Source organism: Streptomyces sp. SID1328, assembly GCF_009865595.1.
Classification (GTDB): domain Bacteria; phylum Actinomycetota; class Actinomycetes; order Streptomycetales; family Streptomycetaceae; genus Streptomyces; species Streptomyces griseoluteus.
Genome location: NZ_WWKH01000489.1, coordinates 1 through 57671 on the forward strand (window position 1 = coordinate 1; position 57671 = coordinate 57671).

The 57671-nt window shown below is 68.6% G+C and carries 40 protein-coding genes and 10 pseudogenes (1 of these 50 running past the window's edge); 28 read left to right on the forward strand and 22 right to left on the reverse strand.

Annotation, left to right across the window (positions count from 1 at the left end; all coding sequences use genetic code 11):
- Together GT030_RS14975 and cas6e are read left to right on the forward strand one after the other, a co-directional pair.
- Window positions 1–243, forward strand: a pseudogene (locus GT030_RS14975) (hypothetical protein); the annotation flags it as partial.
- Complete coding sequence (gene cas6e, locus GT030_RS14980; protein ID WP_161201534.1) at window positions 225–905, forward strand: type I-E CRISPR-associated protein Cas6/Cse3/CasE; 681 nt, start codon at window positions 225–227, stop codon at window positions 903–905. The pseudogene GT030_RS14975 and the gene cas6e, both read left to right, overlap by 19 nt.
- Here the strand turns inward: cas6e and GT030_RS14985 are convergent.
- The gene (locus tag GT030_RS14985; RefSeq protein WP_161201535.1) at window positions 863–1519 is read right to left on the reverse strand and encodes a hypothetical protein; all 657 of its coding nucleotides are present in this window, start codon (window positions 1517–1519) and stop codon (window positions 863–865) included. The two genes, cas6e and GT030_RS14985, sit on opposite strands and share 43 nt — an antisense overlap.
- 142 nt (window positions 1520–1661) lie before the next feature.
- Here GT030_RS14985 and GT030_RS14990 point away from each other — a divergent pair, with 142 nt between their 5' ends.
- The 5 genes and pseudogenes from GT030_RS14990 (at window position 1662) to GT030_RS35670 (ending at window position 5288) form a co-directional block, all read left to right on the forward strand.
- Window positions 1662–2615 carry a Mu transposase C-terminal domain-containing protein gene (locus GT030_RS14990; protein WP_161201536.1) on the forward strand — a complete coding sequence of 318 codons (954 nt, stop codon included), beginning with the start codon at window positions 1662–1664 and terminating at the stop codon, window positions 2613–2615.
- Between the two features lie 146 nt (window positions 2616–2761).
- Window positions 2762–3517, forward strand: coding sequence for an ATP-binding protein (locus tag GT030_RS14995; protein WP_161201537.1), 756 nt, complete (start codon window positions 2762–2764; stop codon window positions 3515–3517).
- A 34-nt stretch (window positions 3518–3551) separates the two neighbouring features.
- Window positions 3552–4034, forward strand: a complete 483-nt coding sequence (locus GT030_RS15000; protein WP_161201538.1) for a hypothetical protein — start codon at window positions 3552–3554, stop codon at window positions 4032–4034.
- A gap of 537 nt (window positions 4035–4571) precedes the next feature.
- Window positions 4572–4778: pseudogene (locus tag GT030_RS35665) on the forward strand (UBP-type zinc finger domain-containing protein); the annotation flags it as partial.
- On the forward strand, window positions 4770–5288 hold the full coding sequence (locus GT030_RS35670) for a DUF427 domain-containing protein (RefSeq protein ID WP_346009646.1): 519 nt from the start codon (window positions 4770–4772) through the stop codon (window positions 5286–5288). The pseudogene GT030_RS35665 and the gene GT030_RS35670, both read left to right, overlap by 9 nt.
- Window positions 5289–5338: 50 nt before the next feature.
- Here the strand turns inward: GT030_RS35670 and GT030_RS15010 are convergent, their stop codons facing one another.
- The 3 genes and pseudogenes from GT030_RS15010 to GT030_RS15020 form a co-directional block, all read right to left on the reverse strand.
- Window positions 5339–5515: a glycosyltransferase family 4 protein gene (locus GT030_RS15010; RefSeq protein ID WP_161201540.1), complete on the reverse strand. Its 177-nt coding sequence runs from the start codon at window positions 5513–5515 to the stop codon at window positions 5339–5341.
- Between the two features lie 265 nt (window positions 5516–5780).
- Window positions 5781–6058 (reverse strand): annotated as a pseudogene (locus GT030_RS35675) (helix-turn-helix domain-containing protein); the annotation flags it as partial.
- 162 nt (window positions 6059–6220) lie between these two features.
- The gene (locus GT030_RS15020) at window positions 6221–11317 is read right to left on the reverse strand and encodes an ATP-binding protein (protein ID WP_202460105.1); all 5097 of its coding nucleotides are present in this window, start codon (window positions 11315–11317) and stop codon (window positions 6221–6223) included.
- 448 nt (window positions 11318–11765) lie between these two features.
- On the opposite strand from GT030_RS15020, the gene GT030_RS15025 reads away from it, so the two are divergent.
- Genes GT030_RS15025 through GT030_RS15040 form a run of 4 tightly spaced genes read left to right on the forward strand, consistent with a single transcriptional unit; the run spans window position 11766 to window position 18204 of the window.
- Window positions 11766–12353: a hypothetical protein gene (locus tag GT030_RS15025; protein ID WP_161201568.1), complete on the forward strand. Its 588-nt coding sequence runs from the start codon at window positions 11766–11768 to the stop codon at window positions 12351–12353.
- Window positions 12350–13009: a hypothetical protein gene (locus tag GT030_RS15030; RefSeq protein WP_161201542.1), complete on the forward strand. Its 660-nt coding sequence runs from the start codon at window positions 12350–12352 to the stop codon at window positions 13007–13009. The genes GT030_RS15025 and GT030_RS15030 overlap by 4 nt, the downstream gene beginning before the upstream one ends.
- A complete protein-coding gene (locus tag GT030_RS15035; RefSeq protein ID WP_161201543.1) occupies window positions 13009–17733 on the forward strand; it encodes a putative T7SS-secreted protein in 4725 nt (1574 codons plus the stop codon). The genes GT030_RS15030 and GT030_RS15035 overlap by 1 nt, the downstream gene beginning before the upstream one ends.
- Window positions 17734–17760: 27 nt before the next feature.
- Window positions 17761–18204 carry an SMI1/KNR4 family protein gene (locus GT030_RS15040; protein WP_161201544.1) on the forward strand — a complete coding sequence of 148 codons (444 nt, stop codon included), beginning with the start codon at window positions 17761–17763 and terminating at the stop codon, window positions 18202–18204.
- 162 nt (window positions 18205–18366) lie between these two features.
- Here GT030_RS15040 and GT030_RS36450 read toward each other — a convergent pair whose 3' ends face one another.
- Window positions 18367–18660, reverse strand: coding sequence for a hypothetical protein (locus GT030_RS36450; RefSeq protein WP_346009640.1), 294 nt, complete (start codon window positions 18658–18660; stop codon window positions 18367–18369).
- 26 nt (window positions 18661–18686) lie between these two features.
- Window positions 18687–21998: a hypothetical protein gene (locus GT030_RS15045; RefSeq protein WP_237522440.1), complete on the reverse strand. Its 3312-nt coding sequence runs from the start codon at window positions 21996–21998 to the stop codon at window positions 18687–18689.
- A gap of 379 nt (window positions 21999–22377) precedes the next feature.
- Here GT030_RS15045 and GT030_RS15050 point away from each other — a divergent pair, with 379 nt between their 5' ends.
- Window positions 22378–22962 carry a peptidase inhibitor family I36 protein gene (locus tag GT030_RS15050; RefSeq protein WP_161201545.1) on the forward strand — a complete coding sequence of 195 codons (585 nt, stop codon included), beginning with the start codon at window positions 22378–22380 and terminating at the stop codon, window positions 22960–22962.
- Window positions 22963–23136: 174 nt separating this feature from the next.
- Here the strand turns inward: GT030_RS15050 and GT030_RS15055 are convergent.
- The 9 genes and pseudogenes from GT030_RS15055 to GT030_RS15090 all read right to left on the reverse strand — a co-directional run.
- Window positions 23137–23920 (reverse strand): annotated as a pseudogene (locus GT030_RS15055) (IS5 family transposase); the annotation flags it as partial.
- 73 nt (window positions 23921–23993) lie between these two features.
- Window positions 23994–24575, reverse strand: a complete 582-nt coding sequence (locus GT030_RS15060; protein ID WP_161201546.1) for a hypothetical protein — start codon at window positions 24573–24575, stop codon at window positions 23994–23996.
- A gap of 786 nt (window positions 24576–25361) precedes the next feature.
- Complete coding sequence (locus tag GT030_RS37135; RefSeq protein ID WP_272920694.1) at window positions 25362–25484, reverse strand: hypothetical protein; 123 nt, start codon at window positions 25482–25484, stop codon at window positions 25362–25364.
- An 879-nt stretch (window positions 25485–26363) separates the two neighbouring features.
- Complete coding sequence (locus GT030_RS15065; protein ID WP_346009641.1) at window positions 26364–27152, reverse strand: hypothetical protein; 789 nt, start codon at window positions 27150–27152, stop codon at window positions 26364–26366.
- A gap of 506 nt (window positions 27153–27658) precedes the next feature.
- Entirely contained in the window at window positions 27659–28402 is a 744-nt protein-coding gene (locus GT030_RS15070) for an alpha/beta fold hydrolase (protein WP_161201547.1), read from the reverse strand.
- A gap of 104 nt (window positions 28403–28506) precedes the next feature.
- Window positions 28507–29250: pseudogene (locus GT030_RS15075) on the reverse strand (ATP-binding SpoIIE family protein phosphatase); the annotation flags it as partial.
- A 123-nt stretch (window positions 29251–29373) separates the two neighbouring features.
- Window positions 29374–29688, reverse strand: a complete 315-nt coding sequence (locus GT030_RS15080; RefSeq protein ID WP_161201549.1) for a hypothetical protein — start codon at window positions 29686–29688, stop codon at window positions 29374–29376.
- 607 nt (window positions 29689–30295) lie between these two features.
- On the reverse strand, window positions 30296–31894 hold the full coding sequence (gene tnpB / locus GT030_RS15085; RefSeq protein ID WP_346009647.1) for an IS607 family element RNA-guided endonuclease TnpB: 1599 nt from the start codon (window positions 31892–31894) through the stop codon (window positions 30296–30298).
- Window positions 31895–31990: 96 nt separating this feature from the next.
- Window positions 31991–32245, reverse strand: a pseudogene (locus GT030_RS15090) (DUF721 domain-containing protein); the annotation flags it as partial.
- Window positions 32246–32458: 213 nt separating this feature from the next.
- Here GT030_RS15090 and GT030_RS36455 point away from each other — a divergent pair.
- The 7 genes and pseudogenes from GT030_RS36455 to GT030_RS15115 form a co-directional block, all read left to right on the forward strand.
- Window positions 32459–32772, forward strand: a pseudogene (locus tag GT030_RS36455) (IS5/IS1182 family transposase); the annotation flags it as partial.
- A 315-nt stretch (window positions 32773–33087) separates the two neighbouring features.
- Window positions 33088–33486: a nuclear transport factor 2 family protein gene (locus GT030_RS15095; protein ID WP_161201551.1), complete on the forward strand. Its 399-nt coding sequence runs from the start codon at window positions 33088–33090 to the stop codon at window positions 33484–33486.
- A 26-nt stretch (window positions 33487–33512) separates the two neighbouring features.
- Window positions 33513–33644 (forward strand): hypothetical protein, encoded by a 132-nt coding sequence (locus tag GT030_RS37140; protein ID WP_272920695.1) that lies wholly within the window; start codon window positions 33513–33515, stop codon window positions 33642–33644.
- 427 nt (window positions 33645–34071) lie between these two features.
- Window positions 34072–35028 carry an IS481 family transposase gene (locus tag GT030_RS15100; RefSeq protein ID WP_161201552.1) on the forward strand — a complete coding sequence of 319 codons (957 nt, stop codon included), beginning with the start codon at window positions 34072–34074 and terminating at the stop codon, window positions 35026–35028.
- Window positions 35029–36050: 1022 nt separating this feature from the next.
- A complete protein-coding gene (locus GT030_RS15105) occupies window positions 36051–37046 on the forward strand; it encodes a LacI family DNA-binding transcriptional regulator (RefSeq protein ID WP_161201553.1) in 996 nt (331 codons plus the stop codon).
- A 370-nt stretch (window positions 37047–37416) separates the two neighbouring features.
- Window positions 37417–37872, forward strand: coding sequence for an RpiB/LacA/LacB family sugar-phosphate isomerase (locus GT030_RS15110; protein ID WP_161201554.1), 456 nt, complete (start codon window positions 37417–37419; stop codon window positions 37870–37872).
- A 207-nt stretch (window positions 37873–38079) separates the two neighbouring features.
- Window positions 38080–39465, forward strand: a complete 1386-nt coding sequence (locus GT030_RS15115) for an MFS transporter (protein ID WP_161201555.1) — start codon at window positions 38080–38082, stop codon at window positions 39463–39465.
- A 19-nt stretch (window positions 39466–39484) separates the two neighbouring features.
- Here the strand turns inward: GT030_RS15115 and GT030_RS37145 are convergent.
- Window positions 39485–39649, reverse strand: a pseudogene (locus GT030_RS37145) (transposase); the annotation flags it as partial.
- Between the two features lie 719 nt (window positions 39650–40368).
- On the opposite strand from GT030_RS37145, the gene GT030_RS15125 reads away from it, so the two are divergent.
- From GT030_RS15125 to GT030_RS15140, 4 genes are all read left to right on the forward strand, one after another.
- Window positions 40369–40827, forward strand: a complete 459-nt coding sequence (locus tag GT030_RS15125) for a DUF6283 family protein (protein ID WP_161201556.1) — start codon at window positions 40369–40371, stop codon at window positions 40825–40827.
- Between the two features lie 460 nt (window positions 40828–41287).
- The gene (locus GT030_RS15130; RefSeq protein ID WP_161201557.1) at window positions 41288–42346 is read left to right on the forward strand and encodes a DNA cytosine methyltransferase; all 1059 of its coding nucleotides are present in this window, start codon (window positions 41288–41290) and stop codon (window positions 42344–42346) included.
- Window positions 42347–42821: 475 nt separating this feature from the next.
- Entirely contained in the window at window positions 42822–43829 is a 1008-nt protein-coding gene (locus GT030_RS15135) for a DUF3427 domain-containing protein (protein WP_161201558.1), read from the forward strand.
- A gap of 346 nt (window positions 43830–44175) precedes the next feature.
- A complete protein-coding gene (locus GT030_RS15140) occupies window positions 44176–44649 on the forward strand; it encodes a hypothetical protein (protein WP_161201559.1) in 474 nt (157 codons plus the stop codon).
- Window positions 44650–45187: 538 nt separating this feature from the next.
- Here GT030_RS15140 and GT030_RS15145 read toward each other — a convergent pair.
- Window positions 45188–46150 (reverse strand): annotated as a pseudogene (locus GT030_RS15145) (transcriptional regulator); the annotation flags it as partial.
- A 27-nt stretch (window positions 46151–46177) separates the two neighbouring features.
- Complete coding sequence (locus GT030_RS37150) at window positions 46178–46303, reverse strand: hypothetical protein (protein WP_272920696.1); 126 nt, start codon at window positions 46301–46303, stop codon at window positions 46178–46180.
- 234 nt (window positions 46304–46537) lie between these two features.
- On the opposite strand from GT030_RS37150, the gene ppk2 reads away from it, so the two are divergent.
- The gene (gene ppk2 / locus GT030_RS15150; RefSeq protein ID WP_161201560.1) at window positions 46538–47341 is read left to right on the forward strand and encodes a polyphosphate kinase 2; all 804 of its coding nucleotides are present in this window, start codon (window positions 46538–46540) and stop codon (window positions 47339–47341) included.
- A 775-nt stretch (window positions 47342–48116) separates the two neighbouring features.
- Here the strand turns inward: ppk2 and GT030_RS15155 are convergent.
- The gene (locus tag GT030_RS15155) at window positions 48117–48305 is read right to left on the reverse strand and encodes a hypothetical protein (protein WP_161201561.1); all 189 of its coding nucleotides are present in this window, start codon (window positions 48303–48305) and stop codon (window positions 48117–48119) included.
- Between the two features lie 694 nt (window positions 48306–48999).
- Here GT030_RS15155 and GT030_RS15160 point away from each other — a divergent pair.
- Window positions 49000–49569 (forward strand): carbonic anhydrase, encoded by a 570-nt coding sequence (locus tag GT030_RS15160; RefSeq protein ID WP_161201562.1) that lies wholly within the window; start codon window positions 49000–49002, stop codon window positions 49567–49569.
- 466 nt (window positions 49570–50035) lie between these two features.
- Here GT030_RS15160 and GT030_RS37375 read toward each other — a convergent pair whose 3' ends face one another.
- Complete coding sequence (locus GT030_RS37375; protein ID WP_346009642.1) at window positions 50036–50548, reverse strand: hypothetical protein; 513 nt, start codon at window positions 50546–50548, stop codon at window positions 50036–50038.
- On the opposite strand from GT030_RS37375, the gene GT030_RS15170 reads away from it, so the two are divergent.
- Window positions 50523–51059: a hypothetical protein gene (locus GT030_RS15170; RefSeq protein ID WP_161201564.1), complete on the forward strand. Its 537-nt coding sequence runs from the start codon at window positions 50523–50525 to the stop codon at window positions 51057–51059. The genes GT030_RS37375 and GT030_RS15170 overlap by 26 nt on opposite strands.
- A 311-nt stretch (window positions 51060–51370) precedes the next feature.
- Here the strand turns inward: GT030_RS15170 and GT030_RS15175 are convergent.
- Both GT030_RS15175 and GT030_RS15180 read right to left on the reverse strand, forming a co-directional pair.
- Window positions 51371–52594 (reverse strand): annotated as a pseudogene (locus GT030_RS15175) (helicase associated domain-containing protein); the annotation flags it as partial.
- Window positions 52591–55566, reverse strand: a complete 2976-nt coding sequence (locus tag GT030_RS15180; RefSeq protein ID WP_346009643.1) for a DUF4365 domain-containing protein — start codon at window positions 55564–55566, stop codon at window positions 52591–52593. The pseudogene GT030_RS15175 and the gene GT030_RS15180, both read right to left, overlap by 4 nt.
- 206 nt (window positions 55567–55772) lie before the next feature.
- Between GT030_RS15180 and GT030_RS15185 the strand changes: the two genes are divergently transcribed.
- On the forward strand, window positions 55773–56930 hold the full coding sequence (locus tag GT030_RS15185) for a tyrosine-type recombinase/integrase (protein ID WP_346009644.1): 1158 nt from the start codon (window positions 55773–55775) through the stop codon (window positions 56928–56930).
- A protein-coding gene (locus GT030_RS15190; RefSeq protein ID WP_237522442.1) for a site-specific integrase crosses the window boundary here: on the forward strand, window positions 56927–57671 show its start. The gene runs 1763 nt beyond the window's last position; 745 of the gene's 2508 nt are visible here — the first part of the coding sequence; it begins with the start codon at window positions 56927–56929; the stop codon falls past the right edge of the window. The genes GT030_RS15185 and GT030_RS15190 overlap by 4 nt, the downstream gene beginning before the upstream one ends.

The following is a 57671-nucleotide window of genomic DNA, read 5'->3' on the forward strand; positions in this document are numbered from 1 at the left end:
GTGCCCGTCACCTTCTGGTGGGAACAGCAGCCCCGCCCCACCCGGGGCGGCGCCACCGAAGCCGAACAACTCAACGACCACCCGCTCGACTTCACCCCCCACGCCCGCAGCCACGCCTCCCACACCTGGTGGACCACCACCGAGCAGCTGCCCCTCCACCTCTATCCCGGCCCCTGGCCCCACCCCGCCCTCGCCGACTACCTCCGCGAACAGGAGCCCTGCACATGCAGCCCTCCCGCCTGACCCGCATGCGCCTGAACCCCGCCCACCCCGGCGTACGCCGTGACCTGAACGACTACGTCGGCCTCCACAAAACCCTGATGCGCCTGGCCGGCATGCCCGCGACCTGCCCCCACCCCCGCCGCGAAGCCGGCCTGCTCTTCCGCCTGGAAACCGACCACCCCACCCCCGTGCTGTACGTGCAGACCACACACCCCCCACTCCTGGACGCCCTGCCCGCCGACTACGGACAGGCCCGCACCCTCCACCTCACCCCCCACCTGCAGACCCTGACGGCGGGCACACGCGTCCACTACCGCATCACCGCCAGCCCCTCCGCCCGCATCGGCCACAACCCGCCCCCACGCCATGCCGCCCCGGGCCACCCGCGCGCCACGCCATTGCACCGCGGCCAGCTCACCGGCCTCTACGGACCCGACGCCCTCGCCTGGTGGCAACGCCGCGCCCTGCAGGCCGGCCTGCACCTCGACGACGTCTCCATGCAGCCGCAGCCCTTCCGCTGCCGCCGCGACACCCCCACCAACCGCCACCACACCCTGACCCGCTTCGAAGGAACCGCCACCATCACCGACGCCGCCGCCCTCACCGACGCCGTCACCACCGGCATCGGACGCGGCCAGGCCTACGGCGCCGGACTGCTGTCCGTCGCCCCCGCCACACCCTGACCTCCCCAGCCCGCCCCGCTTGTGAGGTGCACGTGCCCCACCCCGACCTGCTGCCACAGCAACGCGCCGCCATCCGTCACCTCCTGGACCTCCAGCACACCGGTCGGCTCACCCCCGACGACAAGAAACTCGTCGCCCAAGGCCTGGGCTGCAGCGTCAAAACCATCAAGCGCCACATGGACAACGCAGCCGCTCACGGCGGCACCTACACCCCCGCCCCCCGCCGACGCCTCACCCTCACCCCGGCCATCCTCGACGCCTACGGCCGCTGGCGCGGCAACATGCAGGCCGCCTACCGCGACCTGCTCCAAGCAGGCCACCTCGCCATCCCCGGCCAGCCCGACCGCCACTACTCCTACGACACCCTCCGCCGCTGCATCCTCCGCTCCCTCGACCCCGGCACACGGGCCGGACTGATCGCCGGAGAGAACGCACGCCGCAGCAAAGACCTCCACCCCCGCCGCCACCGCGGAAAACGCAACGACGCCTGGGAAGGCGACGACAAGACCTGCAACATCCGCGTCCGCCTCGACAACCGCGCCGTCACCCCCCACGTCATCTGGTGGGCAGACCACAGCACCGACGCCATCTGCGGACTCGCCGTCACCCCCCACGCCCCCTCACGCGACGCCGTCCTCGTCTCCCTCCACGACGCCATCAGCCGCCGCCCCCCCCCACAGCCCCTTCGGAGGCGCACCCAAGCGGATCCGCATCGACGGCGGCAAAAACTTCTGCAGCGCCCCCGTCCAGGCAGCCATGAACACCCTCGGCATCGACCTGCACAAACTGCCCCCACGCCAGCCCCAGGCCAAAGGCCTCATCGAAGCCATCAACAAAGCGCTCATCCACACCCACCTCAAAGGCCTCCCCGGCTACACCGGCCCCGCCCTGAAAAAGGCACCACGCCCCGCCCACCGCCTCGAAGAGCTCCTCAGCTTCGAGCACTTCACCCACCTGCTGCACCAATGGGTGAAGTGGTGGAACTTCGACCACGCCATCGCGGCCCTCCACCGCCGCACCCCCGCCGAGGCATGGGAGGCCGACGACACCCCCCTACGCGAGATCCCCGACGACGCCCTCTACCTCTTCACCCTCGAGACAGAGCAGAGGACCTACCGGCTCCACAGCGACGGCATCCACTTCAAAGGCGGCATCTACATCCCCCCGGCCAGCCTCAATGGACACGTCGGCGAGCACTACGTCATCCGCTACCGCCCCCACCACCTCGACCGCATCGAACTGTGCCACCCGCGCACCAACCGCTACCTCGGCCACGCCCTGCTCAGCACCGCCACCGACCCCGAGGCCATCGAACGCCGCAAGGACATCCACCGCGCACGCAGACGCCAAGCCGCAAGCCTCAAAAGCCAGCTCAAGGCGTTGGAGAAGAGCCGCGTGCGCTACGCCGCCCTCACCGAACCCGCCACACCACAGCGCCTCGACACCCAGGCACCGCCCGTCCCGCTCCCCGAACCCGACACCTTCCAGCCGCGCCGCACCCCCCAGCTGCCGAGCCACTCCTGGAGCAGCGGCCAGGACCCGGCCGCCGACCCGCCCCAAGACGACGCCTCAGCCAAGCCCGCAACACCCCCAAGCCCACCATCGCGGCCCCCGTACGCCTCTCGCAGACAGCGCCGCCTGCCGCCCCCCACCCCCTCCTGGGGCGGCACAGAGAGGGACGGAACCGACGGCGGCGGTGCAGCCCCCTGACCTCTCAAGGCAGGAAGTACGGCTACCTCGAAGCCTGCGCCCCGCGGCACAGACCAACAACGCCATCCCCCGCCCACAGCGACCCCGCAGAAGGGACGACAACAGTGATCCGCGCGTTGCGGCCGCCCGGCCCCCAGGACCACTTCATGAAGCTGACCGGCGCCCGCCTCTGCCCCACCCGAGCCACCAGGCTGAACGCCGAGAACATCAAGACCATCCTCGACGCCGACTCGATGATGTGCGTCCACGGAGGCGTTGGCCTCGGCAAGAGCCTCGCCGCCGAACGCAACCTCTACGACCTCGCCCCCGACACCTCCCTCTACGCCCGCTATCCCAGGGAAGTCCCCCTGAAGCACTTCCGCGCAGACCTCATGGACGCGCTCGGCCTCCCCGCCGACGACGCCCGCGACCGCCGGCTCAGCGAACGGCTCGTCCTCGAGGCGCTGCAGACCCCCCGCGCCCTCATCGTCGACGAGGCGCAGGCTCTCGGACCCGCCGTCTACGAGTACATCCGCTACCTCAGCGAGGACACGCCCCTGTCAGTTGTCTTCGTCGGCGGGGAGAACTGCTACCAGCGGCTGCGCCGCCAGGCCGCCCTGGCGTCCCGCATCGCGATCTGGCAGGCCTTCGCCCCACTCACCGCCAAGGAGGTGTTGGAGCACATCCCGGCCTACCACCCGCTGTGGAAGGACGTCAGCCCCGACGATCTGCTCTGGGCCAATGAGGCCGCCTGCCACGGCAACTTCCGCACGTGGGCTCGCTTCACCCACCTCGTCCAGCAGGAACTCACCCACCCCGACTCACCCGACAAGACGGTCACCCCCGCTCTGATGCGAGAGGTCATGCACCGCATGAACCCCCTGCAATTCCGCGACGACCAGCACTCCGGTGCGACTTCGTGACCTGTCCGGCCACGGGCGCGGTGCCTCCGGCGACATGGGGGTGCTCAAGGCCGGCCTCGAGGTCCGTACCCCCCGGTGCACGCAGGCCGTACACGCGGAGCTGCAGAAGTGGGTCACCTCCTATCCGGCGCTAATACCCCTGCTCACCGAGGGCTGGCTCGGCGATCCCATCGAGCTCAACCGGACGAAAGACCGGGAAGGCGTCCGCCGTCTGCGCACCGCGCTCGGCGGTACCCGCACCGCGCCAACTCTTCACCTGGGAGAGGCCGAGTCCATCCATGCCATGCTGACGCGCGGAGAGCTGTCCGGATCAGTGCTGCTGACTGACGACCGGGATGCGAGCCGTCTGGCGAGCCGCCGAAGCCTCACGGCATGGGACACAACCCGACTGCTTGCGGAGTTCCACTTCAGCGGGGACCTGGAGTGGGAGCAGGCTCAGCAGATCCTGAACCGGATGGACCAAGCGGACCGCGCGGTCCGCATACCCACGAGCTACCACGAGTTCGTCAACGGCTGAACCCCGCCTCCGACCCCTCCTACGCCTTCGCCGACGCCCTCGCAACAACGGCACCGCTGAAGGGCAACCCATAGGGCGATAACGCACGTGACGGTCTCGGCCTGGCGCCGCCTGCGTGACAGGGCGCGGTGGGGGAGCGGTGGCGGGCGCCTGGTCGTCGGAGACGGTGACCGGTTCGGCGGGGAGACGCCGCGCAGGCACCCGCCCCAGCCCGGCCGCCCGCCGCAGCACGCTGCATGACCGAGGCCGGTGAACCCGACCCCATTGCACGAGCCAGGCGGGTGCCGTTGAGCGGGGCATGGGAACCACGAGCGGACGGCACTCGCCGGCCCGCTGAACGGCGCACTTGCCCGCCGCCTGCATCCCTGTCGGGGGATGGGGGTGAAGCAAGGGTGAGACGAGAGACGGCGGAGGAGAGATCGTGGACAGCACTGCACCCGGCGGTGATCACCGATGACGAAGTGGGCGCCCCGGCACGACGGCGGACGGCCCTCGGGGACGCCCTGTTCCCACACCTGGACGGCCGAACCGGAGCCGCTGAGTGAGACATGCACGACGTGCGCGGCACGCGAACGTGCGCCAGCCGGCCTGCTGCTCTGCCTGACCTGCGGCCATGTGGGCTGCAGCGACAGCTCTCCGGGCGCTCACGCGACGACGCACTTCGACTCCACCGGCCACCCGGTGGTCCGCGCCCTGGCCCCCGGCCAGGAGTGGGCCTGGTGCTACGAGGACAAGGTGTACCTGGATCCGCTATCGGTACAACCCGTGCCGCATTCCGCCCCCCGGCCGCCCGAGTCCGTCTGGGACTACCCGCGCCCGCCCGCCATGCGGGAGGACGACCGCGTCGTGCGGGTCGAGTGCGCGGGCCAGGTGGTGGCGGAGAGCCGGAAGTCCGTCCGTGTACTGGAAACCAGTCATCCGCCGGTGTTCTACATCCCTCCGGCGGACGTCCGTACGGAGCTGCTGATTCCGGCGACCTCGGGCCGGACCTGGTGCGAGTGGAAGGGCGCGGCCCGATACTGGGACGTCGTTGTAGGAGACGACGTACGCGCCGGCGCCGCCTGGAGCTATCCCCGTCCCGAACGCGGCTTCACGGCCCTCAAGGACTACCTCGCCTTCTACCCAAGCCGCATGGACCGCTGCACGGTCGCCGGAGAGGGCGTCACGGCGCAGGAGGGCGACTTTTACGGCGGCTGGATCACCTCAGAGGTGTGCGGGCCGTTCAAGGGCGGCCCGGGCACCCTGCTGTGGTGAGGCCGAGCAGCCGGTCGGCCTCACCCTTCTCGTCGCGGGCCGCATACTGGTCAGCCGGTGTGCAGGGCGGTGTACTCGGCGGCCGGTTCGTCCGCCATGCGTGTCACGGAGAACCGCTCGGCGACCAGCTTCGTGCCCGCAGCCGCGTAACGGCGCCGGTCGTCGACGGAGGTGGCGGCGACCCGCCGTAGGCCCCGCACCAGGCCTGCCTGGCCGGATGTGTCCATCAGGAGGCCATTGACCTGGTCGCCCCACGAGTTGATCTGCCTGGCGGCCGATGGCCTCCTCTCTCGGGAACCTCGGGGCCAGCACCGACATTTGCCGATGTCTCGGCGCGCTCGTCAGCAGCTACACCGTCGTCGATCACTCCAGTGTGCTGGGGGCAGGCCGTCAGCGCGCAAGCGTGACGCTGATCGGGATGTTCGGGCAGCCGTCCAGCACCTCCTCGAGTGCGGCCTGCCCGGTGGCGTCGATGCTCAGTCCCCATCGGGCCTCGTCGTCAGGCTTGAGCAGGCGGGGACGGTCTCCCGCCCATTGAGGGTCCAGGCAGGCCAGACCGATCTCGTTGAACCGGTGGATCACATCCCGCACCGTGTCCTCGTCGGCCTGGACCAACTGGGCAATCACGGCACCCGGTTTCCGCCGACGGACGCAAGCAGCATCATCGCTCGCCGGTAGCGCACCGAACTGGTACTGCCCCGGCGTCCGATCTGCTGCAGTTTTTGCCCCTCCTGGTCGGTCAGTCTGCGCACCCGCACAGGCTCGGCCACCACACCTCCAGCGATCGGAACGGACGTCACTGCATACCCAATCGCTCCAACCACCACCCCGGCGAACCTACGCGGTCACAGCACTAGAGCGAGGATTGCCGACCCGTAGAAGCTTTCCGGGAGGGGATCCCCCCGATCGGCACAAGGCGGGACCCTGAGGCGTCACCTGCTATATGGCGCCAGTCCCTCATTTCCGGCGACGACCAAGGAGTCGACGAGCATCTGCCACTCGTCCAACTTGCCGAGTTCCTCGGCCGTCCTACGGATCTCCTTGAGCCAACTGTTCGAGTGCCATGACTGCTTGACCGTGACCCGTCCCTCTTGAATGCAGAGCTCGGAAACCCAGTGCACGCCGCGGGCAGCCTGCTCTTCTTCCGGGAGCTTGCGCAGGATGCCGATGAGTGCGTCGACGGACTTGGCTTCGCCGCGAGCGGTCGGAAGCCAATCGTCGATCGACTCAAGGAGGTCCTCAGCTCGGACCCAGTCGACGGGTTGACCGGCGACCTCGTTGTACAGGCCCTGCGTCCAGGGAAGTGGGTCCGGCAGTAGGGCGGCGGCAGCCCAGTCGCCCCAGTGAGGGTCGCGATAGGGGCTCGAGGCGTCACTCCGGTAGCCGATTGCGTGGCGTAGCAGCGACGGCCAGATACCTCGTGCGGCGTCAGCCAGGTGCTTGTTCTCTGCGCCTGCCGCGGCAAGACCGTGAAGGAAATTCGCCATCAGCTTTGCATCTGCGCGGAGGACGTCGAGGTGTTCGAGGACCGGTGCGGCGGCGCCGTCCTTCGCGACGCCTTCGAGCAGGGCCCGCGCGGCGATGAGAGTGTGGACCCCGCGGTCGTCCGCGGTCCAACCCTCCTTCTCCTGCTCAACCATGGCACGTCGCTGAACGTCGAGAAATGCGGCGAGGAGCGTGGCTGCGTCCTCGGTGCAGCAGTGGTCCGTCGCCGCGGCTTTCCCGAGTCCGCGAACAGCCGCGTCCAGGACTGCGACATCAACGCCGTCACCTGCTAGTTCCTGGAGGCGTTCGGCAATGTCGCCAGTGATCTGCACGTTCGGCCTTCGCTGGCCGTCCTGGTCCCACGGGCCGATTTCTGCGCCACGTGCGGTTTCAAGCAACCAGTTCAGCGCGGTCCTGTGGATGCAGGGGGCGGAGTGGCATGGGGAGTTCCAGACGACATCGCATCCACGTGCAAGGTACAGCTGAGTCTCCAAGGACGCCTTGCCCGCCACCGCAAGGCCGGCCTTAGCAACATCATGGGTCGAGTTGCCGGCCGTTTCCAGCGGCACTGCCAGCGCCGGGGTGACGAAGGCCGGCAAGGCTTGAGCCACGGCTCGGTCGGCGCCGAGATCGAAAAACTGATCCTCGTGACGCTGGTCGTCGGCATCCTGGAACGACAATGCGATGCCGATGACGAACTCAGTCACGAACTGCGCTTCGTTGCCGAACGCCGCCATGTCACCAGCGGCGGCTCGTTCGACCGCTGCTCGCACGACGTGGGCGACGGCGTCTACCGGCCGGCTCGGCAGTAGGTCTTCATCGGATTCGACCAAGGCGCGTCCTTCCACCAGGTCCGCAGCGATCTCCTCCGACGTGGGCGGGCAGTACTCGGGGTCCTGCTTGGCAGAGCCCCAGTACCGGTTTTGCAGACGCAGGCTGGTTTGTACTACCTCTTGGTGAGCTGCGTGCGCTTCTTGCGCGGCTTGCAGCTCAGAAGGTGGTTCGACCTCGATGTAGACCTCATTACCGTGCTGCCTGACTCGATAACGCTCCGGATTCAAGCTGGCGGCCCAGTTCTTCGTCAGCTCCTGGCTGATGCTCAGGCGGTCACCGTTCTCGACCAGCTTGTTAGCGACCCCCTTCAAAACCTCGGCACGTTCCTGCCCGCCATGCATCACCAGCCACATGGCTACCTCACGCGGTGTCCAGTAGCGGCGTTCAAGGTTTTCGAGTCCTTCGGTTGCTGCACGCAGCCCTACGTACTCACTCGTCCTGCGGCCAAACTCCAACTCCCACACGACTGGTTCGGCGAGGAAAGGGTCGAGCTCGCTGCTGACTTTCTCGATGTGGCGCACGAGCAGGCCGAAGAGCATTCCCGGGATCGCCAGGTTCTCGCAGCCGTTCAGGAGGGCCCCGACAACCAGGCTCGGCGATGCACCCCGGCTCAACCACCCGTCGGCAAGACGTTCCATCGCCTGCAGCGCGCTCATAGCCGAGTATGGGCCAACTGATGTGCCCCGGTACCAGCACCACACGTGGCTGTCGCCGATGTACAGGCGGGCGGTGCCGTCAAGGTTGAGGACGACCCCGCGGCCGTCATCCTCTCTGCTCTCTGTGTCGCCATCGGCGCTGTCGTCATGGGCGCGAACGGATCCAGCGGACGCGTCAGGCGAACTCAGCCACGCTGGCCTCGTCACGCGTGCCCGCGCACCGCTGTTCAGAATGTTGTTCAACACCCGTACCGATGTCGGCAACGCAGCTGTCTGGAACAGCTGCCAGAATCCACCGAAGTAGTACTGGAACAAGGGTGCTCCGAAGCCGGTCCATCGGCCCTGATGCTCTCGGACACCTTCGTCTCGGTGCCAGCTGGGCTGGTCTTCGATGTAGTAGACCTCCATCAACGTGGCCAGTAGCTCCGGATCCCGCTGTGCCAAGGCTCGGGCGCTCATGGGTGAGTCCGCAGCCGGAGCCAGGAACGCTGGCGCGTGGTCCCCGATGGTCCTCAAACACGATTCCACGTCATCGTCGATGTCAGGCCCGAGCAGCGCCAACGTTTCGACGAACTCTTCCTTCGTCAGGTGGTAATCCAGCCCGCGTCGGCGACGGCGACGCTGCGGCATGTGCCTGGACCGTTCGGCCCCGTCAGTGTTGCGAGGGAACGATTTCCAGTAGGCAAGGAGCCGATCCCGCAGCTGGATCCGAAGCTCGTTGCCGGCAGGCGCATCCGCTAGGGACAGGGCCTGCAGCCAGCCCGTCAGTAGCTCGAACGACTCCTTCGATACGTCCCACGGCTTCTCGCTATCAACGAGGAGCCGAACAACGGGTATCGTGACAAGACTGTCGACCAGCCCGTCGATCTTATGCCGCTGCTGAACAACTCGAACCACCTCATTGAAGACGAGACCGACCGACTGATCCGTGACTGCCGACTTGAGGCATTCGTATGCGAATGGCGTCTCCAGAACCGCCTCCACCGGGACGTCAGTCCACCGGGGGCCGTGCGCTGCAGCGAACGCATCGAACTGCGCAAGCAGTTCGGTGAACCTCCGGACGGGGCGGGTGCCCGGCGCTTTGAGTAGTCCCTCGCATGCAAGAGTGGCGGCTGATAGCGCCCACCGGGGCCCTCCCGCTGCCTCCAGCAACTCGGTTGGGCTTTGGCCGCGGACGAAAAGGATGGCGGTCGCATATCGCCGAACTTCGTCGTGGGCGAATTCCGGCTGGCTCTGATAGGGGCTCGCTGGCGCGAGCAGATGATCCCGACGCAGCACATCGACCGCTGCAGCATCGACGCCCGCACCAGTTCGGCGATTCTCGGGCAGGTTCATCGTCGCAGCAGCCACCGCGAGCAACGTCTGTTCCCGCGCCTCGGCGGAACCGACTCCCGGGCGCCCGTCGCCCCGAACAACCCTGTGCCACACCATCTGAAGGCACTCCCACTCGCCCAATGACCTATCGGGCTCCGCCCCGGTCCGCGCCAGAAGGTCCAGCACAACGGGCCTGCGCAGCAGTGAGTTCGTGGGCAGGTCTCGCAGGACCGCACGCAGAAGCGGAAAGTGATCTGAGACGACCCTGATGTCGCCGTCGCCCAACGGCTTCATCGTGAACGAGAGAATAGGTGTCGCGAACCCCAGCTCCATCTGTTCCCGCACGAAATCCGATGCCACGTCAGACGTGACCGCCACAAGCCCGACTCCCGCCGCGGCCGCCGCCAGCACAAGGTCGCTCAACAGGCTGGCAGATCGTTCCAGAGCGGCGTCAGCCGCGTCGATGACCAAAACCCGAGCCGGTGCCGATAGCTCCGCGAGGACGTCCTCCATCGACATCCCGAGTGCAGCACGCAACTCTAGGCTCGACTGTGGCAGGCTGCGGAAGTTGACCACCACACCCTGGAACCCGACGGGGTCCGCGCCTTCCAACTCTGCGACGGCCGAGAGCGCCAACGCGCTCTTACCGATGCCGGACTCGCCGGATACCAGAAGGGCCGAAGCACGAGTGCCAGCCTCGCGCAGGGCGCCGACGAGTTGTTCGCGTCGGTCCCTGAACGAGATCTCGAGCGGACCCCCGAATGACTCATCCCCGATGGTGGTCCGCACAACGGCAGCGGCCAACCTGCGTTGATCAGACAGCACCGACCACGCATGCCGGCTCTGAGTCGCGGCCGAGTCCAGGAGCTCGTGAAGGTCACGGCGAAGCACCTTGAGATCCACCACGGCGCCGGTCGCGTCGTAGCGGGTCGCCTCGACCTCGAGTCGGTCACGGACCGCTACTCCGTCAGCAGAAGCCGAAGCCACGTCGTCCAGAGACGTCGCCACCACGGTGCGGTCCGCGTCGTCCGGGCTCTGCACAGCGAAACCGAGGACGTGCAGCCGCCCTAGCAGACGCCACGCCAGCCGCAGGACCTCCTGTGGCGTCGTGTCATCCTCGACGACCTTCTTGACCATTTTCAGGAAATGCTTGTGGCGTTCACGCACCGGCTTCGACCAGCGGCCCTCGACGTCGAGGGCCGCTTGAAACGAGTTCGGGTCGGCATGAGTACGCGCGATGCCGCAGAGCGTTGCAAGCTGGTCCCACTGATCGGACCAACCGGCAGTTGCGACGGCGACCTGGTGAGCGTCGGTATCGAACCTGTCGACCTCGGCAAGCAGTGACCCGACGAGCTTCACTGTGTCCTCATGGCTCGGGACGAAGTTCGGCGTCGCTCGGCACGCCACGGCAAGGGTGACCCGATCCGACTCGTCGCCGCACTCAACCAGAAGGTCATCCACCGGATGCGCCGGACCGGTTTGGAACGACACCCTACGGACCGGCAGCTCACGTGCCTCCGTCCGCCGTGCGCCGGTGAACATGCTGGCGAGATAGACAGTCGCGATGCGATGCGCGAGTGAAACGCCACCGCCGCCGGTCGCGTAGGTGCTCGATCCTCGCTCCGCTTCACCGGCTGATGCGGTAGCGACCTCGGCCGCATCGCGCTGAGCTGCGGCGGATGCAGACGTTGTCTCACCTGCGGACGGAGCGGCAGCGTCCGGCGCAACGGGCTCGTTCATGTGCTCCTCGGTGGCCTGGTGCTCTCAATTGGCGGCACGGCACACCGTAATGGTCTGGTAAGAGAGATGCAGGCCTTGGGCGCCTCCGATGCCTCTTGGTCGAACATCGCCTCGCCGACTGCACTGTGCGAGGCACCTTGCGAGAGTCAGGCGCGCTGGCCGCGTCTCACACAAGCCGGCGGGCCTGCCGATCGCCCCGGGCACGTCCGCGACGGCCGCGCTGCCGGGCCAGCCGATGGGTGCCGGGCCGAGGGTCTTCCTAGCCGGACGAGCACCGTCTCACCTCCTTGGCCGCCAGGCGGAGGGTGGCGGCGGATCTCGTCGACCGATGCTGTACGCGGATAGTGCGACGGAAGTCCGTCCCTCCGATCAAAGACTCTCCTTTGACGCACATCTCTTCCCAGCTGACGTTTGCGACGTGCTGTGTGCGGTTGTGATGATGGGCTGCATGTCTGAGTACGGGGGTACGGTCGACGGGCCGCAACGGATTCCACGGTCCCGCATCGCTGACTACGCGGAGATGACGACGTCGCCAACCGCTCGGGAGGCGCAGGCGTCTTCACGAGAGCATGACGTCGAAGACGGAGGACGTGGCGAACGGCCGCCGGCACACGGTCAAGAGTCCGATCGTGAAGCTCCTGGGGTTGAGGCGCGCAGACGGGAGTTCGCCGCTCTGCTCGGTGAGTTCCGCCGCACCCCGGTGCTGGTGCCGCTCGGCGATGGTCCGGGCCCGGAGGGTGAACGGGGCCTGCTGACCGCCGATCTGGGCGGCATCCGTTTCATTCTGGCCTTCTCCGACGAGCAGGCGCTGGCCCGTTACGCGGTGGCACGCGGCCAGGCAGACCGCGAGTGGACGTACCAGACCGTCCTCGGCGCGCGCCTGCTGGACGTAGCCGTCCCCGCCGCCGGAGTCCCCTGCGGGGTGGCCCTGGACTGCGCGGACGGCGAGGAAGGGATGGTCTTCCCGCCGGTGCGCGGCATCGTGCCGGACGAGGCGGCGCTGGACTTCGACGCGGACAGGGGGGACACGAAGTGACCGACGGCGGCAAGGACCTGAAGACCGAGGGACTCGCACTGATCGCCACGGGCCTGACCGAGGCGCCGGGCGAGTTGAGGGAGCTGGGCATGGTGGGCGAGGCGGGGGCCGGGCGCGGCTTCGGTGACATCGCCCTGTCCGGTCTGGAACTCGGCCCCGAAGGGCTGACGGGTGAGTGCACGTCGTTCTGCGAGCGCTGGGAGTGGGGGGTCCGGTCGCTGATCAACGAGGGCAACGGATGCGCCGAGAAGACGGTTCTGTCCGCGGGCACGTACGACGAGACCGACAAGTACGTCGAAAGCACCTTCAAGGTTGTCACTAACGCAGCCATCGGCAATCCGTATGCCTCCGAGGAGGAGGTGGAGAAGACGGGCGGGGGCGACCTCGCCAAGTCCGGTGTGTACGGCGGCAACGTGGACTACAGCAAGGAGTCCTTCGACCAGGCCATGGACAACAGCGGGCAGGCCTGGACGGACACGGGACGAGACGTCATGACCTCCCACACCATCGGACCTGTGCCCGGCCTGAACCCGGAGGACCTGCACGGCGCGTTTGGGATGTCGGACGACGAGTACAACCAGTACCTGGACGACACCTTCGGGCCCTCTCCCGAGGAACGAGCCGAAGCGACTGAGCAACAGGGTGGTCAGGGCTGATGGGACTCGGAGACCTGACCAACACCGTTTTGGGCGGCGCGGAGAACCTCTACGACAAGGGCAAGAAAAAGCTCGGCGAGGCTGTCGACTACGGCACCGACAAGCTGGGCGGGGCCCTGGACCACGCCGGTCTGCACGACTGGGCGGACGGGGTGGAGGACTGGGGCGACGAGGTCGCCTCCGACCTGGGCGCCACTCCCGGAGAGCAGCAGCTGGGCCAGAGCGAGGACGCCAATGAACTCGTCCATGGCAACCCGGACAAGATCCGCGAGAGTGCCAAGCACCTGCGGGACTTCCACGGTGCGTTCGACAAGGTGAGTTCGGGACTGAAGAAGGTCGACTCCTCCGGCTGGCAAGGCGAGGGCGGCGACGCCTTCCGGGAGAAGTTCGGCGTCCATCCCACCAAATGGGCACAGGCCGCTGAGGCCTGCGCATCGGCGGCGGGAGCACTGGAGTCGTACGCGGACACCGTCAACTGGGCGCAGGGACAGGCCAAGGAGGCCATCGAGCTCTACAAGAAGGCTGTAAAGGCAGCCCAGGACGCGGCCGACACCTACCAGACCAAGGCCGAAGCCTACAACGCCAAACTACGGGCAGATGAGGACCCCGGACCTAAGCCCGAGCCGGACCACAATGCCGGCAAAGCCGACGCCAAGGCCGCTGTCGACAAGCTCCGCGAGGCCCGCAAGCAGCGCAACACGGCCGCGTCCGAGGCCCAGGGCAAGGTCAAGGCAGCCCTCGCGCACGCCCCGGCCGAGCCCCCACCGCTGGAACGCCTGCGCAACGACTTCACGGACGGCTACCAAGCCGCCAACACCGAACTCACCCACGTCGTGGGCGGCGCTCTCAAGGGCACCGCGGGCCTGCTCAACTTCGCCCGTGGCCTGAACCCCACCGACCCGTACAACCTCACTCACCCGGCTGCCTACCTGCAGAACGTCAACATGACGCTCGCCGGGCTGGTCTCCACGGCCTCGCATCCCGAACGGACGGTCCAGGCTGCCGTCGACGGCTTCAAGAAGGACCCCTCCGAGTTTCTCGGCCGCCTCATCCCGGAACTCGTCGGCACCAAGGGAGCGGGGCTCGCACGGGGCGGCTTGCGGCTCGCGCTGAAGGAGGGAGTCGAAACAGGCGCCGAGAACGCCCTGCGCCGGGAAGCCCGCCAAGCAGCCGAACAGAGTCCCCACGCCACATCCCGGCAGCCCTCAGAGATGACCTGCGAAGAGGACCCGGTCGATGTCGCCACCGGCAGCGTGCTGCTCTCCCAAACGGACATCAGCCTGCCGGCCGGACTACCGCTCGTCTTCACGCGCGAGTTTGCCTCCACCTACCGCTCGGGACGGTGGTTCGGTCCCACCTGGTCCTCGACGATCGACCAGCGCCTGGAGATCGACGCCGAGGGCGTTGTCTTCGTCGGTGAAGCCGGACTGCTGCTGACCTACCCTCACCCCGCCCCGGGCGTTCCGACCCTGCCTCGGCACGGCAGCGCGCGGTGGTCATTGGATCGCGCCGATGACGGCTACCTGATCACCGACCCCGACAACGGCCGCCGACTGCACTTCGCCGACGCCGGCAACGACATTGCGCTACTGGAACAGATCGACGACCGCAACGGCAACTGGATCCAGTTCGACTACGACGAGCAGGGAGCCCCCCGTTCCCTTACACACAGCTGCGGCTACCTCCTCCGCCTCACCTCCTCGGACGGGCGCATCCGCACACTCACCCTGGCCGGCGCCGCACAAGACGGCAGTGACCAGGAACTGGTCCGCTACCACTACTCCACCGACGGACACCTGACCGACGTCATCAACTCCAGCGGCCGGCCGACACGGTTCGGCTACGACGAGCACGGACGGATCGTGTCCTGGACGGACACCAACGGCCGCACCTTCGCCTACACCTACGATCAGCACAACCGCTGCACCTACCAGGCCGGAGAAGCCGGACACCAACGCTCGGTCTTCACCTACAGCTCCGCGGACGACCCATCCGGGCAACACACGACAACGATCACCGACTCGTTCGGCCACGACACACGCTTCGTCATGAACGAACGTGACCAGGTGATCGCCCGAATCGACCCCCTGGGCAACGTCACCCGCTTCGTACGCGACCGCCACAACCGCCTGCGCCAGCACACCGACCCGCTCGGCCACACCATGACCCTCGAGTACGACGCAGCCGGCCAGCTCACCACCGTGACCCGCCCCGACGGACGTGCGGCACGCGCCGAGTACAACCCCCTCGGCCTGCCCGTGAAGGTGATCAACCCGGACGGCACGATCATCCGGCGAACCTATGACGAACGCGGCAACTGCACATCGGAGACCAGCCCCGCAGGGCAGACCACCCACTACGCCTTCGACGGGGCCGGACGCCTCACTGCGGTCACCGACCCGATGGGCAACACCACCACCATCGACACCAACCCCGCCGGCCTGCCCGTTGCCGTGACAGATCCACTGGGCTCCGTGACCCGCTACCAGCACGACGCATTCGGGCGTATCACCGCTGTCACTGACCCGGTGGGAGCCGTGGCAGCGATGGAATGGACACCCCAAGGCCACCTAGCCCGCTACACCGCCCCCGACGGCACCGCAGAGTCCTGGACCTACGACGGCGAAGGCAACTGCACCAGCCACACCGACCCCCTGGGCGGCGTCTCACACTACGAGTACACGCACTTCGACCTGCTCCTGGCACGCACCGGACCGGACGGCAGCCGCTATGAGTTCCTCCACGACACGGAACTCCGCCTGACCGGCGTCGTCAACCCGCAGGGCCTGACCTGGAGATACGAGTACGACGCCGCGGGCAATCTGGCAGCCGAGACAGACTTCGACGGCCGACGCCTCGCCTACACCCACGACGCCGCGGGCAACCTGCAATCGCGGACCGACGCGCTGGGACAGGTCATCCGTTACCAACGGAACTTCCTAGGCCAGGTCACCCGCAAGGACCTCCAGGGCCACATCACCGAGTACGCCTACGACCTCACCGACCAACTGGCCCAGGCAACCAGCCCCGACTGCACCCTGACCCTGCTGCGCGACCGCTTCGGCCTCCTCCACTCCGAAACCGTCAACGGACGCACCGTCTCCTACAGCTACGACCAATGGGGACGACTGAGCAGCCGCACCACACCGACTGGCGCCGTCACCACCTGGCACTACGACGCAACCGGGCTCCCGGCCCAGATGATCGCCGCAGGCCGCACCGTCGAATTCACCTACGACGCCGCAGGCCGCGAACTCTCCCGCCGCATCGGCAACAACCTGCACTGGTCAAACCAGTGGGACCGCGCCGGACGGCTCACAGCCCAAACCATCGCTACAGACAGCCGACCCCAGCCGATCCAGCAGCGCGGCTACTCCTACCGCGCCGACGGCAACCTCACCCACATCGACGACCCCTCCACCGGCCCACGCCACATCACCCTGGACTCCGCCGGTCGCGTCACCGCCATCCAAGCCGCCAACTGGAACGAGACCTACGCCTACGACGAAGCAGGCAACCAGGCCTTCGCCTCCTGGCCAGCCAGCCACCCCGGACACGAGGCCACCGGCACCCGCTCCTACACCGGCACCCGCCTCAACGAAGCCGGCACCGTCCGATACCAGCACGACACCCTGGGCCGCGTCACCCTGCGGCAAAAGACCCGCCTGTCCCGCAAGCCCGACACCTGGCGCTACGAATGGGACACCGAAGACCGCCTGACCTCGGTGATCACCCCCGACGGCAGCCGCTGGAACTACACCTACGACCCCCTCGGCCGCCGCACCAGCAAATACCGTCTCGCCACCGACGGCGAAACAGTCATCGAACGCACCGACTTCACCTGGGACGGCACCACCCTGTGCGAACAGACCACCGTCTTAGCACAAGCCCCGAACCCGGTCACCCTCACCTGGGACCACCACGGGCACCACCCGATCACCCAAACAGAACGAATCATCAGCGCCGATGCCTCCCAGCGCGAAATCGACGCCCGCTTCTTCGCCATCATCACCGACCTCGTCGGCACCCCCAGCGCACTCGTCGACGAACGCGGAGACATCGCCTGGCAGACGCGACGCACGCTGTGGGGAGCAACAGCATGGACCGCCGACAGCACGGCTTACACACCCCTGCGCTTCCCGGGCCAATACTTCGATCCGGAGACCGGCCTCCACTACAACCACTTCCGGCACTACGACCCCGAAAGCGCCCGCTACCTCACCCTGGACCCACTCGGCCTCGCACCCGCCCCCAACCCCGCCTCCTACGTCCCCAACCCGCACCTGTGGGCCGACCCCCTAGGCCTCACCCCCTGCAAGTCGGCAGCACAAAACGCCAAGGACAACCAAACCACCCCCCTCGGCAAGGACATACCCAAACGAGAAGAAGCATCCGTCGGCAGCACCACCAACCACAAATACAAACAGACATTCTTCAACGAACACCCAGAACTCAAAGGCAAAGTAGTCGTCCACCATGCCATCGAACAACAAGTCCTGAAACGCTATCCGGGCCTGTTCAAGGCGGACGAAATACACTCCCTCGAGAATCTGCGCGGCATCCCCAAGGGTGACATAAACAGCAGAATCCACCTGAGTGAAATACGTGTCTCCTGGAACGAGTTCTACAGAACTCACCCCACCGCCACGCGGCAGCAGATCCTTGATCACGTCACCAAAGTCGATGATATGCTGGGGAACTGGTTCAGTCCCCGCATCAGGTAATTCCGCCAGTATTGGAGAAAAGGTCTCATGTGGCGAGAGCTCGCCTCAGAATTTCCCGACGCCGACGCGGAGCTGCAGGACCCCGCAGCTCCCGACGCCCTCGCCGCGATCGAGGAACAGCTCGGCCAGCCGCTCCCCGCTCCTCTGCGGGAACTCCTGACGGAGACCGACGGGATCGAAGCCGATTATGGGACCGAGGTGGTCTGGACCGCTGAGAAGATCCTGGAAGAAAACCTGTCATTTCGTAGCAACGAGCAATTCCGCAACCTATACATGCCGTTCGACCCCCTCATGTTCTTCGGAGACAACGGCGGCGGCGATCAGTTCGCCTTTGTGCGTACACCGGCCCGAGATGAAATCTTCGTCTGGGACCACGAGACAGACAGTCGCACCTGGATCGCACCAAGCCTGGAGACCTACCTGCGCAGCACGCTCGCCAGCAACGGTGAAGACTGGTACCGCACCACGTGATCAACTTCTGCGGTTTGCGTGCCATGCCTGGTGGACCAGGCCCTCAGTCGCTCTCCACTCGAACTGGCTGATCACTGGCCCGCCCTGGATGTGGTTTCTCGCCATCCGGTGCTCCGTTGACGGTTTCGGAGTGGAGGAGGCCGAAGCGGTCGCGCAGCAGGGTCACTCGTTGAGGTAACTGGCCCGTTCCTCCTGGGTCAGTTCACGGGTGATGCCGTCCCGGGAACGCCGCAGGACCTCGTCAATCGGTTCGCAGGGCAGGCATGTCCAGACGCGTACGGTGCCGTCGTCGTGCGAGCTGACGAACCGATTGCCGGGCAGGACGTTCGTGTTCTCTACAGAGGCACCGAATCCGTGCAGGACCACGGGCGGGCTGTTGTCAGTGGTGCTCCAGATCCGGGTGGTCGCGTCGTTGCCGCTGGTCACCACCCGACGGCCGTCGGAACCGAACGACACACTCCACACAACTCCCTGATGTCCGTTCAGTACCCGCGGTCGGCCTGGCTTAGTGAGATCCCACAGCCTGGCCGATCCGTCGTTGCCGCCGCTGACGAGGTGCCGTCGGGGCTGAACGCCACCGTCCATACCAGGCCTTTGTGACCACGGAGGACCTTCAGATCCTTGCCGGTGGCGGGGTCCAGGACGTGGATGGTGCCGTCCAGGCCGGCCGCGGCCACGCGTCGCCCGTCGGGGCTATAGGCGACGTACCGCACTTTGTCCTGGCCGGTGTCGACCACCAAGGGTTCCGCGCCCGGAGTGGTGTGCCAGATCTGTACGGTGCCGTCGCTGCCGCCGGTGACCAGCCGGCGTCCGTCGGGGCTGAACTCCGCGTTCCACACCGGCCCGTGGTGGCCGCGCAGTACGACGGGTTTCGTCGCGTTGTCCACCGGCCAGACCCGTGTGGTCCCGTCGTCGCCGGTTCCGGCCACCCGGCGGCCGTCCGGGCTGAATGCCACCCCGAGGACCTCGCCGTCGTGCCCGCGCAGCACGGTCGGCGGGGCGGTGCTCCCGGTCCGCCAGACGCGCACGGTCCTGTCGGCGCCGGCGCTGGCGAGCCAACGGCCGTCCCGGCTGGGCACCGTCGCCCACACCGGTCCGTCGTGACCGGTCAGGACGCTGTCGCTGCCCGTCGGGGCCGCATCCCAGATCCGTACGGTGCCGTCCTCGCTGGCGCTCACCAGGCGCCGTCCGTCGGCGGCGAACGCGACCGCGGTCACGGTGCCGCGATGCCCGCGCAGGATCAGCGGTGCGGCGCGGTGATGCACGTTCCAGATCCGTACGGTGCCGTCGTTGCCCGTGCTGGCGACCCGGGCGCCGTCCCGGCTGAAGCCGATGCCCTCTGCCGTGCCGTCGTGGCTGCCGAGCACGACCGACTCGGCGGGGGCGTCGGGGTCCCACAGGCGCGCGGTCCCGTCGGTGCTCGCGGTGGCTATGCGCTGTCCGTCGGGGCTGAAGGCGACCGCCTCCACGGAATTGCTGTGCCCGCGCAGCACCACGGTCGTCCGCCGATTCCCGACGTCCCAGACGCGTACCGTTCCGTCTCCGCCGCTGCTGGCGAGGCGGCGTCCGTCGGGGCTGAACGAGACGCCGAGCGCCCGCCCCTCGTGGCCGCGCAGCACGGCCGGTTCGCCTCTCCCCGTGGCGTTCCAGATCCGTACGGTGCCATCGTCACCGGCGCTGGCGACGCTGCGGCCGTCCGGGCTGAACGTGGCGCTCCACACCCGTGCCGTGTGCCCTCGCAGGATCACCGGCTCGGCGCCGCTTGCCCACTTCCATACCGAGACGGTGCCGTCCTCGCCGGCTGCCGTGATCCGGGTGCCGTCCGGGCTGAACACCGGCGTCCACACCTCGCCGTCGCGGCCGCGCAGCACCACTGGGTCTCGCAGCGTCGTGCCGTACCGCCACACCCGTATCGCGCCGTCGCCGCCGCTGGTGGCGAGGTACCGGCCGTCCGGACTGAACGAGACCCCGAGAACCTGCCCGTCGTGGCTGGCGAGCACAGCCCTCACCCGTGACTCGAACACGGCTTGGCGCAGTGCCGCCTCGGTCTCGTCGGTCGCACTGGTCCGGTAGGCACTGGTAGCCAGCAACAGGCCCAGCTCAGGGTCGAGCTCGGCCTGGCCACGCGCGCTCGCCACGAGTTGCCGCGATAACGCGAGCGCCTGCCCGGCCTCCGCCCGCCGGGCCTGTACAAACGCGACGCCCGCGAGGACGGCCAGTGCGACCACCGCCGCCATGAGCCCACTCACGGTCAGCCGCACACGGCGCCTCACCGCCGACCGCTCGGCCTGTGCGCGGTCGCGGCTCGCCGTCAGGAACTCGCGTTCGAGATCATTGAGCTGGCCGGTGTCCCGGTCGTCCCAGTCGGCCAGCCGTACTCCGCGGTAGAGCACCCCGTCGTCCCTGCCGTGCTCCGCCCACTCCCCGGCCGTATTGGTCAAACGCCGGTGTGCGCGCAATTGTTCGCGGCTGGTTTCGATCCACATACGCAGTCGCGGCCATGCAGTGATCAGGGCTTCGTGGGCGAGGTCAACGGTGTCGTCATCGAGGGTGACCAGGCGGGCGCGGGCCAGTCGTTCCAGAACCAGCGCAGCATCCCCGCGGGTGCTTGCGACCAGTTCGGTGCGGAGAGCCGGGCGACGTGTGTCCTGGGCTCCTTCACCGGGGGTGATGAGCCGCAGCAGCAGATCGCGGGCGACAGCGGCCTGTTCAGGAGAAAGTTGAGTGTAGAGACGCTCTGCGGTTCGGGCGATGGCACCGCTCACCCCGCCGACGGCATCGTACGCGGCCTCAGTGAGTGCTCTTCCTCTGCGTCTTCGCCAGGTCTCCAGCAGGGCGTGCGACATCAGAGGCAGGCCGCCGGACTCATCGGCGACGTCCCCGATGATGCGGGCGGTCAGGGCGCGTTCCAGGGTCAGTCCGGTGGCTGCGGCCGGTTTGACGATGGCGTCGCGCAGTTCGTCCCGGTTCATCGCAGTGACCAGCAGGTTGGCGTCGCGCAGTGCGACGGCCAGGGCGTGGTGTTCGGCGCAGCGGCCGTAGAAGTCGGCGCGGACCGCGATCAGCACCTTTAATCGGCTTGCCGGTAGGAGGGTGGCGAGCAGGAGGTCGATGAAGCGGGTACGTTCCGCTGGATCCTGGCAGAGGGTGTAGACCTCCTCGAACTGGTCGACGATCACCAACGTATCCGTGCCGCCGTCGCCGGGTCTGCTCGCGTCGAGGAGAGAGACGAGGGCGCGTGCGGGGTGGTCGCCGGGCGTCAGAATCTGGATCACGGCCGGCCGCAAGCCGGGCTCCTGGGAGTGCTGGAGGGTGGGGATCAGGCCCGCACGCAGCAGGGAGGACTTGCCGCAGCCGGACGGGCCGAACACCGCGGCGAACCGCCGGCGCCGCAGCAGATCCAGCAGGTCGGCAGTGAGCCGGTCCCGGCCGAAGAAAAGTCCGCTGTCGCCCGGCTCGAACCGGGCCAGCCCCCGATAGGGCGCATCCGCACCCTCACCGCCCTCCTCCTCCGCGCCGACCGCGGCGGCGTCATCCACGACCTGTTTCCACCGGGCTTCCCACTCGATCGCATCGCCCCCGCATGCCGACACGTAGGCCAAGGTCACCGCCAGCGTGGGCAGCTGCCCGCCCGCCGCCGCCTGCGACAGGGTCGTGGCCGAGTAGCCGGCCCGCTCGGCCATCGCCCGATACGTCATCCCGCCCACCTCCGTCCGCAGTTTGCGCCACTCGAACTCGAACCGCTGCACCGGACCCGCCCCCGGATCCACCGGCACCTCACGACGCCCCGCCATACCCGTCCCCTCGCCACCCATCCACACGAGACACCTCACCTTTGCACCCCCCCAACCCGGCCCGAAATGTCACACCCGGCCATTGATTGGCCGCCGGAACAGCCCTGCCAACCAATAAGCCAGCCGCTGAGATCGGTTGGTGAGCGGTACCGAGGGATGGGGCTGCTGCTGTGGAGGCGGTCATGCCTACGGTTCCACAGCGGAACAACAGATCCGGCCCTGACTGCATGCACCTGGCCGCGCCCCACGCGGCCTTGTGAACTCTGCTGTCTCGCCGTTCAGCCCTGGGAAGTCAGGGCCGGCCGCATCAGTCGCCGGAGGCTGTCTGCCGGCGCCCAAAGCTGCTCATGAAGCGAAACCCACCGACGGAGGAAATCCCATGAAGTTCCGATCCCAGATCACGAAGCGCGTCTCAGTCCTGCTGTGTGTCATGGCGCTGGCAGCCGGAGCCGGCAGCGCGGCCGCGGCCGCCACGGACCGGACCACGCAGTCGGCCGAGTCGAAGTACGCGGCGCAGGCGAAAGCGGCGGGCCTTTCGAGCAGGCAGGCAGCCCAGCTGCAGGACCGGGTGGACGCCAAGCTGGCGGACATCAAGGTTCCGGCGGAACAGGTGGGCTACAACGAGATCCGGGCGAAGGACGGCAGCGCGATCGTCACGGTGTCCGTGCCCGGCGTGGCCGACACCAGCTGCACCTACGAGTGGCTGTGCCTGTGGACCGGGCCCAACTGGACCGGCAGCAAGGTGTCGTTCACCAAATGTCAGGACTACGACCTGAACGACTACAGCTTCAACAACGACACCCTCACCTCGTACAAGAACAATCAGACCACCGGCACGGTGGCTCGGTTCTACAACTGGGAGGGCCGCAAGGTGTACAAGTTCGGCAGCACGGCGTACCACACGGAGGACAGCCTCGCGAACACCCCCTGGGACAACATGATCGACATAGTCGACGTCTGCTGAGCTCTTGCCGGTAGCCCGATCATCTGAGCAGCCGCTGCTGTATCGCCCGTGGTGGGCGTGAGTTCAAGGGTGTCGGCTCGGTCGGGTGATCTTCGGGTCGGCCGCGTATGGGAGGGGGCCTCCTGCACAGCTCGTGGGTGTCGAATCCATATAGAGCAACAGGAGGCCCCTGGTGCTGCAGGCGAGTTGGAGCAGGCCCAGGTGGAGGTCGGCGCGTATCTCGTAGCGGATCCGCAGTCGCTGGAACTGGTGAGCCAGGCGAAGGTCCGCTTGACCACCCAGCGGGTCTTGCCGAGGCCGGAGCCGTGTGCGACGCGGCGACGGGTGAACTTCGGGGTGATACTGCGGCGGCGGAGGATGCGCCGGTACTTGTCGTAGTCGTAGTCGTAGCCGCGGTCGGCGAAGAGTCTGCGGGGGCGTCGGCGGGGCCTGCCGCGCAGGCCGCGGACGGGCGGGATCGCGTCCAGGAGCGGCAGGAGCTGGGTGACGTCGTGGCGGTTGCCGCCGCTCAGCATGATAGCGAGCGGGGTGCCGTGCCGGTCGACGATCAGGTGATGCTCTACCCGGCCTGCCCCGATCGACCGGCGAAGGGCCAACGTGAGCCCCCTTTCAATGCCCTGACGTGAGAACCGTCAATCGCGGCGTCGTCCATGTCCAGCAGGCCGGCCTCTCGCAGCTCGGCCAGCAGTACCTCATGCAAACGGGGCCAGACACCGACCTCAGTCCAGTCCCGGAGCCGGCGCCAGGCGGTCACCCCTGAACAACCGACGACCCGGATGGGCACATCGCGCCAGGCCACTCCTTTGCGCAGCACATAGACGATGCCGGCCAGTGCGATGCGGTCCGATACCGGTAGTCGTCCGGGGTGACGATGGCGTCGGGCAGGCCGGGCTGGCAGAAGCGGAGCTATGCGCTCCCAGAAATCGTCGGGACCAAGGTCGGCAGACGCATCGGAGATTCTGCCCGACACATTGTCAAATATTGCCCGAGGCGCTGGTGTCGATCCGGCCGAGGGCAGCGGTCGGCCGGGTTCAGCGCCAGCCACCATGGCGGGGCTCCAGGTGCTCGCGGAACAGGGGGTCGAATGCCTGCCCGTCCTCGTCGGTCACGACGTAGTCCGGTTCGGTCTTCGAGGCGGCTGCTTGCAACCGGATGACGAGGTCAGTGACAGGCAGGATGCGCAGCGACAGGGCTGCGGCCACCTGGGCAGCTTCGTTGTCGATGTCCGGGTTGTACTTGTCACGGGTCCGTTCAAGATGCTGAGCGGAGATCTGCATGACCTCCACATCGCCACCGCCCGAGAACGAGAGGCAGTCGTGCCACTCCAGCCCGATGATGATCTCCAACGCGTCCGCCAGGTCATCGGCGAGCAGCCCGCCTTCCCCTTCGGAACTCGCGAACACCACCGGCCGGCGACCGTTCTGCTCAGTACACAGGAAGTACGCCCCACCGGCGGACTCCCCGGCGATCACCTCCAGGGGCGCACCCGAGGCAAGCCTCAAACCCTGGCCATAGTGCTTCCGCTGGATATCGAAGCCGAACGATGACCGCAGCAGTAGATCGATCTCCGGGGTGTTCTGGATCAGGTCGAGCAGACGATCACTTGAGATCACGGCATGGACGATAGCGAGTGACGCTGACACGTCAGCGCCAGGGCGAACAGCATGCCCGTGTCCGGCGGTGGCGCGCCCCCGTGAATGGCGGACTCCACATCCCCTACGGATGTCAGACCACACCTGCACCTGAGCCATCACAAGTCATTCTGAAACGATCAGTAAAGCCAGTACCGGCGGCTGAGCAGGCAGCACCAGAGCCTGAGTCTGCAGCGGGCCAAGCCGCAAAAACGCGCCGACCAGGTTCGCCACGCCGTTGTTGGGCTGCGACAGAGCCCGCAGTCCCGGTCGATGAGGCTGCGCACCTGGCCCCCTGCAACCGGTTCTCCGGGCTACGGCGTGCAGCGGCTCGGCTCCAGGTCACTTCGCCGGTGTCTAGGTCAGGACGCCAGGAGGCCGGTGTGCGCGCGGCGACCAACCGGTCCAGCAACTCGGCTGTCTGCTGGGGGGAGTGGCCGCACAGTCGGCTGAGCACATCCATCTCCACGGTGTGCGCGGGGCCGGGGGACAGGTGTGCTGCGAGGGTGAGCGTGACCAGCCGCATCGCAGGGGACGTGTCGCGGCGAAGGCTCAGCGGGTAGGGGCTGAGCGCCCAGTCGCCGGCGCGGCGGCGCGCGACGCGGCTGGGGGCCTGGTCCTGAACCGCGGGGTCGAGTACCTGCACCTCAACGGGCGCCGACCGCAGGTCCGGCGGTCGCAGCCAGTTCTCCTGGACGAGTTCGTCCCACACTTGCGGTTTGAGGGCAGGGCCCTCGCCTCGGCGGCGAGGGCTCCGGTGGTGGCGGACTACTCGGGGCACTCCGCGGGCTGGCCGGGGACGTCGACGTGCTTGACGTTCTTCGGCTGCTCGCCGGGGCGCGGCGGGTCGTAGGTGATGGTGCGGCCGCAGCGGCACACGGTAGTGATCACGATGATGCCCTTCCTGATGGAAGACAGTTGTCACCCGTTAGGGCAGCACACCCGGACCGGACAGGACGGCTCTACAACCTTGCTTGGAGTGTCGCGTCCATCGTGCCGTCAGGGGTGGTTCAGCACCGCGCCCACGAGCCATACGAGCGCCAAGATCAGAACAATGCCGATCGGCCCCGGGCCTCGGTCTCCGCGCCTGTCGCTGCCGCCCCCCCCATGTAGGACACGGTCTTAACGCACCGCTTCGCCACTCGGACCACGGGCGCTCTTCGATGGTGCTGTCTGAGCCGTGGTGCCGTTCGTAGCGTAGAAGCGTCGTCTGTGTCCGGGCTGTCTCGTCGCGTTGCTCGGCACGACAGATACCCGGAGCTCGGCACCGTCGGGGGCGGCGGCGGGCGCACCCGACCGATCTGTTCGGCGGGGGTCGGTGCGGGAGTGAACAGCGGCACCAGGACAGTGCTGCCCTCAACCAGGTGAGTACGGTGCCGCGCAGAGCCGTGAGCGCGGGGGCCTCATAGGGGAGCAGGGTGAGGTGGGCCCGGCGAGAAAGATCACCCGGTAGCAGCGGAGCAGGTTTAAGCCTCCATACGCTGATGTAACACAGTGAAACGCCATAGCCAGCGCGTGCAACGAAACCCTCCCTGCCCGGGTCGGGACGTCCGCGCGGTTCGAAGAATCAGCGGCTGGTCACCCCCCTGACGTGGGACGCGTCGCCACCGGCCAGGCATACAGTCGCCCTACCCACCACCAGGTGGGAACCAAACCACAGCGCGTTGGATAGACCACAAGCTCAGCAGCCCCGGCCGGTGTCGGTCCCGGCAGGGGCTGTCGATGGGCGTGGCCGCGAAGGGGCAGCACCCGTGTCCGTGCTGGGCCGGCTTAGTTGGCGCGGAGAGTCCTGACCCCGCCGGCCTCGAAGTCGTAGATGTTCCGGTTGATCCGCAGGCCGTCGATGGCACCGGCCCACAAGTTGTCGCGGCCCTTGCCCACGGCGGCGGTGTAGATGGTCGGTGTTTGGCCGCCGTCGTTGAGGGCGGTCTTCAGCTGGGTGAAGGTGCAAGGGGTGCTCTGGTTGCAGCCGGTCGCGGTGCCCGCCGCACCCGTGAGGAACCACGTGCCGGTGGTGGTGGCGTCCAGGTAGGGACTCCAGCGGTCGGTCACCGGGGAGGCCGGCGGCAGCCACACCATCGAGGAGTAGGTGGCGGCGGGGGCCGCGGTGAGGTGCGGGTTGATCTCGAACCGGATGTTGGGCATGTTCCCGGGACCGCCGTGAGATGTGTTCTCCGCGGTCTGGAAGACGTGAAACCCGATCTTGGTCAGCCCCAGTACCGGGTTGCCGTAGAAGTCGACCTCGTTGCCGAAATCGACCTTCTCACTGGGCGGCGTGAGCGAGGTGGAGTTGTCCGCCACCTCGATGCCGAGGCTGCCCGTTCCGTACGGCGGCCTGGCCGAGGGGCCCGTGACACCGAAGGAACCGAACGGGCCGTTCCTCAGGGCTGCGACGGGCGAGCCGATCGTGTTGCGGGTGATCACGCCCCAGTGATCCGAGCCGCCCTGGGCTGTACCGGTGGCGGACCACGCCGATCCCGGCACGGCCGAGACAGCGATCGCGGCCAGCGTCGTGGCACCCAGCGCCATCTTCCGCTTCACGCCAGACAGAGGCTTCACGTCTTGCTCCTTCATCGGGGGTGGTCGAAGCGCAGGACAGGCACCGGAGCCGGGCCCTGCGTACCGCACGCCACGTAAACACTCCCCGTAGTGGCACGTGCCGCGACCCGCTTGGCATATGCCTTTGGTTAATCCTTACGGTGTAACGAGAAGGCAGGGTCCCGACATCGACTCCACGGCGTGTCCGCGCACAGCCCTGACCATGACGTGCTTGCGTGGGACGGGTCGAGTGGCGCGGCGCCGGCGTCGACGTCTGGGCGTAGCCGCCCCGGTCGGACTCTGCAACACCCGGGTGAGGAAGGTGAGTTCGGGGACGGGTTCGACCTCCAGGCGGGCCAGGGCGTCGGTGCGCCATTCGCGGAAGCTCCCTGCGCCTCCCGGACGGCCGGTCCGGGAGGCGCGGCGAGACGCCCTGCGGGTCTCCTGGCCCCTGGCTGCCCGCGTACGTGGCGCCGCCCTGTCCCTGCCCCGGCCCGGGCTGACGGGGTGGCCCTGCGGGGGTCGGGTCAGGCTTCGTACAGGCCGACGCCCTCGCCCACTGCCGCGCGCAGCAGGACGCCGGCCAGCTCCACCGGGGTGGACAGCATCGGGTAGTGGCCCGTGTCCAGTTCGAAGTAGGTGACGTCGGGGTCGGCGAGCTTGGCGAAACGGGGCAGGCCCGTGCCGTGCAGCTGGCGCGCGAACTCCACGCTGAGGCCGTTCGAGCGGCAGAACACCCCCGTGGTCGGGAGCTTCAGCCAGGCGCCCGTCAGCTCGACGGGATCCGTGACGGTCCGGACCGGTTGCGGGGTGGCCAGACGGTGATAGCGCTCCAGCTCCGCCGGCGGGACGGCGTGCACGGCCGGGATCTCCTCGGGCACCGGGATCACCCCGTCGACGGCCTGCTCCACCAGGCCGAGCTGCGGCATCTGCGCCACCAGCGACTCGCCGGGCTCGGGGAAGCCGGTGTCGAGGAACACCACCCGGGCGACCTGTCCGGGCCGCCGGTCGGCCGCCCCGAGCGCGGGGAAGATGCCATAGCTGTGCGCCACCAGGACCGTCCCCGGCCCCTCCGCGTCCAGCAGCGTCGTCACGGCGTCGGTGTGCTCGCCGAGCCCGATGCCGGCCGGGTCCTCCTCGGCCGCCCGCTCGGCCGTGCCGGGCAGGGTGACCGGCAGCGCCCGGTGTCCTCGCGCGGTCAGCTCGGCGGCCACCGCCTCCCAGGCCCAGCCGCCCATGAAAAGTCCCGGTACCAGCAGAAACGTCGTCATGACTGACCTCTTTCGCAATGTCGCCCGTACGGTCGGTCAGGACGGTAGGTTCTCCCCCTGGGGGAGATTCCAGTCGCCTCGGGTGCCGTGGAGGCCGGACGTGCTCAGGAGGGCGGCAGGGGCTGCTCCGTCCAGACGGTCTTGCCGGCGTGCGTGTACCGGGTGCCCCAACGCTCCGTGAGCTGCGCGACCAGGAAGAGCCCGCGCCCGCCCTCGTCCGTGCTGAGCGCCCTGCGCAGGTGCGGAGAGGTGTGGCTGGTGTCGGACACCTCGCAGATCAGGGACTGGGTACGGATCAGGCGCAGGGTGACCGGGCCGTCCCCGTAGCGGTAGGCGTTGGTGACGAGCTCGCTGGCGACCAGTTCGGTGGTGAAGGCCATCTCCGACAGCCCCCACTCGGCGAGTTTCGCCGTGGTCAGCTCCCTCGCGCGGGATGCGGCGGTCGCTTCCAGGGGCAGCTGCCAGCCGGCCACGTTCTCCGGCGGCAGGACGCGGGTGCGGGCCATGAGCAGGGCGATGTCGTCGGTGGGGCGGCGGTCCGTGGGCACCAGGGAGTCGATCACGCCGTCGCAGATGCCCTCCAACGGAGCTGCGGTCCGGGCGAGACCCTCCTGAAGATCCTCCAGCGAGGCGTCGATGTCGCCGTCGCGCGCTTCCAGGAGGCCGTTGGTGTAGAGCGTGAGCAGGCTGCCCTCGGGCAGGTCGAGGCTGTACGTCTCGAACGGCAGTCCGCCCAGGCCGAGCGGCGGACCGGCGGGCAGGTCGAGCACGCTGACCTCGCCGTCCGGAGTGGACACCAGCGGCGCCGGGTGGCCGGCACGGGCCAGGGCGCAGTTCCGCGAGACCGGCCTACGGACCTCCGCCCTGACGGGGCGCGCGCGCTCAGTGGCGCTGATGCGCAGCTCCGTCATACGACGACGGGCCGCCGGGGCGGAACTCCACCCGGCGGCCCGTTGGCGTCTCCAGACCGGCTACCGGCCGCCGATCGACCGGATGACTGTCGCCGCGTCCCGGTCGCCGTGCAGGGACACGTCCGTCGCGAGGATGGCCAGCTTCCCGGCCATGCCCATCAGCATGCTCGGCAGGATGCACTCCGGATCTGAGCCCGCCGCGGCGATCCGGGCGAAGGACCGCTCCAGCTCGCTGGAGAACTCCGCCTCCAGGGCGGCGCCTTGCTCCTGGGGAGTCCGCGCCTCGGGGATGGTGAGGTGCTCCATGCTGCGGTCGGCCATGAGGCAGGCCAGGCGGACACACTCCTCATCGAGGACGGCCATGTCGACGTACACGCGGGACTCCTTCACCGGTAGGTCAGGACTCCTGCATACCGGACGACACCGACAGCGAGCCGCGAAGAGACCCCAGGGAAGAAGGCCTTCGACGCCATGGTGCCGCCGAAGGGCCGTGGCCGGACCGCACCAAGCAGCAGCCCGTGACATCCGCCGCCTGCTCGCCGGCGCACGGCAGGGCATCCGCTACGGCGGTCACCGACATTCAAAAGGTCCTCCTCGACATCCGGATGTCTATTTCGAAGAGCGCCACCCTTCGCCACCCCGAAACCGAGAGAGCGCCACCTTCGCCAGCCCGTGATCGACAGTTTTGTCCGTGTCAAACGGCGGCAAGTTGAGGCCGTCTCGTGGATGGTGAGATTCAAGTCGCGGCTACGCGCGACTCGTACCGGGCGTCTACCGGCACCCGATGCTTCTCCTGCGGGTCGGCGATGACCTCGCTGAGGCGGCCCCGTTCGGCGGGTGACAGTCAGCCGTCGAGTAGTCCGAGCGCGGAGTCCGGCCGGCAGTCGGGACAGCCGGTGACGCCGTCCAATCGCGTCGTCGGTCAACTGTCACCCCGGTCGCTCCTCACGCGTACGGGTCAGACCCTGCGTGGCCAGCGACTCTATGAGCGCTGTGCCGTTTCGTGTCTGATGTCGTTGAGGGTGAAGAGCGTCAGCGGATCGCTCCGCTGAGGTGGCACCGGCCCGGGTTGGCCGGTGTCTTCCCGTTTCATCGCCTCCCGCCGCCCGGCCCGTGGTACGGGGGCTCCGCGGGCGTTTTGTGTCTCCCCTTTACCAGGGGCGACAGGTCGGTCGGCAGGAACGGCGTGGGCCGCGATGTTGCGTGCGGCGTTGAGGTCCCGGTCGATTGTGAGGGTGCAGTTGGTGCAGTGGAACGTTCTGTCCGCAAGCGTGAGGCGTGGGTTTTGCCACCCGCAGGCGGAGCAGATCTTGCTGGAGGGCCACCAGCGGTTCAGGACCGCGAGGGTGGAGCCGTACCAGCAGGTCTTGTAGGTGAGCTGGCGGCGCAGTTCGCCGGGCGCGACGTCGAGGATGGCCCGGTTGAGGCCGGCTTTCTGACGGACGCGTCGGCCGGGCTTGTCGCGGGTGCCGCGGGCGGTGCGGGTCATCCCGGCGACGTTGAGGTCCTCGATGGCGATTTCGGCGAAGCGGGTGGCGAGCTGCTTGGTCAGCGTGTGCAGGACGGTGTTGCGCCGCACGGCGACCTCATGGTGGATGCGTGCCACACGGCGCCGGGCCTTATCCCGCCGTGCTGAGCCCTTCTGGGTGCGGGCGAGCGCGCGCTGTGCCTTGGTGAGTCGTTGTTCGGCCTTGCGGACGTGGCGTGGGTTGGGGAGGAACGCCGTGGCCGCATCGTCGGGTTCGAGGGGCTGGGAGAGTACGGCCAGGTGCTTCACGCCGAGGTCAACGCCGACGCGGCCGTGCTGCCGCTGACGGCGGGTGGGCTGCTCGGGCAGCTCGGTGGTGACCTTGCACAGGACGGAGGCGTACCAGCGGTGCCCGGTTCGGGAGACGGTCACCGACTGCACCACGGCCTCACCGCGTCTGATCAGGCGGCCCATGCGCTTCGCGGACTCGTGCAGCCGGACAGAGCCGATCCGCGGGAGCAACAGCCGTCGGTAGCTTTCCAGCCGGATCGACGGTCGCTTCACGTCGTGGTGGAGCCGGAATGCTTCCCGCGCGCGGCCCTTCTTCTTGAACCGTGGGTAGCCCACCCGGCGGCCGGCCCGGGCCCCGCGCAGGGAGTCCAGCCAGTTCTTCCAGGCCCGGTCGGCATCGATGAACGCGGACTGAAACGCGTAGGTGTTGACCTCGTGCCACCACGGGCACGGACGCTCGGGCCCGTACGCGCCTTCCGGCAGGCCACCGATGCGGGAGTCGCCCTTGATCTGGTTCAGGTGCTTCTGGATCTGCGGCTTCGACCACGCCGCAACCCGCACCTTCTTACGGGCTTCCGCCTCCGGGATCCCTTGGTCCACAAGCGTCTGGACCTCGCGCTGCCACTGCTGGTGCGCGGCCACCTTCATCCCGAGCGCGTGGTTGAACGCCCACCGCGCCGCACCCGCATGCCGGGTCAACGCCTCCACCTGCACGGGGGTGGGGTCCAACGCGAACTGGAACGCCCGGAGGATTTCCTGCCGCACTCGCCCACCCCCTAACTCACCTGGACTGCATCTGGGTTGGATCGTAGAGGGCACCACCGACAATGCGACCGACCTACGATTTCACGCCGTGCGCTGCGCTACCGGAGGCTGCACGGTTACTGATTCGCAGTCGGCCCTCTGAGCTCGTTCGGCTCAGGCCCGGCGCAGCGCGGCGGCGTGGGAGGCGTGGGCCTGGCGGCGGCGCGCGGTGCGGGCCTGCTCGATCGGGGCCGGCGCATCGTCCGGAACGGTGCCGGGCTCGGGGAACGCACAGCGGGACAGCTCCCGCATCGCAGCAGTCTGCCGCTCCACCGCCTCCGCGATGTGCGGATCCACCCGCGACGGCGGCGCCCCCTCCTGGCGCCCGGCGAGCGCGCGGCGGTAGCCGTCCGAGGCGGTCTCCCGGGTACTCGGCGGCCCCGGCGGGCGCGACCGCGGTCAACGACGCACCCCCGGCCGGCACAACAGCAGCCGGACCCGTATCAGCCCCACCCGCCGAAACCCCCAGAACCGACATACGGCGCAGCCCACCCGACCCCGCCGGCCCCTCACCTAGGAACAGCGAAAGCCAAGAGAGCCGGCAACCAACCTGCTAGCCGCCGGCCGCTCGTTGGTTCGGTCCTGGGCGGCGGGGATCTGACGAATCCCGAGCGGTCCTTACCGGAGCTGCCCCGGCCACCCCCGGGGGTGGCCGGGGCAGCGGTTAAACGACCACCGCGCCCTGGCCCACGAGATCCTGACCCGGATCCGGATCCGATGTCCCGTAGTGTGACCTGCCGGAACACTACGACTCGCGGAAGACCGCCGATGAGCGGCATCGCCGCCGGCCAGCTGACGGAACCCGGGACCCGACCCCGCAACCAGTCCAAGCCAAGACCCAGGCCGACCTGGCAGGGCAGAACAACTGGCCGATGGTGAACAGCGACTCAACCTCCCCGACCGGATCCAGGCCCCCGCCCCCCGAACCAGCGGCCCCGAAGTCGACCCCACCACAGCGGCCCGCGCCGACAACTGGACAGGACGACGGCCGCTCCACGAGCGCACACGGCGGGGCACTCTGTCCTCAGGGCCGAACCCGGAAACGGACACAACCATCCCCGACGGCCGGCCAACCGCATTCACGGCGAGCGGCCGGACAACAGGGCCACATGGGCACGCGCTCTTTTGTTCGCGCCGGTTTCCGATCACCTGCGCCTGCGGCACCGCAGAAACGGCATGATGATCCGGCCGACCAAGCAATCGGGGGGATCATGATCACTCGCGCCGCCAACGCAGCACTCGCAGTCGCCGCGCTCTCGCTCACCGCCTGCTCCAGCCCCGGTCACCCCGCGGGCGAGGGCTCGGATGCCGACAAGCTGACCAAGACCGTGCAGGCGTACAACGATGCGTACTTCGCCGGGGACGCCGAGACGGCCTACGCGGTCCTGTCGAAGCGCTGCCATGAGGAAATGGCCCCGGACTTGTACGCGGCGATCATGCAGCACGTGCACGAGGAGTACGGCTCCGGCCATCCGGCGCAGAACGTGAAACCGCGGATAGGCGGTGACCTGGCCCAGGTCACCTACACCGTGCAAGGTCTGCCCCAGCTGGACCAGCACAGTCAGCCATGGGCACGCGAAGACGGCGCCTGGAAGTACGACGCCTGCTGACGCGCGCCACACGCAGATCCACCACCGTGGCCGGTACTGGGGCTGCGGGATACGACCTGGACGGGGTCCAGGCAACCGACACCCGTCTCGACCATCCGGCCAGCGTGGCCGTGGACGCCTCCGGCAACTTCTACATCGCCGAGGGAGTGGGTCGGTGACTACGAAATAGTGGGCGCTGACCCAACCCTGGCGGCGGCGCTGTGCCCGGGTCGCCTCGATCGAGGCTGGCGCATCGTCTGCGACGACGTCCGGCTCGGGGAACGTGCGGCGGCTCAGTTCCCGCATGACGGCGCTCTGCCGCTCCACCGCTTCGGTGATGGCCGGGTCCACCCGGGACGGCCGGACGGCCTGGCGGTGCGCCTAGACGGCACGGCGGTAGCCGTCCGGCGAGCTCCGTCGCTACACCGGCGCGGCGGGCACGGCCGGCACAGTCGGGTCGGCGGCCGCCGTGGCGGGGCCGGCCTTCACGGGTGCGGGCGCTAGGTGTATTGATCACGAGCGTTGTTAACGCAGGCAGGGCTTGATCATGGCGAAGGCCCCCCGTGTGTGGTGGAGGTGTCGAATCTTCACCGCACGGAGGCCTTCGTGTCCCACCGTAATGCCCGGCTGACCGTTCACGGCAGGCGACTGCTCGTCGAACGTGTCCGCTCCGGCCGTCCCGTCGCGCATGTCGCCGCCGAGATGGGCATCTCCCGTCCCACAGCCCACAAGTGGATCCGGCGCTGGCACTCAGAGGGCGAGAGCGGACTCCTCGACCGCTCCAGCCGTCCCCGCACGACACCGCACCGGACCGCAGCCGCCACCGAGGCGCAGGTCTGCAGGCTGCGACAAGAGCGCAAGCTGGGCCCGGCACGCATCGGGCCGGTCCTGGGCCTGCCCGCCTCCACCGTGCACCGCATCTTGGTCCGGCACGGCCTGAACCGCCTCGCCTTCCTGGACCGCCCCACCGGGCAGGTCATCCGCCGCTACGAACGCGCCCTTCCCGGCGAGCTGGTCCACGTCGACGTCAAGAAGCTCGGCCGCATCCCCGACGGCGGCGGCCACAAGGTGCTGGGCCGGCAGGCCGGCCGGGCCCGGCGCAGCAGCGTGGGCTTCGACTACATCCATTCCGCCGTCGACGATCACTCCCGCCTGGCCTACAGCGAGGTTCACGCGGACGAGAAGGCCCTCACCTGCGCCGACTTCCTACGGCGGGCCGCAGCCTTCTTCGCCGAGCACGGCATCACCCGCATCGAGCGGGTCCTGACCGACAACGCCTGGCCCTACCGCAAGAGCTTCGCCTGGCAACAGGCTCTGGCCGACCTCGGCGCGGCCGGCAAACTCACCCGCATCTACCGGCCGCAGACTAACGGCAAGGTCGAACGCTTCAACCGCACCCTGCTCGACGAATGGGCCTACCAGCGGCCCTACACCACCAACACCGAACGCACCGAAGCTCTGACAGACTTCCTCCACACCTACAACCACCACCGCTGCCACACCGCACTCGGCGGCCACCCACCCATCAACCGTGTGAACAACCCTGCGGGTCAATACACCTAGGGCCTGTCCTGCGGATCATGCCGGAGACGCGAGGGCCGGCATGCCTGTCTGCGGTGTTGTCGTCGGTTGTCGACGCTCCGCGTCGACGCCCTCCTTCGCCGTGCAGCCAGACGCGCCGGCCCTCGCTCACCTGGGCTCCAGGGCACCGCCGGTTTCCTCCGACTTGATCCGCCGGACAGGCCCTGGTCGGCGGTCTCGCCTGTGGGGAAGGGCCCAGCCGCGGTCGGCGCGGGTCGGTGGCGCCTCCGCGCTGGAATTCCGGCCAGGACGTCCGGCCGCCGACGCTGCACCGGTGGACGTAGCTGACGGCCCGGTGCCACGCCGGCGCGTCTGGCCCCCCCAGTCGGCGTTATCCCGGAGCCGTCCGCATCAAGCAACCCCGATGAGAAACTCGCCGGCCTGCGCCGCCTGACCGAGCAAGCCACACCCGGCCAGTGTGACTACGCCCGCCGTCCCAGCCGCACGGAACTCGCGTAACGGCGCTGCTCGCTCTCCCCCCTGGACGAGGCGTTCGTCAGGATACGCACCGGAGCCTCGGACGACGGCGCCGGCGAGGACGCTCGACTCGGCCTGGAGGCAGGCGTTCTGCCGCTGCGCGTCACGGGGGACGACCTGGAGCCGGACCCGCTGCTGCCCGCAGGCATCGAGGCCCCACCCTTCTGGCGGAGCGGGTCGGTACCCCGGCCGGCTGAACGCCACGCCGACCCGGCGCGACCGGCGCACGCACACACACTCCATGACGGAACGGGACGAAGCACCTCGTCCAATTCGAGAAGAGGCATGCCCGGCAAGCGGGCCCTCGAGCTGTGCGCGCACGCGACACGGAGACCATCGAAGCCCTCGCCGACCCTCGCCAGAGCCATCGCCGGGGTCGTCCGACGACGCGGTCCACCGCTGGCGCCCTGTCGGGCAGGGGCAGCAGCTCGTTGCCGCATTTGTTTCGACCCTTGCTCATCTCGCGATCGATGTGCGATCTTAGTCTCATTCCAGCCATGGAAACGTTTCCGTGAGAGGTGGGGTGGATGGCCACGATCAAGGATGTCGCGGCACGAGCCGGCGTCGCCCTGGGTACCGCCTCCCGTGTGCTCAGCGGCAGCAGTCAGACTTCGGCCGACTCCCGTGCCCGTGTGCTCGCTGCCGCCGCCGAGCTGGGATACATCGCCAACGGCCCCGCACGTTCGCTGCGGCGTGCCCGTACGGACGTGCTGGGGTTGCTCGTCTCGGACATCCGTAACCCGTTCTTCTCCGAACTGGCTCACGCCGCAGAGCAGGAGGCGCGCCGCCACGGATACACCGTGCTGCTGGCCAACGCGAACGAGGACGCCGAGCAGGCCGACGCATACCTTCGGACCTTCGCCGCTCAGCGCATCGACGGCCTGCTGTTCTCACCGCAGAGCGCCGTCTCGCCGCAGGTTGCCGCCACGCTCGCGTCCGGACTGCCGGTTGTGTTCCTCAACCGCACGATCGAGGGCGTCGACGCCCCGCTGTACGGCACGGACAACGCTCAGGGCGTGCAGCAGGTGCTTGCCTGGCTGCAGCGCCGGGGCCACCGCGACGTCGCCTTCATCGGAGGCCCGGACTCGATCTCCACCGGCGCCGAGCGCCGCGCCGCCTACCTCGCCGGACGCCAGGCACACGGCATCAGCACCGACGACAGGCTGCTCGACGCCGGTGACTTCCTGGCCGGCGGAGCGGCCGAGGCCATGTCCCGCATCCTCGACCGTGGCGTCACGTTCACGGCCGTGTTCGGTGCGAACGGTCTGACCACCCTGGGAGCCGTGCGCGCCCTGCGTGAGCGGCTCGGCGCAGAGCAGGCCGCCCGTATCGAAGTCGTCTCCTTCGACGACCTCGACTGGTTCGAGTTCGCCTCTCCGCCCATCAGCGCGGTCCGCAACGACGCGTCGTCGATCGGCCGGCTCGGTGTACGCGGGCTCGTCGATCTCATCGCCGGCCGCGCCGCACTCGGACAGCGTGTCCCCACCACCTTCGCCGACCGGTCCGCGCAGGACGTCCGATGAGCATGGGGATCGCCCTCGGCGCCGCCCCCAGCGAGGACGCCGGCTTCCTCAGCCATCCGCGTCGTCAAGGCGTAACTGTACAGTCCACCTCGAGGCCGACGCCGTCAACGGTGATGCCCTCCTGGACGCCTTCCTCGCCCGCGATCCCGGCGGCTTCACAGCCACAGCCGCCAGGTGGAGAGCACCCCTCGGGGCCCGGCGCCGAGCGTGCAATGCCCGGCAAGGCCGCCGCCTGCGCTTACGCGATCGCGCAGCGTGCGACCGACACCCGCACCACGCACTCACCGTCGCTGTCAGACCAGACCCACCACCACAACCTCCGTCCCCAGTCCGACGGCACGCAGTGCGCCCGTCCTGAAAGGAACCACCGATGAAGGTCGCCCTCGGCGCGGACCACGCCGGATATCCGCTCAAAGATACCGTCCGCCAGGCCATTGAGGCTCTCGGTCACAACGTGATCGATTGCGGCACCCACAGCTGCGACCCTGTCGACTTCCCGGACATCACCCGCAGCACCTGCGAGGTGGTGCTCTCTGGCTCCGCCGATCGGGCGGTGCTCGTATGCGGCACCGGCCAGGGCGCCGTCATGGCCGCCAACAAACTGCCCGGCGTCCGTTGCGGCCTCGCCCACGAGCCCTACTCCGCCCACCAAGCAGTCGAGCACGACGACGCCAACGCCATCGCCATCGGGGCCTGGCTGGTCCCGCACGCACTCGTGCCCGACATCGTCCGTGAGTTCCTCGGTGCCGTCTTCGACGACGACGAAGAAACCCGCCGCCGGGTCGCCAAGCTCAACGCGCTCGACGCCCTGACCTCGGCCTCCTGACAACCCGCCCACACCCCCCTTGGGCGGGTGAGCTCTCTCTTCCTGTGACACCGAAGTGCCCCGCCCGCGAACGACTGCGCCGGGCGCCTGTTCGTCATGCCCGGAAGCACCCAGTCAAAGGATCCGGCCTCCCCCCCCCGTGCGGCCCCATCCTCCTCATCGCGCAGACGCCGGCTTCTCTCCGGCGACCCACCAAGGAGATCCCCCATGTCCACCAGCGCCCCCGCCGGACGGCGAAGCGTGCTCGGCTCCAAGGACCGCGTCAAGACAGCAGTCGCCGCGGGCCTCGGCACCAGCGTCGAGAACTACGACTTCATCGCATACGGCACCGCCTCCGCGCTCTACTTCGGAGCGGTCTTCTTCCCCGAGAGCGACCGGTTCGTCGGCACCCTGCTCTCCTTCGCCACCCTCGCCGTCGGTTTCGTCATGCGACCGCTCGGAGGAGCCATCGGCGGCTACTTCGCCGACAAGGTCGGCCGCAAACCCGTCCTCGTCACGGCGATGCTCGTCATGGGTGCCGCCACCTTCCTCATCGGCGCGCTGCCGACCTACGAACAGGTCGGCGTGTTCGCACCGATCCTGCTCGTGGCCCTCCGCATGCTTCAGGGCCTGGCATTCGGTGCCGAATGGGGCGGTGCGATCACCATGGCCTACGAGCACGCGCCGTGGCACCGCCGCGGCATGTTCGCCGCGATCCCCCAGTCCGGCAACCCTCTGGGCATTGCCCTGGCCAGCGGCGTGTTCGCGTGGAGTGACACCCTCGACGGCAACTGGCAGTGGCGGACGCCCTTCCTGCTCAGCGCCGTCCTTGTGATCGTCGCGCTGATCGTGCGTTCCCGTCTCACGGAATCCCCCGAATTCCAGGAGGCCCAGGCAAGCGGCAAGACCGAGAAGAACCCGCTCCTCGCGACCCTGGCCGGCGATTGGCGCGGCATCCTGCGTGTCATCGCCTTGCGCGTCGTGGAATCCTTCGCCTACTACTCGACCGCGACCTACCTGCTCAACTACATCACCGAACGCCACCCCGACCTCAGGCCCGTGGCCCTCAGTGCGATCATCGCCGCCAGCGTCCTGGCCATAGCAGTCACCTTCCTCGCCGGCGCACTCACCGACCGCATCGGACGCCGCCCCATCTACATCACGTCCTGTACGGCGGCGATCTTCTTCGCCTTCCCGATGTATCTGCTCACCAACTCCGCCCGACCCGCCCTGGTGGTGACGGTGTTCATCGTCGGCATAGGCCTCATCCACGCATCGCTCACAGGAACCCAGGGCTCTCTGCTCACCGAACAGTTCCGCACCGCCACTCGTACCTCGGGCGCCTCGCTCGGCTACCAAGTCGCCGCGGCCATCGGCGGCTTCGCACCACTGCTCGCCGCCGCTCTGGTAGGCGCCTTCGGGTGGCCGGGCGCGGCGCTGCTCTACCTCGGCGCGGCCCTGATCGGTCTCGTCGGCATCCTCGCGACCAAGGAGACCTGGGGCCGCCAGGAGCGGGAGCGCGTGCTCCGCCTCGTTGCAGAAGAAGGCCACGCTCAGATCGCGGCCGGCACTCCGGTGAATGCGGTCCTGCCGCCCTCGCCTGGCTCTCGGTGAACTCGTCGCGGCGACGGTGTTCGCGCGGATGGGGGCGGCCTGAGTTGATCCGCACCCGTGTGGAGCAGGCGACCGCCATCACGTAGCCGACGCCGCGCGCTTCCAGGGCGGCACGAAGCCGAGGGTCCTGCCCGTAGGCTTCGTCGCCGGTCACCCATGGCAGTTCGACGGCGAGGCTCATGACAAAAGCAAGCTTCGCGGTGCGTACCCCCGCGCCGTAGGCCGCCTCGACGCGTGCGCCGATGCAGGCCGCCTCGCGCTCCTCGGCGCGGTGCACCCGGACCATCGGCAGAGCACCGAGGGCGCGTCCCAGGTCGGCGGCAATGGCGCCAACCGAGTCCTGCACCGACGGCCGACCAGGCTTGACCCCCACCGGCAACAACGGTACCGGCACTGCCCACTGAGCCTCTGTCAGATCCTTTCGCACCACGAAAGGCGATCATCGCACGAGCTTGATCCACTTCTGAAACAGACCCTAGTTCACCCAGGCCCCGGCGCTCCCTGTGGGCGTGCCGGGGCCTGGGTGGCGTTCGGCACCCGCTCCCACCCGCTCCCCGTCCGGTGTTGATGCACGGCTCCACGAGGCCGCCGACGCCCTCGCATTGCGCCTGGAGACCAGCTAGATGGATGCCAACGCATGGCGTGACCAGTGGGGCGGTCACGACCCCGGCGTTGCCGTCGTGACCGACCCCCACTTTCACCAGCCCGCTGCGGCCTCGGCCTGACAAATCTCACGCCGCTCCACCGAGCCAACCGTCGAAGACCAAGAGAGGACCCCGATAGGGCCGTTGCGTGACACGTGGGTTGCGGGTCTTGCCCCGCCTAAGGCCACCGTACGGACGTCAGCCGGACGCCGGGCACAGCACCGGCCGCCGCCAGCTCTCTCGCACGGGAAACCCCGCCATGGACACACCGAACACCCCTTCTGCCGCCCGGCGCAGGGTCCAGCCGCCTGCCCCGCGTCCCTGTGCCTCCTGCCCTTACAGAACCGATGTGCCATCGGGAATCTGGTCGGAGGAGGACTACACCAAACTGCCGCTGTACGACGAGCCGACCTGGGCGCAGCCCCCGAAGCTGTTCCTGTGCCACCAGCACGACCGCACCGACGACCACGTCCGCGTCTGCGGCGGCTGGGCTAGCTGCCACGACGGCGACCACCTCCTGGCGCTGCGCATCGCTTCCCTGGCCGGGGAGATCACTGCGGAGACGGCCGAGGCGATCCGGGACTACAGCTCCCCGATTCCGATCTTCGCCTCCGGCGCCCAAGCTGCCCTCCACGGCAGGCGGGAGATCCTCAACCCCGGCCCGGCAGCTCGCCGCACCGTGGAAAAGCTCCACCGAACGCGGGCCAACCTCACGTAGAGATCGGTAGCCCTCCCCGTTTGCGCATCGTGCTCTGCGCCCGGCGAGGGTGTGACGACCGGGTGCGGGAGCCAGAGGAGTGGCGATCATCCCAGCCCTTCTGGCCCCCCGCATGTGGGACCGCTCCCGGCCTCATGTCGCGCAAGTGTTTGAGGGCGTGGTCTAGGCGCGGGCCGGGCGCGATGAGTTCCGCCCGCAGCTGCTATCGCCAGGTGTCCGGGCTGCCTCCAGCCTGACTCGGGCCAGGAACAACTGCACGACCAGTCGCCTCCACCCACTGATCGGTCCCGTCGCGCTTCTACATTCCCAGCTCAGAATCCACGTCCCACTCGGCACTCTCGAAACAATCTGCGTCATATACAGCATTGCGGCGCTTATGGCCGCTAATGCCGTTCTGGCTCGGTCAGTTCAGCCGGAAGTTCCGCTTCCGGCGATCGAGAACCAGGAATCGAGGACGGCCATGATTGACGAGGCCGCGGTCGACATGGTCGACCTATTCGGAGGTCCGGGCGGCTGGGATCTGGCCGCACAGCGTCTCGGTCTCGCTGTGACGGGCATCGAGCTGGACCATTCCGCCTGCGAGACCCGCCGAGCCGCAGGCCTGGGAACTATCGAAGGAGACGGCCCGGCCGACTTCCCAAGAGCGACAGATCTGATCGGCTCACCGCCGTGCCAGACCTACCCCATCGGCGGTAAGGGCGCTGGGCGTAGAGCCCTCGACGCGGTGCTGCACTTCGCCTCGCAGCTTGCCGCGCGCAAGGACATTCGCTCCGGCCTGGCCACGCTGGACGACGAACGGACCGGCCTGGTGCTGGAGCCACTGCGCTGGGTCCTCGAAGCACTGGACGCCGGTCGCCCCTACCGAACGGTGATGCTGGAGCAGGTGCCCACCGTGCTTCCCGTTTGGGACGCGATGGCGCGGATCCTGCGAGCCGAGGGCTACACGGTGGTGACCGGTCGGCTGAACGCTGAAGAGCACGGTGTCCCGCAGACACGGACACGCGCCGTGCTGGTGGCCCGCCGACGGGACAAGGCCGCCCTGCCCGCCCCCACCCACCGCCGCTACAGTCGCAGTTCCGCACAGAACGGGGGGGACCTCACGCTGCTGCCCTGGGTGTCGATGGCACAGGCACTCGGCTGGGGAATGACCCACCGCCCCGCGCTCACTGTCGCGGTGGGCACGGGAGCAGGAGGCCCGGACCCCTCCTGCGTCGGCGGCTCAGGAAGCCGGGCGACGCTGTACGGCGAACGCGACGCTGGGCGCTGGATCGCGGACACGCGGCTGAAGCCCGCCGACTCGCTGCCTGCCTACCGCGGCGGCCGCAAGGACATGATCCGGGTCTCCGCCTCCGATGCCGCCACCCTCCAGACTTTCCCCCAGGACCACCCGTTTCAGGGCACCCGAACCAAGCAGTACGAGCAGATCGGCAACGCGATGCCGCCGCTCCTGGCAGAAGCGGTCATCCGCGGGGCGATGGCCCGGGAACTGGCAGCGCGTCCCAGCTCGCAAGCAGCCTGACCCGCGCAGAACCCCGCACGACCGACGGCCCGCCCCAGCACCACACGCAGGGGACGGGCCGCTCCGCGTTTCGCCTGCCTCCTCCCGCTTCCCACCACTGGGTTCCTCGGCGCGCTATGTCCCGAGCGCGATCACCGCGACTCCAGAGACGATCACCTCTGACCCCGACGTTCAGCACCACGTCTCCGGGCACAGGAGGGTGAGCATCAAGCCCGCTTGGTGCTCGGCGCCTCGTGGGGACGCCCTGACTGTGCCCCCGCTACGGTCCCCACCCGATTCGGGTTAAGCGCCATATGCCGCTCCCCTCATCTGTTCCACGGCGGCCCCGCACGCCGGCCGATGCCGCGGGTGTCGACGCATTTGCGGGCGTTGGCCCGAGGCCGGTCATTGTCCAGCCCGTCCAGCCAAGAGCGGGTGTGCCGACCAGCCACCCCTTCGCGCGGGCCTCCCTCATCTCCTGTTGAAAGGGAACACAATGACCGACCCCGCTTCCACCCCCGTGTCAGCACCGCGGGTGACTGTGCAGACTCTCGCCTCGGAGGCCAAGACCGTCGGCTCCACGCAACTCGTCGAGTTCCTCGACGCGACGGGCAGGAACGTCGCTGACGTCTACCGAGGCAACACCACATGGACGACAATCCTGCGGCGCGCCGACCTTCTTCCCTCTCCCACCACCCCAGTGCCGGGTGAGGCAGCGCTCCTGAAGCGCATGCACAGCTTCCTGCACATTGATGACACGGAACGCGCCGCCACTTACCGGCAGTTCACCGCCGACGATGCACCCGGCTACGAGGACCTGCCTGAGTGGGAGCAGACCCTGGCTCGGATGCTGTTCTTCAACCTGTGGGACAAGGGTGGCTTCACCACGTACGCCGAAGGTCTCGCGTCGCTGCGGACGCAGCACGCCGTGCGCGGCGAGCTCGGCCAGCTGCTCACGCACCTGATGCGTACCCCCCGGATGCGCGCTCCACGGCCGCTGACCGGGCCACACGCGCACATCCCGCTCAGCATCCATCACGCCTACAACCGGTCAGAGATCCTCGCTGCCATGGGTGTGGCCCGCCTCGGCGGTCAGCTTCCGGGCTTCTTCGCACAGGGGGTTCTGTGGGATCCGGCGAACCGAACCGACACCCTGCTGATCACGCTGAACAAGAGCGAGCGGGACTTCTCCCCGACCGTGCGTTACAAGGACTACGCGCTCAGCCGGACCCACTTTCACTGGGAGTCGCAGAACTCGATCGCGCCGACCTCGGCGACCGGACAGCGCTACCAGCAGCACGCGAAGCAAGGCAGCCACGTCTTGCTGTTCCTGCGGGACAGCAAGGACACCGCGTCCGGCAAGGCGATGCCATGGGTCCTGCTCGGTCCAGCCACCTACGAGCGACACACCGGTAGCAAGCCGATGGCGATCACCTGGCGTCTGCACAACCCCCTGCCCGAGCCGATCTGGTCGCGTCTGCCGTCGACCCTGCCTACAGCGTGACTCTCGGCCCCACCCCTGCCCCGGCACCGTTCTTCGCGGTGCCGGGGGCTCTGCGGCTGAGCAGGAGACCGGGGCGCTCGACGCGGCCGCGCTTTGGCACTTGACTCCTCGAAGCCGCCCGCGCACGACCACGCCCTCATCTGTCGGCCCGCCCTCGGCCACTTCCTGGGGGCGGGCCGCTTCCGCGTTGCCGCCCGAGTGGTGGTGGGCGCGCAGCCGGAGGCTTGTCCGTCGGGGTTGCCGGGCTTGGCCGCCCGCGGGCCAGTGTCGGGCACCGATGACGCAGCTCCCATCCCCGGCCACCGGCCCGGGGCGGTCGAGCCCGACCACGCCCCCGTGAGGAACCATGTATTTCCCTGACGCACGTGCCCCCGACACGCCCTTTCTCGGGCTTCCGGTCAAGGGAGCAGCCGAGTACGGCACCCGGCAGCGGCCCGTCGAGGAACTGCGTCCGCAGTTCGAGGCAGTCCTGCACGATCCGACCGTCATCGAGTTCGGGTGGCAGCAGTACACGCCGTACGACCCGGGCTCCTTCGACATCTGCCACATCTGGGTTCGCACCATCGAGGAGCCACCCGCCGCGACGGTGCGGGATCTGTGGCTGGTGGATGGTGGCTGCCCGAGTCTGGGTGACATCTACGGCCCGAACCGTGAGCACTACCGGGGCCAGAACCGCAGCCGCTTCGAGCGCGTCATGGGGCTCCATGACGCCTTGGAGGGAGGCGGTTTCGACGATGTGCTACGGCAGGCCTTCGGCGACCCGACCGCCGTGGTGGTACGCCGCGACGGCATCCACGTTGCCCCCTGCGACCACGATTGACCCCGCTCTTGGGGCTCGGCCGCGCCTGTCGCGCTCGGGCCGTACGCCCCCTTCTGCCCGCCGACTGGCCGGGGGCGGTTGTGGCTCTTGAACTCCGCCGGTGAGGGCGACGCGCCGGCCCGGGCGAGCGGCGCTGCCCCCATGCCGATCGTCACGAGGCCGTCGGGCTGGCAGTTCCTCCTTCAGGAGCCGTCAGCCTGGACCGACCCCCCGCCCGTTCGGCTGGCCGTCACGCCGCTGCACCCCCAGACATCCAGCCGGATCTCATGCCCGCCGCTTCACCGTCACCGGCTACGGGACAGCTCTCAAGGCCCTGGGCCGGGCCGCGCCATGCCCGCGCCATGGGCGCCGCCCACGGTCGCGAGGAGGTTGCGCCCCTAACCCGCCAGCCGAGCACGCTGCCGCCCGACCGGCCGGACATTGGTGCGCCGGACGCACTCCACTCATCCAAGGGCAGCAACCATGACCACCACACCCCACACCGAAACCGCCGAGCATGTCCTCACCCAGGCCAAGTCGCACCGAAGCCCGGAAGCTGGGCCAGAAGGAACTGGTTCGGGGACAGCTTCTCGCCCACCCCGAGATCCTTCATGGTGGTGACGTAGGCGTCGCGCAGCCGCTTGTACCAGCCGTCCAGGAACCGGCCGCTCTCACGGCGCACCCACGCCTCCAACGGGGTCACGTCGTAGCCGAGTTCGACGGCGTATGCCACGGTGGGCGTGGCATACCAGGCCGGGCCCTCGGGGCGCCGGCCGCTCGGTGCGAACGGGCTGGGCAGCAGATCGCCGTCGAGGTCGTGCCACTGCTTGCCGACCTTCACCCGGTTCAGGTCGACGTGGGAGAGGTCGACCAGCCAGGAGTCGGGCAGCGCGGCATCGAAGGCCGGGCGGGTGACGTGGACCGGCGGCGAGGCCAGGCCGACGACGGCGCCGTTGGCGGCCGCGCCGAAGGCGAGGTTGACGTCGATGCCGACCAGGTAGCGCTTCATGCACTCGGCGTCGGTCAGGTCCCGCGCCCAGTCGTAGGCCTCCTCGAACAGCCGCTCCCCGGGGCCGCGCACGTGGAAGCGGGGCAGCTCGGCCAGGACGGGATGCCCGTCGGTCGCCTCGCACGGCGCCGGCTCGACCGGCTCGCTGCCCAGCGAGCCGGGCCGGTGCTCGGAGTGGCGGCGACCGTCGGCGTCTGGCTCGCTCGCACGGGTCGGTGGGTTGAGCGCGGTCATCAGCTGCAGCCCCGTCACAGCGGTGGAGCCGACCGGGGTCATCACCCGCTGCGCATACGTCCCCAGCAGCCGGGCGAGCTCCGCGGGCTCCAGCTGCGCGGCATGCCCCCACGCGCGGGAATCGAGGGCACGCCACGAAGGGATGCACAGCTGTACGCACCGCCGGCGGCCCCCCTGGGCGGGGCGGTAGATCCGCGCCCACGGCCCCAGCCCCCGCCGGGTCAGCTTCCACTCGGCGCGCTGAAGCTGCTTGATGACCTTGTGCCCTTCCGGGCGCCGCGCGCCGCCACAGCCGACCAGGTGCCGTTAGCCGGCCTTCCACTCCTCGGTGTACTCCTCGAACCGGATCCTCCCGTACTTCTGGATGCGCTCCGCCTCCGACTGGGACCGTGGCGCCGCCTTCTTCTGGTTGTGGCAAGAGTCCGACGCCACACCCTTCGGAAAGACCCGCACCACTCCATCGCGACGACATGGACGTCTGGTCCCCTTCCGGCCAGGAGACTCCAACGCATCCGCTCCGTCGCCCTGGCCACGATGGCGGACGCGCGTGGCGGCCGCCCAGGGCCTGCCGCGGTGGGCTAGCGTTCTTCGTCGGAACCACGGTGGTGTCCAGGTGTTCGACCTTGGTCCTGGGTGACCTTCTGACTCGGCAGGCGGTGGAGCGGCATGGCCGGCAAGAAGGCGGGAAACCTGCCGCGCGCAACCTACGAGAAGGAACTACTGCGTCTGCAGACCGAGTTGGCCAAGATGCAGGAGTGGGTGCGAGCGGAGGGCGCCCGGCTGGTCGTCGTCTTCGAGGGACGGGACGCGGCGGGCAAGGGCGGCGCCGTCAAGCGGGTCTCGGAGCGTCTCAATCCGCGGGTGACGCGGATCGCGGCACTCCCGACGCCGACCGAGCGCGACCGTACACGGTGGTATTTCCAGCGGTACGTGGAGCATCTGCCGGCCGCCGGCGAGATCGTGCTCTTTGACCGGTCCTGGTACAACCGCGCCGGGGTCGAGCATGTGATGGGCTTCTGCACCAAGGAGGAGTACCAACTCTTCATGCGGCAGTGCCCGAACTTCGAGCGGATGCTGGTGGAGGACGGAATCCTGCTGCGCAAGTACTGGTTCTCGGTGAGCGACACCGAGCAGCAGGAGCGGTTCCGCCGCCGGCTGGAAGATCCACTACGCCGCTGGAAGCTGTCGCCGATGGACCTGGAGTCGATCACCCACTGGGAGGCGTACTCACGGGCGAAGGACGAGATGATGGTCCACACCGACATCGCCGAGGCTCCCTGGTACGTCGTCGAGAGTGACGACAAACACCGCGCGCGCCTCAACATGATCGCCCACCTGCTGGACTCCGTGCCGTACCACGAGGTACCGCCACCGGTTCTCGAACTGCCGCCCCGGCCGCCGTCGACCGGATACGAGCGGCCGCCGCGTGATCTGCAGAACTACGTCCCCGATCACACGGCGAACCTCTGAGCCGCACACGGTCGCTCCGGGACGACGGCAGTCACCGTGCCGCCCCCTCCGAGGTCGTGTACGACGATGTCGTGTGCGGTGATGCCCGACGGCCGCGTCCTGCCGCTTCCCGAGCGGCCTGCCACCGCCCATGGGATGGGAATGCCGCGTTCCGGCTCCCGACGGCGAGGTGACAGCCCTGGCAGCGCAGCCCTGACGTGCGATGCCTCCCGCGCCTGTCCGGTGTGCGGGGGCTAACGCTGAGAGGTGGGGTTGCTGGCGTGCCGTGTGTTTGTTGGCCTGCGATGTTGTGGGTTCCTTGGGAGAGGCCGAGGGGACGGTTCCAGTCGGTAGTTCGGGCTGTGAGCCGGGGTTGTGCCGTCGTGTGCTGAGTAGGACCAGACGTGTGGTGGGTTTTGTCAGCGCGTGTGGGTTCGGTCGGCGTTTGTGCTGTCAGCGCTGTTTCACCTCTTCGGTGGGTGGGTGTCGGCTGACCTAGCAGCCCTGGCACCCGGCCCCGAGTCGTGAATCCACCCATGGCCAACGGTCCCGAGATCCACGAGTGCGGCGCCCGGCGACCGTGCCGGCGCACGTCACCACTGCCCGGCGTACGTCTGCGACATGACGTACGCCGACCGCCACCAGGACCCCGCCCGCAACCGCACCCGGCAAGACCCCCCAGACGCCTCGGCCCGGCCCGCTCGAAGCGCCCCAGACACTCCTGTGGGCCATCTCCAGGCCCAGCACACGACGGAGGGCCAGTCCTCCCGGCCGCGCACTCACCACCCCCGCACGGCTACGCCAGGCTGTCCTGCCCCTGGACCTGTGCCCACTCCGGTCCGAGGCCGGCGAGGCGCCCAAACTGCTCCCCGCTGAGCCCCGCGCGCCGGGTCTTGACGTTCGAGAGCCATACTCCGAGCCGGGCCTGGGTCCCCTCTGCCCGTACCTCGGTGTGGGCCCGGCTGGCGGCTTCCACGGCGCCCATGTGCACCCGGTACTGCCCAGAGCCTTACATCCCCGCAGGAACGCCGCAGACGCACCCTTGGGGACCTTCCCGCCCGCCTGCTGACCGCCCGCCGCCCTCGGCTTCACCGGGGGTGGGGGAGTGACTCCGAGGGCGGTCAGCCGTTTGCGCTGCCCCTCGGCCAGCCCTGCCCCCGCGACGTGTTCCCGTTGCCGCTGGAGCCACCGCCCAATGTCCGTGCCGGAGGCGGTCACGCCGATGGCTGCGTTCGCGAGTTACGACAGCGGTTGTTCATCGTCTCGGGAGACACCCGGATCGGGCCGGGGCTGATGTTCACGAGAACGGACAGCACCCGGCCATCGGCCTCCAGTCGGCAGGGCCGGTCTCGGCATCAAGAGTCCATCCCGCCACCCGAGCCGGTTGTGTGGGCCGTCTGCGGCAATGCAGCCCGCGCCCGCTTGCGCCTGCTGCCGGGGCACCCACATCACGCTGAACAATCGGCCTGGTCAACCGCAGGGATGTGCCTGAGCGGCATCGAAGGGAACGACCGATGGACAGAGCCGGACGTCCGGATCGTAGAGCGCTGCTTGTCGGCGGACTTATGGGCGTCACAGTCGCGCTTGCGGCGTGCTCATCGAAGGGGGCCGCCTCGAGCGCGAGCAGCGCTTCGCCGGAAGCGCGGCCCACCACGCCCCACGCGGCATTCGCGAGGCTGATGGGAGGCAACAAGCGCTGGGTGAGCGGAAACCTTCAACACCCCGACCGGGATCCGAACCGGCGTCAGCTCCTGGCCCAGGAGCAGGAGCCTTTTGGGGCGATCCTCTCGTGTATCGACTCCCGAGTGCCGCCTGAACTCCTCTTCGATACCGGCCTGGGTGACCTTTACGTGATGCGCACGGGTGGGGAGGCGGTCGGCCCGGTAGTCACTGGTTCTGTCGAGTACGGCCCTATGACGAGTGACACCCCCCTCATCGTGGTCCTCGGGCATCAGCGCTGCGGAGCCGTCAAGGCGGCGTATTACTCACTTCGTGACGGCAAACCGCTGTCCGGCAACCTGCAGGCGATCGTCAGGGCTCTGCGGCCGGCGTACGAGCAGGCAGTCCGGGAGGGCGGCGCCGACCCGGTCGAGACCATGGCCCGCGCCCAGGTCAAGTTGACCGCGGCCGATCTGCGCTCCAACCGGGACCTGGCCCCACTCGTGGGAAAGGGCGCCCTTGCCGTGGTCGGCGCCTACTACTCACTCGACACCGGCAAGGTGGAAGTCCTGTCCGGCGCGCCCTCCTGACCGGTCGGACGAGCCGGACGGGCGTCATCAGGTCAGTGACGGGGACCGAGCGTCGACTACGGCGATGCCCGGTCGAACCGACGCGGATTCGATGTGATCCTGCAGCAAGCCGTCGACGAGGCACTGACGGACGCGGACTGCGAGTACGGCCCGATGCTGTCGAAACTCATGAACATTCCGCCCCGGCTGCGGCGGCCGAGTGCCTCCCGAACCGCTGTCAAAGTGCTGTTTACGCCCACCCCACGCCCAGTTCTCGCAGCGCATCTATGTCCGGTGGCGGTTTTTCTGATCAGCGGCTGGTGGGCTGGCCTGTGTTGATCAGTTTGGCGTGCTGGTGTGGTCGGTGGCGCGGGGGTTTCGGCGGGGCGCGGGTGGGGGTGTGGGCCTCGCTGTGTGGGGTCTGGTCTGCGGCTTTGTCAGATAGCGGGCTGAGTGATCAGGTCGTGTCACTTGTGGTGACCGGTGATCAGGTTGAGTAGTTGTTGGTATCAGGCGCGGTCCTACGTCTGCTGCCACGGAGCCCCTCGTAGGACGCTACTGCGCCGTGCCTGCTCAACACGGTGACCGCATCGTCCAGGGCCTCGTCCAGGAGGTCCTCGGCGGCCAGGATCTTGTGGAGGGTGGTTGGTCCGCTGCCGCCGGGGGAGCCGCTCTGTCCCTTCCCCCACACGTAGGTGGCGACCAATGCCTCTCGGAGCGTCTCGCGCGCCAGCGTGTGGGCGACCATCGACGTCACCTGCGCCCGGCTGACCCGGGCGTCCCCGGTGAAGGAGTGGGGGGCCAGTGCCGAAGGCCAGGGGGTGATCCCCGGCTGTGACGCAGCTCCTGTCGCCCCCGGGGGAGGCCGCCGTACCGTTGTCCGCACCTCCCCGCCCGGGCGCGCAGTGCCCGCGACCGGATCACCCACACCGGAACACCCAGGACAGGCGGGCATACGCACAGGACGGTCCACCATGCCCACCGCGCTCTCGCCCGTCATCGCCGCCTCCGCACGCTGGCTGCTGACGGCCTTCCCCCCGGCCACCGGCCCGCTGAACCAGGCCCTGGCCGAAGCCCAGGCAGGCCATGCGGCCACCATCGCCGCCGCCCTGCGCTACCCCACCGCGCTGGACGCCGAACTGCTGGACCTGCTCGGCCCCGGCGGCTCCGGCCGGCTGGACTTCGTCACCGGCGCCGACGCACCCCCGCTGACGGACGCCACCCACGCCTGGCGCACCCAGGTCGACGAGACCGTCGTCAGCTGGGCGGCCTGTCTGCTGGCCGACGCCGACCTCGCCGCCCTGGCCACCGCCTGCCTGGCCGCCACCCACCACGGCCCCGACAGCGTGGGCGACGCGCGCCGGCTGACCATCCCCAGCCCGCGCGACCACCGCGCGGCCCCCCTGCTGCGCCACCCGGACTTCCTCGGCCCGATCGCGGACCTCCACCGCGATACCCTCCTCCGCCTCCTCGGCGCCGCCCCGGCCGTCACCGCCCCCGAACCCGGGTGACCACCGAGCCCGTACGACCACAGGCAGCCGGCCACCGTCGGGCCGCCGCGGCCCGTCGCGCTCAGGGCGCCTTGAACAGAGCCGGGAAACACGGAGCGAGCCAGGGCTTGCGCCCCCCGACCAGGATGCGGCCCTGAGCGAGGGAACCCCGTGGCGCACCGTGCTCGCGCAATGCGGTGACCGCAGCGTCGAGGCCGTCGAAGGCCAGGACCTTGTGGAGGGGTGACGGTCCGCTCCCACCGGGAGTGCCGCGCCTTCCTTTGCCCATACTCGAGTGAGCCCGATGGGGGTCGGCCAGCGGCCCGTGGTCCTCACGCCCACTCCATTCCCAGCTCCCGAAGCGCGTCGCGCTGCCCCGCGCTGAGTTTGTCGCGTCTGGCGCGGGTGTTGGAGATCCATACGCCGAGCTTCACGACCACAGGGTCCCTCTCGCCGTCAACGGCGATTTCTTCAGCGTGGCCGCGCGGTACCGGCCGGCGGGCGCCTTCTCGTTCGACCCACTGTGTGAGGGCTGTCAGGCCCCGCTGGAACGCCTGCTGCGCCTTGCCCGGCCCGTTCGCCGCGCGCCCGTCCGCCGGGGCGGGAGACGGCGCCTGAAGCGGCTTGACGCCCAGCGCGGTCAGCCGTTCCTGCTGTTCGGGCAGGAGCCGCGCCCAGGTGCCCGGTTGTTTCTGCTGCTGGAGCCATCGTCCGATGTCGTCGCCGTCCATGAGTACGCCGGGTGCGATGTCGGGCAGGAGCCCGCCGGGTTCGTCGGCGGCGAGGTCGGCGAGGATGCGGTAGTGGCGTTGCCAGTCCAGCGGCCACGGGCAGTTCCAGTCGGGGTCGATCTCGGTGAGCTGCGCCGCGCGCAGGGCGGCCCGCTCCGAGTCTTTGCCCAGGCCGTTCTTCGCGCCTTTGCGCCGGAGGTTGGCCATGTGCTGCCCGATGGGCACCACCGCCTCGGCCTCTCCCCATACGGCGTCCTGGCGGGGTGCGAGGTGCCCGGTGGCCCGCCGGTAGGCCCGGAGCTGGGCGAGCTTGGCCTCCCACGCCTCCTCACCGGGCTCCCAGAGCATCCCGGCCTCCGGCGCGTCCAGCAGCGTTTTGCGTCGCTCTTCCAGCTCTCCGGCCCGTAGCGCCTTGCGCTGCTGGTGGACCCATCGCCCAAGCGGGAACGCCTTGGTCGCCCCGACCTCGACCTCTACGTCGTAGGGCACGGCGTAGAGGCCGGTGATCTGCTTCTCCTTCCGCCAGCGCAGCAGGGCCTGGTAGCCCTCCAGCCACACGAGGGATTCGGGCCGGTAGACCCGGGTACGCAGGAACGCCGCGATCGTCCCCGCGTCGCGGGGGCTGGAGAAGTGCAGCAGGGCGGATTCGGCGGCGGCATCGGTGTCGCCCTGCTCCTGGTCCTCGCCGTCGCTCTCGCCGCCGGCCCCGACGATCCGCCCGTCCTCATCGCGCTGGAGATGGACCTTGCGCTTGCCACTGGTGAGGGCGCGGGAGGCGAGCTGCTCGACCAGACGCTCATCATGCGAGCGCAGACCCTTTATCAAGGGGTGGTTGCGGGGTGTGGTGTGTTTGTTGTGGACGGCGGGCTGGAGGTGGGGGTGGCTGCGGATCGCACGAGGGCGGACATGTGTTGGCGGAGGGCGTTTCGCAGGGTGCGGTGGGTTTCTAGGGCTGATAGGTGGTCGAGGGCGTGGGCGATGGCCAGTGGTACGCGGCACCCTGGTTCGTGTGCTGCTGTGGCGATGGCTGCTTCGACGGCTGGCGTGGGGTTTTCCTGGAGGCCGCGGGTGAGGGAGAAGGCTGCTGCGGCCCGGACTTGGTATTGCGGATCGCCGGTGAGAGCGACCAGCGTTCCTTGGATGACGGGGTCGTCCGTGTGGTGGCTGAGGGCGGTCACGAGGTGGGCGGCGGATCGGCGCTGTGAGGCGGAGCCGCGCAGCCAGGTGAGGATGCGGTGGAGCGCCGTGGTGCTGTCGATTGCGCCGAGGGCAAGGCCAAGGGCGAAGGCTGCCTCAGTAAGGTCCCCGGCTTCGCCGATCAAGCCTGCTACACCCCTGATTCTGGGCAGCCCTGTCTCGAAGCCAGCCCGCAGGCGGGTGGCGGCCGGGGCAGGGAGCTGGTCTGCGCGTGTGGTGAGGGCGCGGACGGCTCCTGCTTTGTGCTCTTGAGCGACTTGGGGGTCGAGCACGATGTCGATGACGGAGTCCCAGCGGGCGTGCTCGGGGAAGAAGAAGTTGCACAGTGCCAGGAGGCGTGCCCAGTCCCAGCCGCCGAGTCCCCAGCTGTTTTGGTGAGCGTCGTCGAGTTGCTGCTGGCAGTGAGTCTCGGCCAGGTCGATCACGCGCTGGCCGGCGCTGGGGGAGAGATCCGCCGGTGAACGGACTTCACCGATGGCGTCGATGTCTCCGGCTTCGGTGCGGCGCAGCAGTTCGGCTTCGGCCGTGGAGTCGCCGCTGGCGATCAGCACGCCCAGGAGCGCGGCGGACATGCTCGGGTTGGAATGGCCTGTTGCGGCCGCGCGGAGGTGGTCGGAGAAGGCTGCGACGGCAGAAGGCCTCAGGAGCGTAGCGAGGTTGATCAGGTCGGTTTCCGCTGGCTCGCCCGGCCGGTCCGGCAGGATGCGCAGGAGCATGTCTGCTGCTTCCGCGTGGAAGGCGTCGGTGGCTGCGGGCAGGACTCGCCATAGAGCCCTGTGGGCGTAGTGATCGATGGAAAACGTTGGCCGTACGCGTTGTGCAAAGGGCGCGGGGTCTGCAAGCAGGGCCAGACAGTGACGTCCTGCCTGATCGGCCAGTTCGGGCGGTAGGAGGTCTCCGGCGTGCCGGAGAAGGGCCAGTTTCGTGGGCGCGTTGGTGTGGGTCCAGGGCGCCGTCACTGACCGCTGTACTGCGGCTTGTACCGGGCTGGCGGGCCCCGCCGCCCATAGACGTTGCACGGCGATCTGCAGAGTCTTGGTGCAGCCGTAGCGTCTCAGTTCGTCGAGCGTGTCCTCCAGGCCGCGGGCGTGAGGGCCGGTTGGTACCTGGCCAGGCTGGCTGTGCTGCACGCTGAGTTCTACTGCCGCATCGTTGCGCCATGCCGCTTCGTGCTGGATGACTTCATGCCGAGCATGTTGGGCGAGGGCGGCTGCCGCGGGGCCCCGCGTTCCCGCCAGAGAGGCGCTCAGCCAGGCACTGAGCAGACGGTTCTGTGCCTCTTCTGATGGCCAGGTGCCTGGATCTTCGCACTCTCCCCAGGCGCGGAATGCCTTTTCCTCATGCTCTTCCAGAGCCCAGGCAACGGTTTGAGAGCGCCACCAGGAGGCGGCGGTGTCGACGGCCGTCATGGTGGCACCAAGGTCTTTTGCCTCCAGCCCCGAGGTCCGGAAGAGGAAGTCGGCAGCCGACGCACCGATGGCAGTTGCGGTGACATCATCAAGATCGAGTGCGACACTCCGCTGCGCTTCGGCGGCCAGTCGACGGGACGTGTCGAGGTCTCCTTGCTCACTCATCACGATGGCTCGGTGTATGAGAACCCAGGCCTGGTCGATGGGGAGGAGATCTTCGCCCGCCGCCTCCAGAAGTGCTTCTGCCTCCTCCAGTCGCTCGGTTGCGGTGAGGAAGGCGGCACCGGTCACGACGCTGGCCGCGATCCGGTGAGTCTGTTCTGGTTTCCGTTTCCGCTCACCGGGAGTCGGCGGCGCGGGGCAGGCGTCTCTTGCGAGGTCGAGTAGCGGTTGGAAGTTCGAATCAACCACCGCGTCGTGGTAGGCGGAGAAGAACCTCCATTCCCACAGACGGGAGCGGCTGTCGGCCCCGGCAAGCTGAGGATTGGAGCCCTTCTCGATGTACCACTTCAGATCCTGGACACGCCCCTGGGTGACCAGGGCGATGGCTTCCTCGGGGGCGAGGGTGCGTTCAAAGCTGGTGTTGCGGTGGGGAGCGATGAGGCGTGGGGTCAGCAAGGCGTGTCGCAGCGCCCTTCCCGGAGCGACTGCCCTGGCTCCTGCCGCGAACGAGGTGCCTTGAAGTACGGGCTGCTGCTTTGCTGAGGTGGCTACCTCCAGCAGCGTGTCCCGACTGCTTGGCTCTACCTTCTGGTGGATCGGCACGTGGATCTTGAAACCGTCCCCCGTGCTCTGAACTGCTTCTTTCGTCACATGCGCCCAGTACGAGGTACGAGTCGCGTCGTCGTGCATCACGAGCAGATGAGGCAGGGCGTGCTGAACCCAGTCCTCGAAATGCCTGGCGTCACTTTCCGCGTACCACCATCCAGTGCAGGTGCCTTGATCGTCGCTGGTCGGTGCGCCGAAATATGAGGGTCCTGACTTGACTTGAGCCGCCATCAGAATAATCCGGTCAAAACGACGCTCGTCGCGCACCTGAAGGAAGAGATCGATACCGAGGTCATGGCGGGTGTTTTCCACAGGGCCCCAGCCAAGGTCTGTGAAGTCGGCTATGACCCGGGAGACCCCCGCTCCGCCGGTCTGTTCCTGCTCGCTGCCGCGCATACCCATTCCGCAGCCCCCTTCGGACATTCCTGTCGCATCGGCAGCGACGCCCGTCGCAATGCACGTCCTTGTGAAGTGGCAAGCGCAGGCCCCCGGACGCCCTCAGTCTCAGGCACCGAGATTATCTCGGGGGAAGTCAGGCGCGTGGTGCGTTTGTTTGGGTTGTCGCCTGCGGGGATGGCCTGTGAGCGTGTGCCGTACGCGGTTCTGTGGCTGGTGGTTGTGTTTGTCATGTGGATGCCGATTTTGTGGCGGAGCGTGCTGTTTCTCCGGTGACTGGTGTGGCGCGGTGGGTGGTGGTGGATGCCGATTCGTTTGATCTGCACACCCAGGCGGTGGCGTTCCTGGCGTCGTTGCGGGCGCGGGGGTGTTCGCCGAACACCGAGCGCGCGTATGCGGGGCGGGTCGCTCTGTACTTGAACTACTGCCGGATGCGGCGGCTGGACTGGCGGACTCCCGGGTTCCTGGATCTGGTCGGGTTGCAGCGGTGGCTGGTCGAGACGCCTCTCCCGCCCCGGGCTGGCCGGGTGCGGCCGGGTCCGGTTCGTTACCGCTCGCAGGGGACGGCGAACGCGGTCATGACGGTGGTGGGGGAGTTTCTGCGGTTCGGTGCTGTGCACGGCTGGGTGCCGGCCGATACGACGGCGTTGCTGTCCCAGCCGAAGCTGCTGCGCTTCACCCCGCCCGGCTTCGATACCGGCGAATCGGGCCGGCGGCGCCAGGTTGAGGCGGCCGCGTTCCGCTTCAAGGTCACCGAGCCGGGCTATGAGGACCTCAGCGACGAGCAGATCCGCCGGATGATCGCTGCGGCTCCGAGTGCCCGGGACCGTTTCCTGATCGCGTTGCTGGCGTGTACGGGGCTGCGGGTCGGTGAGGCGCTCGGGCTGCACCGCGGCGACATGCACCTGCTGCCCTCCTCCCGCGTGGTGGGCTGCGGCGTGGAGGGTCCGCACGTGCATGTCCGCCGCCGTATGGACAACCCCAACCGGGCTCTCGCGAAGTCCCGGCATCACCGCTTCGTGCCGGTCACCGCCGATCTGGTGGCGCTGTATACCGACTACCAGTACGAACGCGACGATGTGGCCCAGGGGGCGGAGTCGGAGATGGTGTTCGTGAATCTGTTCCGTGCGCCGCTGGGCCGGGCGATGTCGTACCCGAACGCCAAGGAGATGTTCGACCGGCTGGCCCGCGCCGTCGATCATGCGTGTCGTCCGCACATGCTGCGTCACTCGGCGGCGACCCGCTGGCTGCGTGACGGCGTCGACCGCGATGTGGTGCAGCGGCTCCTGGGCCACGTCTCGCCGTTGTCGATGGAGCGCTACCGGCACGTCGACGACGCCGAGGCGCGGGCAGCGGTCGAACGCGTCGATTCCCTGAAGGAGCGCCGATGAGCAGCATCTCGTCCGCCCTGTCGCGGCTGCCCGCATCACGCACCGACGGCGCGCAGGACCTGGACGGCGGGGGATGGGCTGCGTGGCTGCGAGACCATCTCGATCCCGCCTGGCGGACCAGTGAATGGCGGCAGGACTGCTGGCTGTTCACCGGCAGTGTCCACGAGCCGCGCAGCTCGGTTGCGCTGTGCCGTACGGAGGCGTGCGACACCGTGGTCTCGCCGGCCAACATCTTCTGCCCGTTCTGCAGGGAGGAGCAGAAACGGTCGCGGCTGCCCGCCGCGGAGTTCGCGCGGGCCTTCGTGCCGGTGCGCAACCGGGTTGCCTTCGGCGGTGTTCCGGAGCCGTGCAGTTTCACGAAGGACGGGCAGCGCTGTGTCCGGCCCCGCCACTGCAAGGAACTGTGCGCCACGCACTACACCCAGTGGAAGACCCACACCGTCCGCAACACCGTCGGCCGGTGGGAGGACACCGCCGTCCCGTATGCCGATACCCCTGCCTGCCCGGCCCCTGCCTGCCCGCTGCCGGGCCTGTACGGCCGGGGCCTGTGCCGGCACCACGCGCAGCGTTTCCGTGAGCACCGCCGTACTCACCCGGACGCGGCCGTGGCGCCGTGGGCGGCGCAGCAGCCCCCGTATCTTGCCCCGCACCAGTTCAGCCTTCTACCGCTGCCCGCGCTGCTGCGCTGGGAGGTCCTCTACGGTCTGCAGCAGGTGGACCCGTGGCTGCGGATCTTCGAAC

Excerpts from the sequence above, each read along its gene's own strand:
- cas6e (WP_161201534.1), top strand. The coding sequence starts at position 225 with ATGCAGCCCTCCCGCCTGACCCGCATGCGCCTGAACCCCGCCCACCCC.
- GT030_RS14990 (WP_161201536.1), top strand. The coding sequence starts at position 1,662 with ATGAACACCCTCGGCATCGACCTGCACAAACTGCCCCCACGCCAGCCC.
- GT030_RS14995 (WP_161201537.1), top strand. The coding sequence starts at position 2,762 with ATGAAGCTGACCGGCGCCCGCCTCTGCCCCACCCGAGCCACCAGGCTG.
- GT030_RS15000 (WP_161201538.1), top strand. The coding sequence starts at position 3,552 with ATGGGGGTGCTCAAGGCCGGCCTCGAGGTCCGTACCCCCCGGTGCACG.
- GT030_RS15010 (WP_161201540.1), bottom strand. The coding sequence starts at position 5,515 with ATGGACACATCCGGCCAGGCAGGCCTGGTGCGGGGCCTACGGCGGGTC.
- GT030_RS15020 (WP_202460105.1), bottom strand. The coding sequence starts at position 11,317 with ATGAACGAGCCCGTTGCGCCGGACGCTGCCGCTCCGTCCGCAGGTGAG.
- GT030_RS15025 (WP_161201568.1), top strand. The coding sequence starts at position 11,766 with ATGTCTGAGTACGGGGGTACGGTCGACGGGCCGCAACGGATTCCACGG.
- GT030_RS15035 (WP_161201543.1), top strand. The coding sequence starts at position 13,009 with ATGGGACTCGGAGACCTGACCAACACCGTTTTGGGCGGCGCGGAGAAC.
- GT030_RS15040 (WP_161201544.1), top strand. The coding sequence starts at position 17,761 with ATGTGGCGAGAGCTCGCCTCAGAATTTCCCGACGCCGACGCGGAGCTG.
- GT030_RS15045 (WP_237522440.1), bottom strand. The coding sequence starts at position 21,998 with ATGGCGGGGCGTCGTGAGGTGCCGGTGGATCCGGGGGCGGGTCCGGTG.
- GT030_RS15050 (WP_161201545.1), top strand. The coding sequence starts at position 22,378 with ATGAAGTTCCGATCCCAGATCACGAAGCGCGTCTCAGTCCTGCTGTGT.
- GT030_RS15070 (WP_161201547.1), bottom strand. The coding sequence starts at position 28,402 with ATGACGACGTTTCTGCTGGTACCGGGACTTTTCATGGGCGGCTGGGCC.
- GT030_RS15095 (WP_161201551.1), top strand. The coding sequence starts at position 33,088 with ATGATCACTCGCGCCGCCAACGCAGCACTCGCAGTCGCCGCGCTCTCG.
- GT030_RS15105 (WP_161201553.1), top strand. The coding sequence starts at position 36,051 with ATGGCCACGATCAAGGATGTCGCGGCACGAGCCGGCGTCGCCCTGGGT.
- GT030_RS15110 (WP_161201554.1), top strand. The coding sequence starts at position 37,417 with ATGAAGGTCGCCCTCGGCGCGGACCACGCCGGATATCCGCTCAAAGAT.
- GT030_RS15115 (WP_161201555.1), top strand. The coding sequence starts at position 38,080 with ATGTCCACCAGCGCCCCCGCCGGACGGCGAAGCGTGCTCGGCTCCAAG.
- GT030_RS15125 (WP_161201556.1), top strand. The coding sequence starts at position 40,369 with ATGGACACACCGAACACCCCTTCTGCCGCCCGGCGCAGGGTCCAGCCG.
- GT030_RS15130 (WP_161201557.1), top strand. The coding sequence starts at position 41,288 with ATGATTGACGAGGCCGCGGTCGACATGGTCGACCTATTCGGAGGTCCG.
- GT030_RS15135 (WP_161201558.1), top strand. The coding sequence starts at position 42,822 with ATGACCGACCCCGCTTCCACCCCCGTGTCAGCACCGCGGGTGACTGTG.
- GT030_RS15140 (WP_161201559.1), top strand. The coding sequence starts at position 44,176 with ATGTATTTCCCTGACGCACGTGCCCCCGACACGCCCTTTCTCGGGCTT.
- ppk2 (WP_161201560.1), top strand. The coding sequence starts at position 46,538 with ATGGCCGGCAAGAAGGCGGGAAACCTGCCGCGCGCAACCTACGAGAAG.
- GT030_RS15155 (WP_161201561.1), bottom strand. The coding sequence starts at position 48,305 with ATGGGCGCCGTGGAAGCCGCCAGCCGGGCCCACACCGAGGTACGGGCA.
- GT030_RS15160 (WP_161201562.1), top strand. The coding sequence starts at position 49,000 with ATGGGAGGCAACAAGCGCTGGGTGAGCGGAAACCTTCAACACCCCGAC.
- GT030_RS15170 (WP_161201564.1), top strand. The coding sequence starts at position 50,523 with ATGCCCACCGCGCTCTCGCCCGTCATCGCCGCCTCCGCACGCTGGCTG.
- GT030_RS37375 (WP_346009642.1), bottom strand. The coding sequence starts at position 50,548 with ATGACGGGCGAGAGCGCGGTGGGCATGGTGGACCGTCCTGTGCGTATG.
- GT030_RS15180 (WP_346009643.1), bottom strand. The coding sequence starts at position 55,566 with ATGTCCGAAGGGGGCTGCGGAATGGGTATGCGCGGCAGCGAGCAGGAA.